The sequence below is a fragment of the Sodalis sp. RH22 genome (assembly GCF_047324165.1).
Lineage (GTDB): Bacteria > Pseudomonadota > Gammaproteobacteria > Enterobacterales > Enterobacteriaceae > Acerihabitans.
This window is the reverse complement of the sequence record NZ_CP178731.1, coordinates 403,033-460,016: the sequence shown is the minus strand read 5'-3', so window position 1 is coordinate 460,016 and position 56,984 is coordinate 403,033. Positions and strand designations below refer to the sequence as shown.

Below are 56,984 nucleotides of genomic sequence, written 5' to 3'. Positions count from 1 at the left end.
TCGCGGGGAGTTTCAAAGGCTTTTTATGGTATTTAATCTGAATAATTGAATTATTATACTGCACAAATGTTTCTATGTAGTTTATAAATAAGCACATTTGTGCATTAGTAGTTAACACATTGATTCTTATTTTATTGATGGGACAAAATTGCAAGACGGTCGACCGTGCGCTTTTGTGAGTATATGTGTTGTGGATCACAATTAATTGCGGCAGTTTCACCCAGCGACAAGTGGCTGCGCGCTGGCATACGCCGAAGGATGAGGAAACGAACATCTGGCCCACCACGTTCATTCAATTGGCACTGGAATAACTCGTTCTGCAAACCGGACACCATCCAAGTAGGCGGCCAGATGCGTAGACATGCCTATCTATGATTTGAACGGGCCAGGCCATCGTCAGGATATTTATCGATTAATGCAGCAAATAGTGCCGCGCGTGCCGGTCCCGCCGCTCGTTCAACTGACTGAGCGGCAACGATGTTGATGCGTGGCAAATAATCACCGCCGTCCCAGCGCTCGACCTCCAGCACAACTAGACGCCCCGCGGCAATATCAGCAGCAACAAGCGGTTCGGGCATACTGCCCCAACCCAGCCCTTCATAAAGCAGCCCATGTTTGGTCGTCAAATCAGTCACCCGCCAGCTGTCCAGCGCTGCAACGCCATGTTCGCGACTTCGGGCCGCGTCGCGCGGATCGGTCAGCACGATTTGTAATTCTTTGCGCAGCATATCCACGGTAACAGGACTTTGATGCAGGACGAGCGGATGTCCCGGGGCCGCGACGGCGACCAAATCCATGCTCGACAAGCGGTTTCGGTCGAGCGTGGCGGGCAAATCGATCTCCAGCAGAACGGCAAGGTCTAACTTCCCCGCGACCAGCAATTCCTCCAAACCGAACGATGCCCGGGAGATGCGAAGAACGACCGTGGGAAATTCAACGCGAAACGCAGCCAATATCGGCGCAAGTTGCGTAATGGGCACCATTTCCGATACGCCGAAACGTACTTCAGCCTCCATCCCTTGAGCCATCGCCTTCGCATGATTATGCAGTGCGTTAACGTCTGCAAGAATACGCCGCGCTCGCGGCAGCAATGCCTTCCCTGTAGGGGTAAGCGAAGGACGGTAGGCGCTGCGATCAAAGAGTGCTATTCCTACCTGATCCTCCAGCTTCTGTATGGTGTAAGTCACGGCGGATTGGGTTCGATTGAGTACACGTGACGCACTTGAGAAACTGCTTTGGTCGACGGTGGTGATAAAAACCAATAGCTGATCGAGCGTTAAGGCATTCATATCCCTACTCCGCGGTTAGACAATTCATAACCATAAGAATAATTGAAGTTGTTTATGAAAACAATCCGGGTATCTTTGATGGAGTGATCGCTTTATGCTCAAACCTTGACTGCATAGGAGAGAAAACGTATGAGCATAGAGGACGTAAATTCAACAGAAGGATCTTCGGCAAACAAGCTGTTGCGGATTGGACTTTGGATAGTGCAGAGTGCGCTTTTTGTCACTTTTGTCATGTCGGGTTACCTCAAGTTGGCGTCCCCAATAGCGCAATTGTCCGCGATGATGCCTTGGACGGGCGAGTTTTCCGAGATATTCGTGCGTTTTATCGGTCTAGTCGACCTGGCGGGCGGTCTCGGTATCCTGTTGCCGGCCTTGACGCGCATCCTGCCGCAATTAGGGATACTGGCCGCGAGCGGCATTACGGTGCTACAAGTGTTGGCAATCGTTTTCCACATTTCTCGCGGCGAATACATGGTGTTGCCACTTAATCTGGTGCTGTTGCCATTGGCAGTTTTTGCTCTGTGGGGGCGGACGCGAAAGGCCCCTATTCACCCTCGCTGAATCATCACACACATCCAACCTGATCATCTGGAGCATAACATCATAACTATCTTGCATATTGACTCGAGCATCAGCGGCGAAAATTCTGTTAGCCGCCAACTTTCTGCCACTGCCCTCGCACAAGTGTTGGCCACTCACCCTAATCAACAGGTTATCTATCGCGATCTGGTTGCCGCGCCAATCGATCATTACCTGATGACTGACAAACCGACGAAAGGGACAAAAGAGTCTGCTGCCAGTAAAACCATCCTTGATGAATTTCTTATGGCCGACACCATGATTATCGGTGCACCGCTCTACAACTTTACCATTTCGAGCCAGCTTAAGGCGTGAATAGATAGGATTATCATCGCCGGCGTTACCTTTAGTCTGGATGAGCAAGGCAATTCGGCCGGTCAGGCGGGAGATAAGCGGGTAATTGTTCTGCTGTCGCGGGGTGCGGTCTATCAGCCTGGGGCATCGTGGGCGCAGTTCGAACATGCCGGAACCTATCTGAATGCGATCTTTGGCTTTATCGGCATCAAACCCACGATTGTGGTCGCGGAAGGCACCGCCTTTGGCCCCGAAAGCCGTGCAGGCGCGATTGCCGCTGCCGAAGCGGCGATTTCCTGTATCCAGATTCAGTAGGCCGATATGAGCATGTTTCCTACCTTCTTCATTCTCCATGGCCGCGGCCCGTGCTTTTTTATCGGACCCGACCCCTGTATGACCGCACGATACTTGGGATCGTATGGCTGCGTCCTTGCGCGGACTCGATATGTTTATCGGGCAGCGTCCGCGCGCGGTCATTACCTTATCCGGCCATTGGCAGGCCGGGAATCCGACGGTCAATACGGGCGCGCACCCGCCATTGCTTTTCGACTATTCGGTTTTCCCTCCACCGCGACCTATCGGCTCACCTGGCCTACGCCCGTTGAGCCGATAGGTCGCGGTGAAGGTGTGTCAAAGGCTGGAGGATGCCGGCTTCACCGCCGGTACGGATGATCGGCGCGGTTATGATCACGATGTGTTCATTTCCTTTAAGCTTATCGATCCAGACGCCGACATTCCTGTCCTTCAACTTTCAATGATGGAATCCTATAATCCGACCCGGCATCTGGCGATGGGACGTGCCCTGGCGCCGTTGCGCAATAATGATACCCTGATTATCAGCAGCGGCATAAGTCATCACAACCTGCCACATTTTTTTATCGGACGCGGAGATGATATGACCGAGTCATTCGATTCATGGTTGGGTGAAGCGGTCATCAATCCAGCGTTACGGGAGATGAATTTGCCCGGTTGGCAAACAGCTCCGGCTGGAAAGTCCGCCCATCCCGAGCCAGAACATCTTCTGCCGCTGCTGGTCGCCGCTGGTGCTGCCGAGGGAAAGACAGGCGACTGCGTGTATCATGACCGTATCGCCGAGAAGCCTTTTTCGGGGTTCAGGTTCGGGTAGACTCTCAGTAGAGCCGAAAAACACTTTCCCCAGCAAACACTGCCTTGCGATCAAAACGTCATTACCGTCACCGGCCTATCCCAATCAGCGATGCGCCAGGGATTAGCCGGGCGATTGTTGTCGGCACATCTGTCAATGAAGGGCAAAATCGGCCGGTATCTGGTGTATCCTTCCCGTTTGGAGGATGCGGGATGACCTGCCCATTCATACCAGGTGTACTCATTGGTCACGCGCCAAAAGCCGACTGCGGACAACATTTCCGCGACCGGACTGGCGCTGACAGGACCGCCATCGATATTGTCAAGAGTAAACGGCCGCCGCTAAATGTCGTTCTGAACGGTGGGCAGCCTCACGAAAGCCAATATGCATTACATATTATGTTGGATGGCATGGGCGTTCAAAGGAAAAATGGGTTCATGAAACACCTTGGAAAAGCGGTACTTGCTGATAAAGGGTTACTCAAGCAATTCCGTAACTATTTAAAAGATAATGGGATAAAGGTCGTAATCCCGCATAAATCGCATGAGAGAGCCAGCAGGGATGGGCGGACCCGATTTGACAGAGAAACGGAGCGCAAACGGAACGTTGTTAAAGGCGTTTCGGCATTTTAAAAAAGAACCGTCGCATTGCCACGCGCAACGAAAAAATGACGAGGAATTATCTCTCGATGGTGAAGTTGGGCCGTATCAAACTATTTTTTAAGGGATTATTCAATTGAGGGACACAGCCTATGATGAATGATTTTGATTGACCAATGGCCCAATTTTTAAATATGCGATACTGCCTCCATGGCGGTATTTCCATAAGACAACAATGTGAGGGGAATTAAAGGTTGATATAAACTTCCTAACCCAGCCTTACAAAAAGGTTATATATAATAACTGAAAAAAATCATCAAAATCATTAACTTAAAACATCACTACATATTATTAAATAAATATCCTTACTTTGAATAAATATGATAAATATTTTAATAAAAGATGTTGTTAGAAAATTTTCGCTTCAATGACGTCATCTGTGATATTAGTCACATCTGTAGATGAATGCTAAAAAAGTATCAATTGTGGCGAGTTGAGTATTAGCCGATCTCCGCGAATACAGATAGCATGTTTCTCAATGAATAAGTGGAAAAGGCGAAAGTCGATGACTCATTTGACATTTAACTTAGGGCAGACAAAAAAGGCAAATTTTGTTAAAAACATAATGGAAAACAGGGAAGTCAGCCTGTTTATCATTGTTATGATAACATTTATTTTATTTTCCATTTCACTCAATAACTTTTTCTCATTTGATAATATCCGCTCAATTTTTGCAGGTTCCACTTTTGCGCTACTACTTGCCAGTGGATTGGCGTTGGTTATCATCACTGCAGGTATCGATCTTTCTGTCGGAGCGATGCTGTCTCTCACCAGCGTCTTTACTTGTACACTACTGAGTTCAGGTATACCTACGCTGGTAGCGGTTCCTGCAGGATTGTTTTTTTCTGTCATATTGGGTGGGATAAACGGTCTGGGTGTTGCCTGGTTGAAAATACCATCCTTTATTGTCACGCTGGCCATGTTTTCCGTAGCAAGAGGGGTGGCTACAGTGTGGACTTCAGGATATCAGATCACTAATCTACCCACTTCTTTTCTGGAAATAGGCTCTGCATCAGTCCTTAATATACCTCTGTATATTCTGATCATTATTTTATTTATTGCGTTTATCGATCTGTTACTTCGTTATTGGAAACCGCTGCATATTATTTATTACATAGGATTAAATGAAGAGGCGAGCCGCTTAAGCGGGATGAAAGTGGCCAGGACGCTCATCGCCGTGTATGCGTTTTCAGGCTTATTTTCGGGCATTGCCGCAATTCTTATCAGCGCAAAATCTGGCATGGGTTATGCCGGATATGGACTTGGTTCAGAACTAAATGCAATTACCGCCGCCGTTATCGGTGGGGCAAATCTCAATGGTGGACGAGGATCGGTTTTTGGCGCCTGTCTCGGTGTGATATTTCTTGCAATGGTGAATAACGGTTTTATTCTTGCGGGTATAAACCCCAATTGGCAGTGGTTTATCAACGGCGTGATTTTAATTCTCTTCCTGGTGATCAATGCGGCCACGGCAAAAAAACAATAATTAGGAGGAAGAGATCATGATTTTTGACACTGTTATCGAATTACGAGATATTGAAAAATCATTCGGTTCAAATCAGGTTTTAAAAAAAATCTGTTTCTCCGCCAGAGCCGGAGAAGTTCATGCACTAATCGGTGAAAATGGTGCGGGAAAATCAACCTTAATGAAAATTATATGCGGTATTTATCCCCCCTCGTCCGGTGATATTTACTTTAACGGGAATAAAATTACCCCAACAAACTCACTTGATGCACAAAATATCGGTATAGGAGTAGTACACCAAGAACTTTCGTTGATCCCTGAGTTAACGGTCGCACAAAATATTTATGGCAATCGTGCACCCGCTAACAGGTTAGGATTCATAAACTGGAAGAAGCTTAATCAACAAACACAGGCTTTATTTATTCAGTTAGGGATCAATTTGCGAGCAGATATTCAGGTAAAAAAACTGACGGTTGGTATGCAGCAATTGGTGGAAATTGCCAAGGCGATTTCATTGAATGCAAAGGTACTGATCATGGATGAACCCAGTTCTTCGCTTTCTGAACAAGATGTGGACATTTTATATAGAGTAGTACGTGATCTGAAGAAAAAAGGCGTTGCAATGATTTTTATCTCCCACAAGCTGGATGAAATTTTTGCGATCGCAGAAAGATGCAGTGTACTTCGTGATGGAAATTTGGTTAGTACATCTGACACATCGAAAACCAATAAGGCGAGGATTATTTCTGAGATGGTCGGTAGAGAATTAACCCAACTCTATCCACCGAAGGGGAGCTGTTTTGGTGATGTGATATTCAAGTGTGAAAAGCTGGAAAGAACTTCAGTGTTTAGCGATGTCAGCTTCGATATCCGCCGGGGAGAAATATTGGGTTGTGCCGGTCTAGTGGGTGCCGGTAGGACAGAAATCGCCCGTGCTATTTTTGGCGCTGATAAGTTAACATCAGGAACATTAACGCTTGATGGCAAAAAACTCGTCATTCACCAACCTTCAGATGCCATCAATGCAGGTATTGTTTACCTCACCGAAGACCGAAAGCATTTGGGGTTATTTCTGGAAAAAAATATTGTCGAAAATATTGTTTCCAGCACTCTCGATAACTATACCAATGTCTGTGGATTGATTTTTCGTCGAAGAATGCAGGAAACTGCACAGAAATACATCACCGGCTTGCAAATAAGAACCTCATCAATTGAACAGTTAGTAGGAAATCTCAGTGGTGGAAATCAGCAAAAAGTTCTTCTGGCGAAGTGTCTGGAAGTTAAACCCAAACTGCTGATTGTAGATGAGCCCACACGTGGTGTAGATGTGGGGGCGAAATCAGCTATTCATGGCTATTTAAGAAAACTGGCCAATGAAGGCGTTGCTGTTTTGGTCATTTCCTCAGAGCTACCGGAGGTTGTAGGTCTGAGCGATCGGATTGCCATATTCAGGGAGGGGCGCTTGGAAAAAATCGTTACCGATGAAAGCACGCAAGAACAAATTATGCAATATGCGGCAGTATGAGGCCAAACATGAATATGATCAAAAATATTTTATCAGGATACAATAGCATTCTCGCATTGATTGTCCTGGTTATCATGATATCAATGAACGTAGCATTTCCTGGTTTTATTAGTATATTGAATATGGAATCAATAACGACGGGTTTTATCGGCGAATGTTTTATTGCGCTAGGCATGTTATTAGTGATTATTTTGCGCGGTATAGATTTATCGGTTGCATCGACACTCCCTTTTTCAGCGATTATTGTCAGCCAACTACTGCAATTTTTTACTGGATTGACGGGCAGTATTTATTTCTCAATTTTTATCTCAGTAATTATCACCCTAATATTGTGCATATGTGTCGGTGTGATAAATGGCCTTTTAGTGAATAGGCTCAAGGTACATGCATTTATTGTCACACTGGCAATGGCAATGACATTACGTGGTATCAATCTGGTAATTACCAATGGCAGTACAATTTCTGGTTTGCCAGCAAAATTTACTGCATTTGGTCAGGACTACTTGTTCGGATTGCCTTTAATGCTTTGGCTGTTTATCATTGTTGCCATTGGCTTTGGTTATGCACTGGCAAATCATCGATATTTCCAGCAAGTCTATTTTATCGGTGGTAATGAAGAAGCAGCAAAATTGAATGGCATCAATGTAGATTTATTTAAAATATTTGCCTTCGCATTTTCCGCCTTAATGGCGGGTATCGCGGGCATTATTTATGCTTCACAATTCGGTGCTGCAAATATGGCATATGGACAGAACATTGAATTGCGTGTTATTGCAGCTGTTTTTATTGGTGGTGCAAGTATGTTTGGTGGGGTCGGAACTTTCATGGGGACAATATTAGGCGTATTTTTCCTCGCAATACTTTATAACGGTTTTACCTGGACTGGTATAAATACGTATTATCAAGAAATCTTGATTGGCGGCATGCTGGTGAGCGCGGTATTTATTGGTGAAGTAACCAAGAGAAGAACCAATATAAAAGTAGTATTAAAAAATTGATTTTTTATAGAATTTAACCCTTTATTATAATCGGAGTCACTGATGAAAACTTTCTGGAAAATATGTTCCACAGTATTACTTTCCTTGTCTTTATTTCTTGTATCATCCGCTCATGCGGCAGATAAGAAAGTGGAGACATATTCCATGGTTGTCTTTTTGAAAGGTTCGGAGTTTTTCAACTGGGCATATGCCGGGATGCAGGACGCGGCAAAAATGCTTGGTGATAACGTGAAAGTTGAATTACAGGGGCCCGCCGAATGGGATGCGTCAGTTGAGGCACGTACCGTGACTCAACTGACGGCGCGAAAAGTGGATGGCATCGTATTGACGGCTGGAGAAGCAAAAACGCTGGAGCCGGCCATTAATCGCGCCATTGAATATAAGATTCCGGTTATTACCTTTGATTCTGATTCTCCCACGTCCAATCGACTGACATTCGTTGGGACGAATAACTACCAGGCCGGTTATGCTGCCGGACAGGAGATGGCGCAATGGGTAAAAGGAGGGGGTGCAGTTGGTGTTTCCTATATGAAGGGCCCAGCCCATTTGGCCGCTCGTGTGCAGGGTTTCACTGATGCACTGAATAAAGCCTCTCCGAACACCAAAATTTATGAGGTTGACGATCAGGGCAGTATTGAAGGGGCCGCATCAAAAATTACCGCTTTGATACAGGCGCACAGCGATATCAAGGCGATTTTTGCAGCCCATGGCAATCCGACTACCGGTGCGGCGCAAGCTATCCGCGATCTTAACCTTAGAGGAAAAATTGTCATTATGGGATTTGACTTTGACGAGGCCACCGTTGCCCTGATTGATAATGGCGAGGTCCAGGCGATAGTCGGCCAGAATCCTTACCTCATGGGCTTCCAGGGTCTGCTTCAGGCCTATGCTGCGCGTCATCCAACGCGTGTGGGTGCTGATAATGCCAACTTTGGCTGGGTGCCAAAAACCATTGATACTGGCGTTCGTCTTATCTATAAGAAAGATCTCGAGTCTATTCGAAAAGTTCCTTCCATTAATTGAAAATATTGGGATTATCCCTTTTATCGAGAGGAGTAAATCATGAAACAAGCTGTTATGACTGCCCCCGGGGAAATTGTATTTTCTGCTGATGTTCCTATCCCTGTCATTAAAGATAATGAGGTGCTGCTTAAAGTTAATTATATCGGCGTTTGTGGTTCTGATATTCATGTTTGGCATGGTAAACATCCGTTTACTTCTTATCCCGTCATTCAAGGACACGAATTTAGTGGAACGATCATCAAATGTGGGAAAGATATTCCAACTCATATCAAAATCGGTATGAAAGCCACTGCTTTACCGCAAATCACCTGTGGAAAATGTGCGCCATGTTTACGGGGAGAATTTAATATTTGCGACCAACTCAGGGTGCGTGGTTTTCAAGCGCCGGGTTGCGCCCAAGACTATTTTACCGTGCCGGTAGACCGCTTAATTCTACTTCCTGACGATATAGATATGAAAATCGCCGCCTTTGTCGAGCCAGTAGCCGTTGCCGTTCATGCAGTCTCTCATGTAAAGAAATTACTGGCTGGTGCGAAAGTTCTGGTGACCGGCGCGGGGACTATTGGCAACCTGGTGGCACAAGTAGCCACCGCTTATGGGGCGGAGGTTATGATTACTGATATTAATGACTTCCGTCTGGAAAAAGCAAAAGCCTGTGGGGTCGCACACGTCGTTAATACGGCTAAAGAAAACTTGCCTGAGTGCATTGAGGTTTTATTGGGTCCAAATCGCTTTAGTGTCGGGTTTGAAGTTTCCGGCGTGGAAAAGGCATTGGATCAAGTCGTAAATACCATTGCTAAAGGGGGCATTATTGTTGCCGTCGCCGTTTATGAAGGCAAGCCCCGAGTAGATATGTCGATTCTCGGTGATCGTGAAATTTCGCTCCTGGGAACATTGATGTATAAGCATCAGGATTTTTTTGATGCCATCAACTTGCTTTCAAGTGGAAAAGTCAAAGTAAAGGAGCTGATTTCACGCGAGTTTGAGTTTGATGACTATCTAACGTCTTATCAATACCACGACTCGCACGGTATGGAAACCATGAAACTCATCGTGAAAGTCAACAGTGACGGCACGCTATGAATATATTGGCTATTGGTGAAGTCCTCTGGGATTGTTTTGGTTCTCAGCGAAAACTCGGCGGCGCGGCCGCTAATTTTATCTATCACGCCACGCAGTTGGGCGTCCATGCCACTTTGGTTTCCGCCATCGGTACCGACGAGGACGGACGACAGTTAGAACATGAGCTGAAGATGTTTAGCATTCCCTGTTATCTGCAGTCCAACCACTATCCAACCGGTGTGGTAGATGTGATTTTGAATAATGATGGTATTCCTGGTTACACCATCCACAGTCCCGCCGCATGGGATGAGGTTACACAAACGCCCGAGTTGTGCGCATTGGTGGCCAACGCTGACTTGATTTATTTCGGCTCCCTTTTTCTCAGAGGCGCAAATAATCAGCAACTGATTAATCGGCTTTTGGCGTACGCTAAGGCGGACTGCAAAGTCCTGGTCGATGTTAATTTGCGCCAATCTTTTTTCAATGCGCAGATGCTGACCTATTTGATGCAGAAGGCCGACTTTATCAAGGTGAGTGAAGATGAGTTGAAGGTTATTGCCGGACTACTCGATTTACCGAGTGAGATGGATGCTTTTTATAACGAGATTCGTAAGCGGTTTGCAATAGAGCTGATGGTTTATACCTGCGGTGGCCGGGGAAGTACGCTGTATTGGCAAGAACAAAAAAATGTGCATTTAGGCGTCAATATTAAACCCGTCGATACAGTGGGTGCCGGCGACGCCTTTTCCGCAACGGTGGCCGTATTGGCCCTGCAGAAAAAACCTTTGGCGATGATTAATCATTTTGCAAACAGTTTAGCTGCGTTCGTCTGTACACAACAGGGCGCGATGCCTGAAGTTCCCTACGTCATGGCCGAGAATTGCAGAGGTGAACAATGAAAAGTTTTAAATATGTTAACGGTACAGAAATTGTCTTTGGTTCTGGGGCGCTGCATCAAGTTGGTGAGATCACCCGCCGGTATGGTCAGCGGGCGTTGCTTGTCACTACGCCGGTTGTGGCATATATGCAGCCCCTAATTGATAAAATTACAGCGCGCCTGACTGACAGCGGCGTAAACGTTGCTTTTTTCGACGGCGTGGTGCCAAATCCAACCACTGAAAGCATTACCGCCGGCGCGCGGCGAGCACGGGAGTTTAAGGCCGATGTCGTCATTGGATTTGGCGGAGGCTCGAGTATGGACACGGCCAAAGCTATTGCGGTTGAAGCAACTCATCCGGGTACCGCATGGGATTACTTGTTTTTTAAACAACCACCTTCCGCAACTACCTTGCCCATCATTGCTATTACAACCACTTCCGGGACAGGTTCGCATGTCACTCAAGTTGCTGTATTATCAGAAAATGATACAAAAACAAAGTCGGCGATTTATAACGACATCATTCTACCAAAAGTTGCCATTGTTGATCCCTCGCTTATGTTAACCCTACCAAAATCGGTCACGGCGATGACCGGTTTTGATGCATTCACCCATGCTTTTGAATCGATGATCCATCCCGCCACCTCTCCGTTTATAGAAATGATGGCAAAGGAGGTCATTCACATTGTAATCAATACGTTACCCCTAGTCTTACGCAATCATCAGGATCTTGAGCTGCGTGAAAAAATGGCATGGGCCGATACGCTTGCCGGTTTGTGCATTAAGTCAGCCGGCGTCACTCTTCCTCATGGGCAGGGTATGGCGATAAGCGGATTGTTCAGTCATGTTGCCCATGGTGAAGCGTTGGCTATTGTTTATCCTGCGTTCATACGTTTTACCTGGCAGTCTGCCATTCCCGCTTTTGCCGTCCTGGCACGCGAACTCGATCCTACCTTAACTAAATGTCCGGATAATGAAGCCGCTGAACATTCAGCACAATTGATGAAGGCCTTCTTGTCTGAAATCGGGCTAAACAAAACGTTGCGGGATGTGGGCATGACAGAAAAAGAAATACCTGAACTGGCTGTGGCGTCCATGTTGTTACCGGATTATAAAGGAAACCCGCGTATTGCTACATCTGAAGAAATGATCGCGTTAATTAAAGAAGCCTATTACGGAGCTTGATATGTTAGAGATCGGAATACTTAACCGCCAGCTCGCTGCTTCGCTGGCGACACTTGGTCATGGTGATTTGCTGTTGGTGACAGATGCGGGGTTTGCAACACCCAATGGAATTAACGTGATTGATTTATCTTTGAAAGAGAACCTACCAACGGTTTATGACGTACTGCAGGAAATAAACAAATATTTTTCAGTAGAAGGATTATTTATCGCGCAGGAAACGATGGACATTAATCCTGGCCATAGCTCGAAGATACAATCCCTTTTTTTGCTTAAGGCCGACATCATCTCACATGCCGAATTGAAGAAAAAGGCAACAACGGTGAAATGTGTCATTAGGACGGGGGATTTTACAGCTTTCGGTAATGTGATCCTCATCTCTGGTGCAGGTGACCGTTGGATCAGTGAAGTACATTAAACGGCTTTTGCTAAACAACCGTAGTCTGATGCTACGGTTGTTTGGTGTTATGCTTCTCGTCTCTTCCTGCGGAATTCTGATGGTGATATTTGGTTAATATCCATAAATCGGCGGTTAAAATTTGATATATTACTAAACCCACTCTCAAAACTAATCTTTGTTATAGAATGCTCGGTGTTTATCAACAGATCTGAGGCATATGATATTTTGAGTTTATTCAGAAAATTTTTATAACTTAATCCTGTTTCAGCTTTAAATTTACGGCAAAATGCATTGGAATTCATATTGATGCTATTTGAAACGTCGTGAAGGCTGGGATTTTTTTTGAAATTTATTTTTATATATTCGATGGCCTTATCAATTCTATGCCCGATTTGTAGCTCAAGAGATTTATCATAAGCCGAATTAAGGATCTGATAATTATTGCTTTTTGCCAAATGTAATAATATTTCGAAAAGTTTAATTAATTTAATGGGAGGGCTGTCGTTTTCCATGCTGACAATGTGGTTTTTAACCACTAAGGTGTCCTCTATTAAAAACTCAATTCCTTGGCCAGCATCAGAGAGTAATTTATTTATTTCCCAAAATTCCGGGAAGTTACTGAAAAGCACTTTGAATTCATCCATGCTAAATTGAATTACGTAATCAGTCTGATGTCTTGGGTCGATATTCCCAGACACAATCCAATTATGAGGTATATTGCTTCCAACAAGCGCAGAATAAATATTCCCATACTGTCTTATTGAATTCCCGATAATGGCATCGCCTTCACCATCAAGTATCATATGAAGTTCATATTCAGGATGATAGTGCCATAGACAGTAAGGGTAATTGGCACCATGGACAAGATAAGAAAAAGAGGATCCATTTGTCTTTTTTTCGATATATTCTCTTTTCAAATTCATGATTACTGACCTATTTAGCATTAAAAAATAGCGAAGAGTAACCTGTTAAAAAGAATTATAAACCAAAGAGGTGTACGACTTCTGCATCCTTTATCACATTCTGAAAAGCCTCTGGTGTCAGTAGTCCATTCCGAAAGCAGGCTTACTGCTCAAGCCATTTTTTGGGCAAAATTTAACCATTGGGATGCATTATAAAGCATTATAAATATAGTGCGTTTCATTGACATCCTTCTCGCTGTAACGACCAGTATCCCCACCGTGTTCAGAGCGCAGCCTGATTCGTCTCGGTTTGTTCCTGCTTCAGCGAGCGGCCTGACAGCGCCCTCACCACAGGCTATCACGGCATCTCCCACCGCTAAAATTATTAAGAGCATTGTTGATATCGGCGTTTCGCCATAGTGCCACACGGCCCATACCAAGCAGCATTGGGACAGGTTTTTTTGGCTGTGTGGGCCCATAGCAAACGCATCGTTGGTTGGTTCAAGCAGGCACTAACACCAGACCTCCCCGCTATGCCTGCTGTTTTTTAGTTGTCGGCGTATCTCATCGAGTCCCCTCGGGAAACCTTCGCCTTTCAGGTCGGGGGAGATTAGCCCAAGGAGCGCCTGTAAATCCTGAAACGGCTTAGTGCAGTTCAGGTAGGTTGCTGTGAAGTGTGAATCCCTCTTCAGCAGCAGGGGTGCCGTCAAGGGGTAAAGACCTACTTAGACGCGGAACTTGAAGGCCACAAACAGACATCACCATAGACCATCAGAACGCGCTATAATACCGGAACCTTCATCCTAACATGATAAAGAACATCATGATTTTACCTCAGATTCGGCAAGACGGTTTCTCAGACAACAAATTACTTTTGATATGTGGAACCGGGTGGTTGTTCGATGCGATGGACGTAGGACTTTTATCCTTCATTCTGGCCGCTCTGAGACAAGACTGGGGGCTGACCGCCGCACAACTGGGGGTGATCGGTAGCGTTAACTCGGTCGGCATGGCAGTTGGGGCCTTTATCTTTGGTCTCTATGCTGACAGAAAGGGGCGCAAATCGGCCTTCATGCTTACGCTGCTGATGTTTAGCATTGCCAGCGGACTGAGCGCTTTCTCCTGGGGGCTGGGTAGCCTGCTGGTGTTACGTTTTTTTGTCGGCATGGGACTGGGTGGCGAATTGCCGGTAGCTTCGACGCTGGTGAGCGAGAGTGTCCCGCCCGAGGTGCGTGGGCGCGTCATTGTGCTACTAGAAAGCTTCTGGGCCGTGGGCTGGCTGCTGGCGGCGTTGATCGCCTATTTCCTTATTCCATTGCCTAGCATCGGCTGGCGCGGCGCAATGATCTTGTGCGCGCTGCCGGCATTTTACACGCTCTATCTGCGTTTGAGATTACCGGATTCGCCCTACTTTATCCAATTGAGCCAGCAGGAGAGGAAAACATCGTTCCTCAGAAAAATAACAGCATTGTTGACCACGGAGTATCGCCGTCGCAGCCTCATGCTGTGGATTGTGTGGTTTTGCGTGGTCTTTTCCTATTACGGAATGTTCTTGTGGTTGCCCAGTGTCATGATGATGAAGGGTTTTGGTCTGGTCAAAAGTTTCGGCTTTGTTTTGATCATGACGGTTGCCCAATTGCCCGGATATTTCTCAGTGGCCTGGCTGATTGAACGTGTGGGACGACGGTGGGTGCTGGCCACTTATCTGTTGGGAACGCTAATCAGCGCCTATTTCTTCGGTATCGCCGATTCAAGCGCTCAGTTGCTGCTTTTCGGTTCATTGCTTTCTTTCTTTAATTTAGGCGCCTGGGGTGCTTTGTATGCCTACACGCCTGAGCAATACGCCACTCAGATAAGAGCCACCGGAGCCGGCGTTGCCGCCGCTATTGGGCGAGTGGGGGGGATCTTTGGTCCGTTGACTGTGGGATATCTGGTTTCGGCCGGGGTATCCATCGGCAGCATCTTTACGCTGTTCAGCATGGCGATCCTGCTAGCGGTACTGGCAATCGTGACGTTGGGTAAAGAAACCAAGCAAATTGAGTTGTAGCATTCACCCGCCAGAGACCGGCTAGACGAAGGGAGTCGGTCACCTTCGTCATTTCTAATTGTCCTAAATTCGGCGCGAGTAACTGTTATTTCGGTTCCATCCAGGTGGTCTTGAAATCAAACCAGCCCAGGTTGTTTAGATGGATTCCCTGGGCCTGATCCGGCCCCTTCAGCCGCATCCAGTGATGGAACAACGGCTGAAGCCATCCTTCACCGACCACATGCTGTACCAACTGCTTTGAACTGAGCGACCCGTCGCGCCACTGCTGCTGCCACGCGCTGAATATCTGCGCATCACCTCCGAAAATAGAGTGTTTCAGCAGCGGCATGCCCAGTAGCCACGCGCCGACGCTCCATGCCTCCGGCACGGCGAAATTCACCGTACCTAGCCAGAGGTCGGCAAAGCCTTCCCCCTTGGCCCAGCGCGCGTAATCCAGTTGCATGATATCCAGACGGATGCCCTCAGTGGCCAGCATTTTTTGCATTTCCGCCGCCAGCATCGGATATTCGGGATGCTGGCAGTGGTAAGCCAATGTGAGTACGGAGACGGGGGTGCGGCTTCCCCCTGTCAAAGGGGCAAAAGGTGCCTGAGTCGGCCCATCGTCCATGCAGTGGAACCAAGTGGGTAACAGGCTACCGGTCGGCACCCAGAACGGGCGAATGGATTCGACTAACTGCTGGGCTAGCAAATAGGGATTCAGCTTTTCCCTAATCCAGCGCCGCCGCTCGATGGTGCGCCAATGCGGCGAGCGGCTGTCGCACAGTAAAAAATAGCCGCCCCGTTCTAGAAACATTTCCTGTGAAAGATCGGACGGTTTTCCGGTTAAACCGACCGCCAGCCCGGAAGCATAGTCAAGATCGCTAATACTTGAGCTTAACCAGGCGGCGGAATACACCGACAGTGTGTGTTGGCCAGACACCGCGATATTTTCGACTGCCGGGCGCGGCGGGGCATTCCCCCGCGTCATCCGGTCCTGGTCGGCGGAGTGCGACAGATCAGGCCAGACAATGACCTCTATTTCATCAAGCAAGCCGCGCAAGCCAAAATAATGATCAAATGCGCGCATCAGCAAATGCCAAGCGTCATTCTCACTGACCAGATAAGGTCCCGTACCCACGGGGTGAGCGGCAAAATCCGCGCGGGCGGCGTGATCGGCAGGTAAAATCATAGCGGCCGGCTCGGTCAGTAATTGCGGCAATAACGGGTCTGGCTGGGTCAGTTCGATAATGACGCTTAAGATGCCCAGTTCATCAATGCGTTTAATGTGCGAAAACAACGGGAGGTGAGCACACCGTCTTAATGAGACCACGACATCTTGGCTGGCAAGTACCCGGCCGTCGTGAAAGTGGACCCCTGGGCGTAAGAAAAATCGCCAATGCAAAGGATCGATCATGCGCCAGTGGTGAGCCAGGTCTGTTTCAACCGCCCCGCTTTCTTCATTGATTCGGGTCAGTCCATTAAATATTTGTCGTACCAGGTGGATTTCCGAGCGGCGCAGAGGCGTGCCGGGATAGAGGTTGGGCATGGTGCGATAATAGGGTATCCGCAGCGACTGGTAATCATCATGAATGCGGTAACCCAATTTAGTCCTCAGCAACGACGCAATCAGGTGTTTTTCATCGCCCAGCAAATCGATGGCCGCGCCATAATCGCCGGCATCAAGTAGATGATCCGCTTTTGCCACCAGTAATTGGTGTTCACTACGAAGCAGCCGCAGCCGGGCTTTATGCCCACGTCCCGGGCTGGCTTGCCACTGTAGCCAGCCCGCCGCCTGCATTTGCGACAAGAGTGCGCGCATATGACGTTTACTGCAGCACAGCCCATCTGCCAGCGCCTGGATCGTGGTGGTGACATCCCGCGAGGGAAATAACGCCAGCAGGCGCAGGTATTGATGTTCACGTCGTAGGCCATTCATAAAAGAGGAATCCTGAATAAAAAAACTCAGCAGTTTTTAATAGCACCTTTTTAGTCCATTATTTTTTTGATGGCAAGGGATAACGGAGGAGATGCCGGCAGTGTCGCAGAGCCGCACCATGCAGAGTCTGCTTGGCCGGGTACATATCCTTACTTTTATTTCAGGATTGATATCAGTAACTTTTATATATATCAGGACACAGGCAATGACCCAGAATCTGAATAAAGACACGAAAATATGTATGTCTCTGGCGGCACGTCCGAGTAATTTCGGGACGCGTTTTCATAATTATCTCTATAACGCGCTGGGACTCGATTATTTATACAAAGCCTTTACCACCACCGATCTGCCCGCCGCCATCGGGGGTGTTCGTGCCCTGGGTATCCGCGGCTGTGCGATATCAATGCCGTTTAAACAGGATTGCATCGCCCTGGTCGATGAGTTGGACGTGTCAGCCAAGGCCATCAATTCGGTTAATACTATTGTCAACACTGACGGCTATCTGAAAGCCTACAATACCGATTATATCGCTATCGCCACCCTGCTAAAGCAATACCAGGTACCTACTTCGCTGACTTTCGCGCTACGTGGTAGCGGCGGTATGGCCAAAGCGGTGGCCTGTGCGTTAAAAGATGCTGGGTTCAGCCGAGGTTATATAATCGCCATTGATGAAACCAGCGGTCGTGAACTGGCCAATTTATGTGGTTATGAATGGCGTGCGGATATAAAGGGTCTGCAACCCGAACTCCTTATCAACGCGACGCCGATTGGCATGTCCGGCGGTGATGACGCCGATAAATTGTCCTTTACGCCCGAGGAGGTCGATGCGGCCAGCGTCATATTTGATGTGGTGGCTTTACCGGCGCAAACGCCGCTTATCCGTTATGCCCGCGATAAAGACAAAACCGTTATCACCGGCTCTGAAGTCTTTGCTATCCAGGCGGTGGAGCAATTTGCACTTTACACCGGCATTCGGCCTGACCCGGCGTTATTTCAAAAAGCCGCTGCCTATTCACGGCAATAGGCGATGTCGGTGGTTTTAAAAGCAATTATTTGCAAGGCCAACAGGCAGTTATGATATCCTCCCCGACGTTTAGGCCGGAGAGGATGTCAAGGACGCAGTATGCATTACGCGCATGGCATTCAACGGCGTGCCGGTAACCAGGCCGTGGCCTCGCTATCATCGTCATAATAGTAGCCGCCAGGGATGGACTGCAGTTCGATCAGCATCCCCCACGGTGCACGTGCATAGACACTCGCGTTGCCAGAGGTATCCTCATGGCGCGAGTTGCCGTGCTTTTTTGACAGAAATTGCCCCCCGGCGGCTTGCAATCGCGCAACCGCAGCATTCATATCGTCGCAGTAAACGGCCAGATGATTAAGTCCAAAATCGCAAAGCGCAGCGGCCGACTGTTGGTGCGGCGATTCTATCTCAAACATTTCCAATCCCGGGCCGTTGCCGATGCGCAGCATACGCTGGCGCACAATGCGCGCGCCTTTGGGGAGCCCGAGTTGGTGCTCAATATCCGGACCTTGGCGCGGAGTATCTTCGCGCGTTAGGCCGTCGTAACACCAGCGCGCACCGAGCGCGGCGCGCAAGAACTCAGTAGCCACATCAATATCAGGCACAGTAATCCCCAAGTGGTGAATACCACGTGGTAGTTCACCGAATATATCGCTAGCAGCAGAAACTGTGGTATTTGCGCTCATATTATATTTTCTCTTTTTCGCTATAAATTTCAAGGGTCCCTGCAGATAATCTCGATTATCACTGGCTCAGGATAAACAGATATTCTAGAAAAAACCCTAAGTTCCTTGAGAGTAATTCAGTTAATTGTAGCTGATGATTCGGAATACAGTCAAGTTAGGTAACGTCAAGAAATAACCACCACGTGTAAAATTTTTCCTAATGGTTAAATATTAATAGCTAATGGATGTATTCTATTCAATCATCATTCCAATGCGTCACGCATTACAACTCCCATTTATGAATTACGGATTCAATAGGATATAATTTTTCTGGATAACAGCAATATTTAAAATTTCTTGATAGTCTTCCCCTATGAAAATGATATACCTTAGTTTGTCACTGCTGCGTGTTAGCGATTGGACGAAATTACCAGCTTTCATATCGGCATGAACTTCTTCAATTTGTATATATTATTTATTTTTTAAGTTAAAATAACGCTCCATTTTAAGCGGGAATAAAAACGTATCGGCTTTTTTTAGTTTTCGCTGCGGATAACGGGATCAAAGCGCTAAGATAATAGCTTCCCTTATTATCTTTCATTGCAAAATTTGCAGTATTTTCCATAAGAAGTCGAGAAAATAATAGAAGTAAGGAGTACGCATACCCGGTTTTTCATGAACCGTATGGCTTTTTTCAAACAGGTACGGCCACCGAGCGAAACTTTTGAGATGGCCGTATCACGGAATGAATCCAGGGCATCCCGCGCAATGCCAGGCGTAGTCGTCTTGGAGGTACAAAGGACAAAATCATAATATCCAATAGCAAGCAAATGCACGGTAGCGCCTTGAGGCTGTTGTAGCTTGCCGGCCCGACGATGACGGTGTGAGTAGGATTACTGGCGCGGATGACGACGAGCGCATCCGCGAGCAGGGCATTCCAGTACCCGGCATCGAGCGAGCGATTTGGTTCATCGGGGATCTCGAACATTACGCCGGCCGGTGCGGCACGATAGTGCGGCGCCACCTAGCCCAGAAGGCAAGAAGTGTCCGGCGACACATGCCAGCATCAGCCCCACAGGGAAGGAAGTCATGTTTGTTCCGAATCACATCAAGATAGGCAGCGCTGGCTTCACGTTCCACGCTGTCGAGCATGGCAATCCAGTTCTTCGGGTCCAGTTTGTCCGTTGTGTCCATAGGGGCGAAGGCCAAAAGGTTGACGCGCACATGACGGAAATCTGCGGCACGGAGCGTGGCGAACAACGCCCAGTGAAAACGAGATTTAGCCGGTTCGGTCCAGAGCAGATCGTAATCCAGCACGTTGCCCCCCACCGCCATAAGCTGTCCATGCGTTTTCAGATAATACGGTGCAGGCAAGAGCGCCGCTGCTGGAGAGGCCTCGAAGATGGTCATTAACAATGTCAGTTGACGAAGTGTAGGAGATGAAAGCAACGGTTCCATCATTAATTATCGTACCAGGACGGCTGTGTAAGGATGATTTTAAATAACGTGTTAATGGCTAACAGCGTCAAACATATGAAATTAATTACTGTTATAGGCTATCAAGTATAAGCCCTGATTTTATGCACTTTGTCTCCTTTTCGATAAAAGTTGTCTTTATTTAACAATAAGCGTCAAAGAAATTGGTTGATAATTATTCCTGGTCATTCAGAAATCGAGGGCCAACAGCACAATCGTCGGGGAATGCCGCCAGCCGTCCCCATAACCTGTCATTTGTTTTTATGGTTTGGAAAAATTTCATGCGGGCTCACATAATCAGCATTTGGCATTTGGCGCGGGCATGTGTGTTGATTTACGCCTGCCTGTATCTTGGCATCGGCATCGCTGCGCTCCTTCCCATCGCTTTGCCAGGCAGCATTCTCGGCATGCTGATCCTGTTCGCGCTATTGTCATCGCAGATCATCCCGGCCGACTGGGTCAAACCCGGCTGTCATTTATTGATCCACCATATGGCCATGCTGTTTGTACCGATCGGCGTTGGCGTCATGCAGTATTTTGATTTGCTGCGGGCACAATTCGACACGGTGGTGATCTCTTGTACCGCCAGCACGCTGATCGTGCTTATTACTGTGAGCTGGTGCTCGCACATTTTGCACAAACAGAATGTTATCCGACGGCGCCTAAAGAGAAACGATCATTTCCGGAAAAACAATCACCCTAAAAAAAACAAAGGAGTCAACCATGTTGCATGACATCTGGTGGTCTCTGCCACTGACGTTGGGAGTGTTCTATCTGGTTCGTCAGTTGGCGATACGTCTGCGCAACCCGTTGTTCAATCCATTGCTGATTTCAATGGTGGTGCTGATCGCGCTTCTCGTCCTCACCGGAATTCCCTACCCGCGCTACTTTAAGGGCAGCGAGGTGCTGAACAGCCTACTGCAGCCTGCCGTGGTGGCGCTAGCCTTTCCGCTATACGAACAATTACACCAAATCAGGATGCGTTGGAAATCAATTATCTCTATCTGTTTCCTCGGCAGTATCGTGGCGATGCTCACCGGCACTTGGTTGGCGTTGAAGCTGGGCGCGACGCCGGCCATTGCCGCCTCGATCATGCCGAAATCCGTTACCACGCCGATCGCCATGGCGGTCAGCGGCAGCATTGGCGGTATCCCCGCCATTAGCGCGGTGTGCGTGATTTTCGTCGGCATCCTCGGCGCCGTCTTCGGGCACACACTGATGGACGCGATGTGTATCCACAACCGAGCGGCACGCGGCATGGCGATAGGGTCTGCATCGCACGCGCTCGGCACCGCCCGCTGTGCCGAGCTGGATTACGTAGAGGGAGCGTTCAGTTCGCTGGCTCTGGTTATCTGCGGGATCATCACCTCGCTAATGGCGCCTTTGCTGTTCCCGTTGATGTTGGCCTTATTCTGACCTGTTCCCGAGCGACACCAAGGTAGCACCGGGAAAAATACCAGTGGGTTAATTGATGAGAATTCGACGATGTTTTGCACATTAATTACAGGAATCGAACAGGCGCAAGCGCTAACCCGCGCCGGTTTTCACCGACGGGCCATGCAATTACGGTGCGATATTGCCGCCCATCCGAACGCCAGCGCAGCGCGGCGCGATCTCGCCTGGCGGCAGATAGCGGAAATGCAAGCTGGGGATGCCCAAATGCAGAAAGCCGCTGCCAGGAAAAAACATGAAGAAATCGAGGAAAAAAAATCCCGGCTGGAGCGGGACCGCTTGCGTATCTTCGAGCTGTTCGCCAAGGGATATACCCCGGTGCAGGTGCGTTCGCTGACTGGTCGATCCCGTTCGTTTGTCGACGAATGCCGCAAAAAGCAGCGCCGCTCATGACGACCGGCGCACGACGTTCAATAGTGGGTCGGCGATACGCCGAACATTTGCCCAAAGGCGAATGTAAAAGCAGCTGTGCTGGAATACCCCAGGTCGAGTGCGACCTGGGTTACGCTGCGGTTATTCTTCAGCATGACGACGGATTCCAGCAGACGCATGTGTTTTTTCCATTCGCCGAAAGTTACGCCGGTCTCTTTTTTGAAACGGCGCGAAAAAGTCCGCACAGACATGCCGGTTTTGGCGGCCCATTGAATAATGCCGTGCGCGGCGTCCGGTGTCGACTGGATCTCCCGGCACACTCTCATCAGCGTGGGAGACGACGGCCACGACAGCGAGAAACCGGCATCCGGCAGCTTTTGCAACTGTGCGATCAAAACTTTAACCAGCATGCCGTCGTGCCCTTCGCTGTCATACTGTTCCGGCACGCTTTCCGTGGCATGGTGAATGAATTCGCGAATGAAATCGCTGATTACCACCACCCGGCAATTGTTGTGGTTGACCGCCACGAAATCGGGCTTGATATACAAGCTTTCCAGCTGGACATCGCCGGTGGTCAGCAGCCGATGCGGCATGTTTTCCGGGATCCACACGCCATAGAACACCGGCACAATCAGCGTCTTGCTTTCAATTTCCACCCGCATACCACCTTCGCGCGAATACAGGAATTCGATGAACGGGTGCTGATGCTGACGGATGAACGTCCCTTTTTGCAACAGACAGGTTCGAAAATAGACCGGGCGCGGCAGCGACAAACGTTCAGGCACCGCAACAAGTTGATTTGTCGCATCTTCGTGAAGTGGGGTTCGAGAAATCTGCAACATAGTATGACCGTTATTCGACATGAATCATTCTTTGATAATAACACAGGGCTATTCGGTTTGCCTGATCATAAAGAGTTCTCAATTTCCATCGATAGATGAACATTCTTTTTAATCATAACAAGGATACTTGAATGGGGAAAAGATTAATGATACTCCGTTATACCACAAAGAGATAACGCCTTATTAACAACCTTAATAGATTTTATTTCCACGAGAGATTGAGACGCTTATTGTCTTTATTAGGTGAATATCAATCTCTCTATGAAGCGTCATTTATATGCAATCGATGTGTTTATCAATTGCATGTGTCATTATTTTATTTGAGGGGTGAGTAAATATATGGAAAGGTTAGGCGATAAGATGAATAATTTCATCATCACATCCATGTCACCGGTTGTCTCAACCTTGATTAATAAGGTTGATGAAAATAGCTTTGAAAGAATTTTCTCCGTCGGCGCCAAATTTGCCGGCTCCAATAAAGACGATTTACTGGCCCTCGCCAAACTTTGTCATGATCGGGATCCGATGCTAAGCAGTTGGATCAGGGCGCTACGAGGATTGAACAAACATGCCCGCGCTAAGTTAATCAAAAACCTGTTGTTCAACCATATGCTCTACGGCGCGAACATTCGCGACCAACAAGGAAAGCACTATTCCACACACATCCCATTTTTAGTGTTGATTTCTCCTACCTATGCCTGCAATCTGCGCTGTAAGGGCTGCTACTCCGCCCTGTACGGTGACCGCTATCATTTCGAAGAAAGCGAAATGATAGATATTCTTCAACAATTCTATGATTTGGGGGTCCGCTTCTTTACCCTCACCGGCGGGGAACCCTTCGTTTATCCCTCTATCATGCGGATCTTTGAAAAATTCAACGACTGCTATTTCATGGTGTACACCAATGGCACGCTGTTGACGGAGTCGCGGGTCAAAAAACTGGCCAAACTAGGCAACGTCGCAACCACTATTTCCATTGAAGGCTGGGAGGAGATGACCGACTGGCGGCGCGGCGAGGGGGTGTTCAAAAAAATCGTCGAATCCTACCATCGTCTGCATGACGAGGGTCTGATGTGCGGCGCTTCTATAATGGCTACGCGTAAAAACCACGATCAACTGATGAATGACGACTACTGGCGCTTCATCAGCGAACTGGGTGTGGAATACGTGTGGGTATTCCAGTATATGCCCATCGGACGCGACGCCACCTTCGATCTGGTGCCGACACCGCAGCAGCGTTACGAGCGATTCCATAAGATTGAACAGCTGCGACTGTCCGGTCAGTTCGCTTTCATTGCCGACTTCTGGAACCACGGTTTCCTGGTGAATGGCTGTATGTCGGGCGGCGCCAATTATTTGCATATCAACGCCAAAGGTGGCGTCGAACCCTGCGTGTTCCAGCAGTACGCAGTGGATAATATTCGGGAGAAGAGTGTGATAGACGTGCTGCATTCGCCGTTCTTCGAAGGGTTCAAGCAGCAAATCCCGTTTAACACCAACCTGATGCAGCCGTGCCCAATTATTGATAACCCGGGAAAATTCCGGGAACACATTCTGAAGCACGGAGCCAAACCACAGCATGAGGGTAGCGACAGCTATTTCAAATTTAGTCATGAACTGGATGAACTGGCGCAGGAGTGGAAGAAATATGCTATTAAAATCTGGGATCAGGAGGGTTATAGTGAACACTATAAAGCTGAAATCGGGCAATATCGATAACGGCAATATCACCACCGCAAGATAATTTCTCGTGCTTTAAACCTAAAAATTCGGGCTGTCCGCCGCGTATTCCGCGCGAAAGCCGGCTCGTTTCCGTTGCTCACGCCTTGTCGTCGAGCGACGGTGCCAACAGCATTTGGTTATTCTCACCCAAGTCGGCATAGGTTTCGGGCAGCGTCCAGACGCAGCAGCAGCATTGCAGGTGCGTCAGCATCACCGGGTAGCCGCTCAGATTCAGGCGCCGAGGCTTGTCAAGTGCATTTGAAACTTGAGAATTCGTGCCCACCGAAGCGCAGCTTTGTTCGAGATGTTTCGCCAACTGGATCGCAAATGATGAGCGATGAAGTGGAGTAAAAATTGAGCTCAATAAGTTGATGCAAATATAGGAGATATATCTATACACCTTACGCAGCGTTAAAATTAATTATGGACATAAAGTAATTATTCGAATTAATTGATGGATTCGAATGATCACGGTCACTGAAGCACTATCTGTCGATGCTGATCGACTATTAAGCTAAGTCATGGTGTTTTGGCAGGGGCAACTCCATTGTATTGAAGCTCCGTTTAACATGAAGCTCACTGCTGCATCAGGAGTCCGTCTTTGCAATTTTTTATCCGAAGGGAGTAAAGTGATAACTTCTTCATTTATTCATATCAGGAGAACATAATGTATCAGTCAATTTTATTACCTGTTGATATCAGTGAACATGAGCTAACAGTGAACGCGTTAAAAGAGGCGGCCTACCTGATGGAAAAATCGCAGGCCAGTCTGCGTCTTCTGTATGTGATATCCACGATGCCGGACTACTTTTTAAGCCACTTCAGTGCATTGACACTGCAGTACGAGGATACAGTGACGGAAGATATTAAACAGCAGTTGGATATCTATGCGAAATCATTGACTCTGCCCGCGGACAGGCTCACATCTAACGTACGCCAAGGCGCTATTTATGATGAAATATTAAAAGAGGCTGATGAAATTAATGCTGAGCTCATTATTATCGGATCCCGGCGCCCCAGTATGTCAACTTATTTGCTGGGATCTAACGCCGCCGCTATAGTCCGTCACGCTAAAACCTCCGTACTGGTAGTGCGTTAACACCATAGACATTCCCCGAGCTCAGACCGAAGGCTCCTCCCCAGTCAAGGTGAGCACCATTGAGGAAATAGCCGCCCGCAATTATCGGACGGTTTATGATGCGCTGGCATCACAGACGCCAAGCATCGAGATGACCCTGGGAGAGGATTATGGCAATACCTGGCAGCCCGCAGCGAATGCCCTGGACCTGAGCGGACTGGGATAAAATCATACGTGGGTATTAATCAGCTGGCCGTCGAGGACAAATTTCTCGCCAGGATCGGGTTGTCCAAATTCGCCCACAGCTATCCCGCCGCCTTGTTGGGATGAATATGGATGAACCTTTTGGTGCCCTGGATGCACAAACGAGAGTCCTGATGCAGGAAATCTGCTGAATATATGTCAGGAGAGTACAGGCCACCGTGCCGTTCGTCACCCACGATATCTACGAAGCGATTTTTTTTCGGCAATCGGATTACCGTAATGAGCGCGTCCCCCGGCACCATCCTTGAAGAGCTGTCGGTCAACCTGCCCCCGCCCCCACGCGTTCGACAGCATGACGTATCTCGTTTTTATGGCGCTGCGCCAACGCTGCCTGGCATTATTAACATATGAAAACCGTAAAGCCTTTAATGAAAAACATCATTGAATCCGCTAATGACGTTGGCTGATTATGCGGATTCCGGCAATAATAAATAGTCGATTCGTGGCAAAAGAAATTCACACGCGCTACCTGACGAAAGAAAAATAACCATAACAATCAATTGACGAATCAATTTCTTCATATTAAAACGGATATATTATAGGTTTTGATGCCCTGTTTTTCCCATGAAAATCCAGATGTCATGAGAAAAACCAGGCGAAACGTGCGCTGTGCGTTTGACTATTATCTGATCTTTACCAGCACTTGCATCGATGCCAAAATCGTTGTATAAATTTTATGCAAGTTGTTGTGAACTACACCTCCAGACAGCTCGGGGCTAAAAGACTAGACAGACCGCTCTCACGGTTTTGTCCCTCTCAAGGCTAAAGCCTGCGTTACATCCAGCAGTATGGACGCACTTCGAAAAGTTTGAATGGTGATGTTTTAGTTGTAGTGCGATACCACCCCTTCCGTTATGCGGGCATTTTTCCTATGTTCGCCCTTTGAGACCGGCAGTTGTGCCGGCCTCCTCTTTTATTGCTTACCATAAATTTTTTTATCCCTGCGTTTTATCGTTTGCCCCTGCGACCCCTGTGGCTGCAAATCTTTTCCTTCAATTTCGCCCATTTTACCTTCCATTCCACGCCATACTTCTGCCCTTGCCCGTGTCACTTCGGCCACACCCTCCACACCCTCTAACCTGTAAGTATATTGCTTCAGTAAGTTAAAAAGTTCTGACTACAAGAATTTTGCCGATGCTGATCAAGGCGATATAAGCCGGCAAATAATGAGACTGCCGTAGGTATGCAATCTTATCGAGTCCGACTCAGAAGTGTACGCGACATCTTAGCAGACCCGGATTTGTTTCAAATTCCCAACCGTTTCGGATTGACGGTATGTTGTGTGCCAGCGCCCTGCACCAAAAACGGTCACGGTAGGCAACGTACGCGCAATCAGAGGTATGGAGTACTATCCCTCGTTCACGTAACGACGGCAAAAAAGCGCTTTATCATCAAGAAGATATATACGAGTATTTACAAAAATATATGCTATTGACGGCGGCGATGTGATGGTATCTTTTATTACTGATATTTATGATAACGAGAGTTCTGGTAATGGCATTGCTCAATTTGTCATCAGGTTACGTTAACGGCAGTGTAATGGTAACTCGACGATACATAGCAGAGACACTTTCAATCAGTGTGCCTTGCCCTGTCATTGACGCTGTGGACATCATTGTCATTCAACCCAGGCAGTATAAGACGCAAAGCAGAGTTAATCCGGTCTAAGAGCAGTTCGTTGCTTACTACCACTGTTTTACCTAATAAGGCACGGAAATGCAGATCTCCCATTGCAGCACTGAAAATTGTCATGGACAAATATTCAGGGTCGCCGATTATCAATCCAGGTTCAGATGCCTTCAAGCGAACCAGTCCTGTGGCTAAATAAGCTTGGCTTGTTCGCATAATTCGCTCATGAAAATCTTCGGCCAGACTCGGCGACCGCCCGGCTTCTGAAATCAACAAGCGTGCCAGAAGAATTTGTCTTGGCAGCAATATGTACTGCATCATCGCCAACAAATCGGTTCGAAACGCCTCCCTGGGACAGGCTGCCGCCTCGCACATTTTATCGTGGTTAAGGGGGAAGGCTATTGTATCGCTGAATAGCGCCACCAGCATATGTTCCTTATCGGGGAAGAACCCATAAACCGTCCGTTTCGACATACCGGCAGCGCGGGATATCCCCTCCATCGTGGCGGCACCATAACCCTCAGTCATGAAAATTCGTTCAGCCGCCGCCAGAATACGTCTACAACGTTCCTCAGCAGTACAAACCTGAGGGCGTCCAAGTTTGGCTTTGACTTGGCCCCCAGGTATTTTGGCTAATCCGGTGCTTGACATTAAGAAACGATTCCGTTTTTATTTATTTAAAAAACGATATCGTTTTTTAAGGATTAGTGCAATATATCTGTCTGTAAGCATCCATTAACGAAAAGGTGAGATCTTGGCCCGTTAATCTATAGCCTTTTGAATTTTAAAAAAACTACCCTCGGAACCCAGTCATTCCGGAGAATTTTACGAGATCGGGCAAGCGATCCATACCACACCTGCCCGTCAACTTTCGGTATTTTTTATGAAAAGGTCGTATATGCCCATGCCAGCGGAAAACATTTCAAATCAATTGCTGCAAGAAGAAATTGCCCTAATTATCGGTTTGTCAGTCATGGAACTGATGCGTAAAAAAGAAACACTCTCTGCGCAGGAAGACGTGAATAATACCCATCATGTCGCCCACTATTCTGTGCGATTTATCATGGATAACCTAGCGTAACCAGACACCCATGCTGTACCACAAGGGAAAAGCCATGGCTGAAGCCGATACCATCTACAGTCTGCTGTACTGGCTAGATAACCACCTTGACCTGCCGCTTAAGCTCGACAATGTCGCAGCAAAATCGGGTTATTCAAAATGGCACCTGCAGCGCATGTTTCGTTATGTGACTGGCCAAACGCTGGGCGCCTATATCCGGGCGCGCCGGTTATCCCGATCAGCCGTGGCGCTACGTGTTAGCAGTCGTTCCATTTTAGATATTGCTTTACAATACCATTTTGATTCCCAGCAAACATTTACCCGTGCGTTCAAAAAACAATTCGGGATCACGCCGGCCGTTTATCGTCAGTCCGCCGATTGGCCGTCAAAAGGCCTTTGTCCCCCCATTCGCATGGAGGCGGCCACATGGCCACAACCGGATTTTATCAAGCTCCCAGATATGTCATTGATGGGGGCGCCCCAGATTTATCACACATCACTTGAACACCTCAGTCGCTTTCTGCATTCTGACCTGCGTTTGTATTTCTGGCAGCAGTTCCTGGACAAAGTCAATACTGTGCCACCATTCCTCTATGGATTGCATCGCTTAGTGGCGGGAGCGGCCAATGATATAGAACAGGATATCACGTTGCATTACACCACAGCCGTACCAGCAAAAGAGTATATAACATGTATGCCGATGGCTGGACCGGTGATGATAGAAGGTGGAGATTATGCGCAGTTTACCTATGAAGGGGCCATTGAAGGATTTCAGGATTTTATTATCCTGATCTACGATACCGCCGTGCCGCTATTGGGATTAACCCGCCGCCAAGGACAGGACATTGAGCGTTTCTCTCTAGGCCAACAGGTAAAGGCATTTCCGGAAAGCATTGTGCGATGTGATTATCTTATCCCCATTCTTCGGTGAAATTAATGTTATTTTAACATGAGTATTTCTTTACCGTTGCATGTCATAATCTCAGATTATCCTGGCGCCGTTTCAAAGCAAGACAATGCAAAACTGCCGATTTCTTCTAGAAAAATTTGCCAATTCAGACATAGCGGAAACATGGATAAGCGAGCGATCTTTTACGATAATGAACAACAGGCTGACTTTTAACTTTCATTTCACAGTGCTAATCAAAAAAGCCAGAGAAAGCTCCGGCCGTTCAGCAGTAGTACGTTGGCATCAAACTCACAAGTATCACTCCCTGCCTCGTAGTGCCAGGGTCATTTGGCACACGCGAGGCGGTAAAATATCATCAATAAAAGCGGTGCCTCAGGTATTAAGAAAATAGACGTTAGCCACCATTCGAGGAGAGTTGTTGCATTCTTCCCGATAAACAGTCGCTTGAGTGTCTTTTTCTGGCAATATTGGCATTTCATCCTTCTAGTTAGTTCAGACAAAAAAGTATGACCACTATTAAATCTTTGCCATTATTGGCTGCAACCAGGACCTTTTGGGTTTCTGTAGACATCCATTCTGATTAATAGTTTGATTAATCCCTGCCGTAATGAATGGGGTCATCCTTGTGCAACTCATCATAAAGCGGCGGATAATAAATATAGTCCGAGATTGGTTGGGAAAACCAAGCTAAACACACCACACAAAATGCGCATATTAATGCGATCATTGACAAGCTTTTTCCCCATATACCTGTGAACGATAGGAGTTCCCACATTAAAGAAACCCCTTGCCCATTGGGGGAAGACAGATAAAAATCAACTATGGACAGAAACATCACTGACGCAACCAATCCGCCAATTGTTCGTCGTTCTTCGTTCACCTGCTGCCGATTTCTCTGATGTTCCTCGTAACGACGCATGAGAAACTCATCGTGCTGACGTAAGGCGAGTTTTCTGACGCGTTCTGCTGGTACCTCTCCATAGAAAGGTTCGCGAAACTCGTAGCCGAAAGTCTTGGGAAATGAGGAAATCAACTTCCAGGCGATCCCTTGGAACACAGCAAATATAGTGGGAAAGCCAATAGATGCCAGCAAGCAAAATGACATCGCGGCTGCGACACGAAATCCAAAATCCCGCCACAGATTCAAGGACTCATCTGTCCAAAATAATAAACCATGGTGTTCACGCAAGAGTAAGGCGATGTCAACAAACAGCACGACACAAGAAAATTTCAACGCCCATTGCCATTCCCAAGCCTTTTCAATGACACCAAAACGTGGAATAGAAGGTTTTTCATCTTTTTTTGTTTCTTGATCATATGACATAAGTTACGCACCTCCTCAGTAAATAAACGGATTTTCATCGAAGCTTCGCCGCCCTTACACTTACGCCAAGCTTGGCCATAAACAACCAAGTCAAAAGACCGGAATAGAACAGGCGATGCGCATATCTATTCATGTTCAGCATGAATGTCCTGTCAATGTATGGATGCTTTCATTGACTAAGGTGCTTAGGTTATTACCTGTTTTATCACCATTCATAGACTTTGATTTTAATTGGCCCTTCCATTAAGGCGACAGGTTCATGTTTAGTTCCTCGATTCGCTCAAAAATTTTGCCCTAAACGTTTCGAAAAAACAACACAGTGAAATTGGACAATTATCGGTACCTAGTTTTGACCTGCTCCCACTGGTTAAGCCATCGTCAGATTAGTAATGTTTTGTTTTCCGATGCTGCTAGACAGCGTGGCTTCAGGCAGGGCAATCAGAAGTGACGAGGGACAAATCCACATATGCCAGAATGAAGGAAAATAGATTTCAGCGGATTGAAATGCCGCTGATTTAGGCTAATAGTTGCTAACCATAGCCAGTTTAATCAGTTAATTAACGCCCGCCTCGCCGGTAAGATAACTTTATGTATCCTTTTATTACCGGAGAAACGCTCCATGATACCATACAAAACCCTGGTTATGGGCCTGCTTATCTCGACGCTGGGGGTGGCCAACGCCGACGAGAGCGCCACATTTCCCCAGAAACCGGTCAAAATCATTGTACCGGTGGCGGCTGGCGGCAGCGCCGATAAACTCACGCGCGTGCTGGCGGAAAAACTCAGTGAGAAATGGGGCCAGTCGGTTATTGTGGAAAACGTCACCGGCGCCAGCGGCACTATCGGCAGCGCCAAGGTGGCAAAGGCGCCCGCCGACGGCTATACCCTGCTGCAAACCGGCGAAGCATTAACGCTGAACGCGCTATTATTCAAAAAATTACCCTACGATTCCGCCACCGCCTTTGCGCCGGTGATCAAAGCCGTGGTCAATCCACAAATCCTGGTGGTTAATCCCGATCTCGGCATCGATACGTTTGCGCAATATGTTGCCGTTACCCGGGACAAACCCGGCACCATCAGCCTTGGGCTGCCCACCAACGGCGGCATTGCTCAAATCGCCCATGAAATGCTCAATCAGCGGACCGGCGGCAAGGTGACCTATATTCCTTATCCCGGCGGCGGACCGGCGGCGGTGGATGTTATCGCCGGCCATACCAACGCCACGCTGATTACCCTGGCTGCGGTGACCGAATATGTTAAAAGCGGACGGTTAAAAGCGCTCGCGGTGACCACGGCGTACCGGTCGCCGGCGTTGCCCGAGGTGCCGACCATGGCCGAATCAGGCCAGCCGGGTTTTAGCGTCGAAAGCTGGCAGGGTTATCTGGCGCCGGCCGGCACGCCCACCGCGATTATCGATCGGTTGAACCACGATTTCGCCGAGGTGCTGCGTTCTCCCGGGGTTAAGCAGGAATTGGAAAACCTGGGTTACGGCGTGAAGGCCAGTACGCCGCAAGAGCTGGCCGAAACGCTGTCTGGCGATGCGACGCGTTATGGCAAAATCGTCCGCGACGCGGGCATCAGTATTCAATGATCGCGATTCCACGAATATAAGACTTAAGGTGGCAGGATGTGAGTATCTCTTCTCAGACCAGCGCCGCGGCGCGCCGTGGCGGCGTACCGGCCATACGCCATCAGCAGAATTTCTGGTCCGGCTGTTTTTTTTTCGCGGTCGGCGGCGGTTTTAGCGCGCTGGCGGCGCAATACCCGATTGGCGCCGCTTCCCGGATGGGCGCGGGGTTTTTCCCGCTCCGCCTGGGCATCTTATTGGCGGCATTCGGTCTGCTGGCGATTTTTTCATCATTGTCATGGTCGTCGCCCCGCCGCGATCGCGCGTCCGCCGCGCCGTCGTGGCGGGCAGGAAAATTGGCCTGGATATTGGGCGGGACCACGGTGTTCGCGCTGTTGCTTGAACCTGCAGGGCTGGTGATTTCGCTATCGCTGCTGGTGATGATTGCCAGTAAAGCCAGCAACCAGTTCACCCTTAGCGGCACGCTAGCCAATGCGGCCGTACTGGTGACGTTGAATGTGGCGCTGTTTATCTGGGGACTGGACCAATTAATCCCGGTCTGGCCTGCGTTTATTACCCACTAGGGTTTGGTTATGGCGTTATTAGCGCATCTGATGCTGGGTTTCAGTACCGCGTTGTCTTGGGAAAACCTGCTCTATTGCTTTGTCGGCTGTACGCTCGGCACCCTGATCGGCGTGCTGCCCGGACTGGGGCCAGTGGCGGCTATCGCCATGCTGCTGCCCGCCACCTATGCCCTGCCGCCGGAAGCCGCGTTGATTATGCTGGCCGGCATTTATTATGGCGCGCAATACGGCGGATCCACCACCGCCATCCTGCTGAATATTCCCGGCGAATCCGCCTCGGTGGTCACCACCATCGACGGCCATCAAATGGCGCGGCAAGGCCGGGCCGGCGTAGCGCTGGCCACCTCGGCCATCGGGTCGTTCTTTGCTGGCAGCGTCGCCACGCTGGTGCTGGCGGCCTTTGCCATACCCTTGACGGAAGTCGCTTTTCGCTTCGGCCCGGCCGAGTACTTCTCGCTGATGTTTCTCGGACTTATCGGCGCGGTGGTGCTGTCGTCCGGCTCGCTGCTGAAAGCGCTGGCCATGATTGTCCTGGGGCTGCTGCTGGGATTGGTGGGCACCGATATCAATTCCGGCGCCCAACGCTTTACCCTGGATATTCCGGAACTATCCGACGGGCTGAGTTTTGTCGCGCTGGCGATGGGCATCTTCGGTTTTGCGGAAATCATCCGCAATCTGGAGGATAACGACGGCAAAGCGGTCAACGTCAGCAAAATTTCCACTCTATGGCCGGATAAAACCGATTTTAAACGTATGCGACCGGCTATTTATCGCGGCACGCTGCTCGGCTCGATACTGGGATTATTACCCGGCGGCGGCGCGACGCTGGCATCCTTCTCGGCTTATGCGTTGGAGAAAAAAATCAGTAAATACAGCGCCGAATTCGGCCATGGCGCCATCGAGGGCGTAGCGGGACCGGAAGCCGCCAATAACGCGGCGGCGCAAACCTCGTTTATCCCCCTGCTGACGCTGGGTATTCCCTCCAACGCCGTGATGGCGCTGATGGTGGGCGCGATGATGATCCATGATATCCAGCCGGGGCCTCAGGTGATGACCAATAATCCCGCGTTATTCTGGGGGCTGCTGGCCTCGATGTGGATCGGCAACCTAATGCTGGTGATCCTGAACCTGCCGCTGGTAGGCCTTTGGGCCAGCCTGCTGCGTATCCCCTACCGCTACCTCTACCCGGCGATCCTGGTGTTTTGCTGTATCGGCGTGTATTCGGTGCAAAACGCGGTGTTTGACGTACTGCAGGCGGTCGGTTTCGGCCTGCTGGGATACGTATTGTTAAAACTGGACTGTGAACCCGCTCCGCTGTTGATGGGATTCGTCCTGGGTCCGCTGCTGGAAGAGTATTTCAGGCGCGCCCTGCTATTGTCCCATGGCGATTTGAGCACATTTGTCACCCGCCCGCTGTCGGCGTCCCTGCTGGCTGCCGCCGCCGGGCTGATCCTGCTGGTCGCGCTGCCGGCCATACGCCGCACCCGGCGGGAGGCGTTTCGGGAATAAACGCGGTTTTCCCGCTTTCAAGCGCCAAACCTTTCACTCACTCACGGGGGTAGAACCATGACTACGCTGGACATATCGGGCTCGCGCCGCCAGGAAGCGGTAAATGAAACATTGCGGGACATCCGCGGCATTCTCGGCGGGCAGGCGTTATCCCGATCGCTGCTGGAATACGTGACCCGGCGCCTGGAACGACTGGCACAAAATGAAGGCCTGTTCAGCGCGCGCGATTTTCCCGCGCCGGCGGCCGGGGGCGAATCCTCCGCGCGCTACCGTCTCAACGCGGATGACGGGGACAACGACATCGCGCTCTACTTGAACGTGCTATTGCCGGATAAAAACTCGGTGCCGCATAACCATACCACCTGGGCCGCCATCGCCGCCGTCGAAGGACAGGAACTGAACCGTATCTACGAACGCCGGGATGATCGTAGCCGGCCGGACCGCGCCGAGCTGCACTTGCTGCGCGAAATAGTGGTCGAGCCGGGTACGCCCATCGCCTTCCTGCCGGACGATATCCATAGCATTCATGTCACCGGTAATCATACGACTCGGCATTTGCATTTGTACGGACGCCCGCTGGAAACGCTGGTGCGACGGGTGGCGTTCGATCCGGCCACCGGCGCGATCGCCAATTATAACGCTACCCAGATGGCGCCCGACGGGGGCAAGGCATGACCGGAAAACCGCTGCAGCCACAGCCGCCCCTGCGGGCGGAAACGTTATTGATCCATAGCGGCGCGCCCGTGCCGGATCCCGCCGGCGCCGGGCCGGTCAATGTTCCGGTGGTGCGCGCCAGTACGGTGCGTTTCGGATCGGTCGCCACCATGGCCGACTATCATCGCCGGCGCGAGGCGGGGGAACGCGTCGCCAGCTATGGCCGTCACGGACTGGACACCCACCAGACGCTGGAGGAAGCGGTCACCGCGCTTGAGGGCGGCTATCGCGCGTTCCTGACGCCTTCCGGCCTGTCGGCGATATCCCTGCTCTTTATCGCGCTGGCGTCACCGGGCGACCATATCCTGGTGGCGGACGGCGTCTATTCGCCGGTACATCGTATCAACCGGGCGCTGCTGTCGCGGTATGGTATTAAATTGCAATATTTTTCACCGTCCGGGGACGATCTCGCGGCATTAATCCGGCCGAATACCCGGCTGGTTTACCTGGAATCCCCCGGGTCGCTATTATATGAAGTGCTGGATTTACCAGCAATTGTCGCGCTGGCCCGCCGGCGCGGGATTCTGATGGCGACGGATAATACCTGGAGCGGAGGCTATTTTTTTAAACCCCTGGCGCTGGGCGCCAATATTTCGCTACAGGCGGCCACCAAGTATCTGGCGGGACATTCGGACGTGATGCAGGGCGTCGTGGTGGTCGACAGTCCCGAACTGGCGGCGCGAATAGGCGCCGCCTACGACGCGCTGTGATTGACGGTGGGCGCGGACGATGCGTATCTCACGCTGCGCGGTATCCGTACCTTGGCGGTACGCATGCCGCGCCACCAGATCAATGCCACCGAGGTGGCGCAGCATTTGGAACTTCATCCCGGGGTGGCGCGGGTTTTTTATCCCGCCCTGCCGTCGGATCCGGGCCATGCGTTATGGCGACGCGATTTTACCGGTGCCAGCGGGCTGGTTTCATTGGCCGTGCGCCAAACGGCGCCGGACTTTGCCGCGGCGTTCGTGGACGCGCTGACGCTGTTTGCCATCGGCGCCTCCTGGGGCGGCTACGAAAGCCTGGCGACCATCGCCGACTCGTCGGCGCTGCGCAAGCATAGCAGTTGGCAAGGCAACACGGCGCTGATACGCCTGCATATCGGGTTGGAAAACCCGCAGGATTTGACGCGGGATATCGATCGCGCACTGGCTATCGCCGCGGGTGCGGGGGAATAATGGTCCCGGCGCCCGGCGACGATGCGCCATTAGGGCGCCGTGGCGCTGATAACCTGGAATTGCAGCTCGGCGCCCGGACGGCCAAGCTGCTCCACCAAGCCTATTTCCCAGGCGAGATAATCACGAAACAACCTTTCCCGGCGCTCGGGATCGCTGACGTTATAACCGCCATAACGCGCGTCGTCTTCGCCGGTAAGCACGTCTTGCCCGCCTTGCTCCGTGGGTAAGCCGGCCGCGACCCAGGCGTTGGCGCCTCCCAGCAGCGCCGCGGCCGGCAGATTGCGCCGCCGCAGCTCGCCGGCAATCTGCCGGGCCAAAACGCCGTCGCGGGAGGTCAGAATCACCCGCCGCGGCGCGAAGCGCGGCAGCCACTCCAGTAACCGCTGCGGCGCGATAAATTTAGCTCCCGCGCTATGTTGCCTGGCAAAGCTCAGGCTGTTATCGACATCAATCAACACCGCCGATCCGTCGGCCAACAGACTGTCGGCCCGCTGCGGGGTAAGCAGGGCTACCTCCGGCGCGCGGGGATCGCGCCGCACGCGCACCGGCTCGCTGCCCGCTTCCACTATGCTATCCGCGGCGGGCGCATAAAGATAAATGTCATAACCGCCAAGCTGCAGCAGCCAAGCCGCCGTGCCCTGGGCGCGCACGCCGTCCCAATCGGCAATCACGATCCGGGCGCCCCGGGTGGCCAGGAAACCATCGGTGGCCTGAACCAGCTGTCCGCCCGGCGCCCAGCGGAAACCCGGTAGATGCCCCGCCTCATATTCCTCGCGGGTGCGGATATCGAACCGGTATAACGTTCGTTCCGCATCGGCGACGAAATCAGCCAGGCCTGCCGCGTCAATGGTCGCGACGCCCGCCCGCCTCGCCAGGCGCGCGGCCCCCGCGCGCGCCGCGTTGATATGTTGCGCGGTCGGCTCGGGAAGCTCCGTTCGCCGTGCGTGTTCCAGCTGATGGCCGGCGAGCAGCCAGTCCATAGTGCCGTTTTTAAGCGCCACCACCGGATTGGGAATACCGGCGTTAATCAACGTCTGGGCGCCGATAATGCTGCGCGTGCGGCCGGCGCAGTTCACCACCACCAGCGTTTGCGGGTCCGGCGCCAGTTCACGGATACGATAGGCCAGCTCGCCGTTCGGCAGGCTGTGCGCCCCAGGCAGGCTGAAATGATAAAATTCCTCAGGCGTGCGCCCGTCGACCACCACCAGCTTCTCCCCCGCGGCTTGGCGCCGGCGCAGCTCGCCGACATCAATATGCGGGGTTCCCGCTACCGCTTCAACGACCTCGCCCAGCGCCTTGCCGGGCACATTTTCATCGATAAAGACTTCAAATCCCGCCGCACGCCACGCGGACGTGCCGCCATCCAGCACCGCCATATCGCTATAACCCAGATAATGGAGTTTGTCGGCCGCCGCGTCGAGCAGCGAGCCGTCCTCGTCGGTCAATACCACCCGGGTGGTGGAGCGGGGCACCAGGCGATCGATAAGCAGTTCCAGCCGCCAAAGCGGCGCGCACGCCGCCAGCAGCAGATGCCCGTGGGTAAACAAGCCGTATTCGCGCACGTCGAGCAGCGCGATCTCTCCGGCGCGGGACAGTTCATCGCGCAGCTGCGGCGGCGTCAGACGATCGGGACGTATCGGGCGGGTTTGAGACGCAAGCATAGCGGTTTCCTCCTGGTTCGGGAAATAAGATGATCTGTCAGGCCGGCATGGCCCTTACTTAATGGTGATGCGGTCCGCTTTTTGATATGCGGTTTTGGTTAATTCCTGGCCGATACCGGGTAGTTCAGGTACGGCAAAATGTCCGTTAACCGGTTGATAATTATGCTCGCATAACTCAATATAACCGGGGATTAAGGTTTTTTGATGATGTTCATGAATAATAAAATTGGGGATTGCCGCTTCTAAATGCAGCGCGGCGGCGGCGATAACCCCCGAACCCGCGATATGGACCTGCACCGTGCTTTCGTAGATATGCGCCAGTTCGCTGATTTTTTTTACCTCGCTCAGCCCGCCGCTGGTGCCTAAATCAGGCTGGACAACGTCCAATGACCGGTCGGTAAGAAAAGGCAGGAACCCCCAGCGGGAATAAATACGCTCGCCGGAGGCGATGGGGATATTGATTTTTTCTTTGGCCAGTTTATGCAGTTTAGGATTCAGCGGCGTATTAATTTCCTCATAATAAAAAATAGAAAATTCCTCGATGGCCTTAGCCAGCTGGATGCTGCTGGTGATATCGGTACGGGCGTGGTTTTCAATAATGATATCCACGTCGGGACCGACTTCTTCCCTGATAGCCTTTACTCTGTCCCGCGCCAGGCGCAGGGTGGCGTTCGGCAATGGCCCTTCCAGCCTGCCGGCGTTTTTCCCCTGCTGATCAAACATGATTACGTCCACCTTTACCGCATCAAAACCCGCATTTAGCGCGGTTCTGGCGTTGGCGGCATACTCTTCCGGATGTACGGCTGGCACGCGCTGGGATGACCATCCCAATTGTATTTGCGAGGCGTAACTGCGGATTTTATCGCGGGTTTTACCGCCCAACAATTGATATACCGGCACCCCGAGAGCTTTGCCTTTGATATCCCATAAGGCGATATCTATGCCGCTGATGCCGCCAAAAATGACCGCGCCCCCGCCCTGCCCCCAGAAGGTTTCTTTAAATAACGTTTCCCAAATGGCTTCGATATTAAATGGATCTTTGCCAATAATGTGCCTGGCTAAATCCTGAATAATGCCGAACGCCGCCCTGCCCGCCGAACCGTATGCCAGGCCCACTTCCCCCAAACCGTAAATGCCCGCATCGGTATCGATGCGCACCAGCACGGGACGCTGCCCCTTGTGGCCATCGGTGGCAATTTCGTGGATATGCAATACTTCAACTTGCGTAATTTTCATAACAGGGACCTCTAATGTCATAATAGTATTTATCCGCTGGATAACAGGCGGGATTTCAGGGTTTACAATGCCGTATAAAATACCTGTCGCTAAAAAGCATTCGCGGTTACGCTTGATGGAATTCAATGCGCTTTGGCATAATTCAACCTTGTCTTGGCAATAAAATGATTTTCCAATAGCTTGAAAATTTTCTGGATAAAAAGAGTTATGGCCCAAAAAAACATCCCGGCGGCGAGAAAAGCTTCAAAATAGCGGCCGTTGTCATCGGCCAGCAGGCTCGCCTGCCCGTTCATTTCAATAATAGTTGCCCCAAACGCCAGGGTGGTGCTGTGGACCAGGCCGATAAACAAGACGCAGAAATTGGGCAGGCAGAGCACGGCGGACTGGGGGACCACTACCCGGCGTAAAATTTGCCATATCGTCATGCCGACGGAATGGCCGGCTTCGATTTCCCCCCGCCTGATGCCGGCAACACCGCCACGCAGCGACTCCGACAGCGAAGCGGTGACATTAAAGGTCAGCGCAACCACCACCGACACCGCCGGTGAAAAATGGCGGACGCTGAATTCCATGCCCAGCGCATCGGCCAAGGTTTTCAGCAATATCGGCAGGCCAAAAAAGCACAATACGATTTGCAGATAAAGGGGAATTCCCCGCGCCAGGGAAATATAAAAATCAATTACCTTAATCAGAAAACGAAGCCGATAAAACCGGATCACCGTAATCACCACGGCCAGGAGTAATCCCAGCGCAAAAGCGTTGGTTGCCAACATGATATTGACCGGCAGCTTGTAAATAACTTCTTTCATCACCAATAACATAAAATCCAGGTCAAAACGCATTGCTTAACTCCAGGTAATCCACACATCTGATTGACGACGTCTTATACCGCTATTGATAACTCAGCCGCAGCGACCACTTTTCCATCACTTTAAAAAATGAACTCAGGATGAGATAAAAGAGATAATAGATAACCGTTACCGCCAGATAGCTTTCAAAATTATGTCCGGTAGATTGTCCGATAACCTGCGCCTGGCTCATCAGGTCCACGACGCCCACGGAAAAAGCAATCGAGGTACTTTTGATGGCGCGCAAATACGTGTTCGCCAAATTGGGCAAAAGCACCCGCATGGCTTGCGGCATAATAATTTGCCTTAATGCCGTCAAGGTGGTAAGCCCGATGGCAAAGGCTGCCTCAAACTGGCCTTTGCCTACGCTGTTAACCGCGCCGCGGATATACTCGGACACCATAACCGCGTAATGCAAACCAAAGGCCAGAACCACAAAATAAATCCCGTTGGTTCTGGTGAAATCGATACCTAGCGGCAGGAATATTTCCGGCAAGCCAAAATAAAACAGAAACAGCAAGGTGAGCAGCGGCATGCCAAGGACAAATGACACTATTAGCGTTACCAGCCTGGACAATACTGGAAACGGGAAGATTTGCAGTAAGGCGAATAAGACGCCCAGCACCAGACTGGCGGCAATGCAAATAAACAATAAGAAAAGAGTTTCGGGTATAAAGGGGATCAGCCGTGGAAAAGCGGCAAAAACATAATGTATTTCAAATAGCTGTCCCATATAACGGCTCTCTTATCGGTTTATTTGATGCCGATATTGTTTTTGGCTGAAGGATTTATAGGCCGATCATCGAATTATCCCATAGATTATTGCGTCAGGTTTTTTTCCGCCTGCAGGTCGATCCTGGCCGGATAATCTTCGCTTAAAAACTGCCGCGACAGCCGGCTCAGCGTACCGTCCGCCCGTAGTTGAGCAATGACCGCACTGACATCATCCCTTAATTGCTTATCATCCGGCCTGAACCAAAAATATGCGTTTGGATCATTATCCGGCGTGCCTGCCACACCCCCCACCGGCTCGCCAACGTACTTTAATTTATAATTTTTATGGACCGCATTAAACTGCGGCACATTAAATACCGGTGAAATAACGGCATCGACCTGTCCGTCGGCAAGCAACGTCAGCATTTCCGGACTATAGACAATCTCGATATTGGCATTATGGGATTTAATATACTGTTCCATTATGCCCGCCTGGCCTGAGTTTTTATTCTGGGCGATGCGTTTACCTTCTAAATCCGCCAAAGAATGAATCTGGGTATTGGCTTGCGGCACCGTAATTACATAAGGCGTCCAGTTGTGGGCAACGCGGGTGCGGATAGCATTTTTTTCGCGTACTTCATTGCGTCGCAGATTGCCTTGCACCATATCCACCTTATTGGTCAGCAGGCTGGGAAACAGCGAGCGTTGCTCGAGATAACGGATTTCAAATTTATATTGCGGCAGCTCCTTGAAGACACGTTTTAACACTTCCGCTTCCAGGCCGGTGTAATTGCCGTTTTCATCCACATACGCCACCCCCTGGAAGCCATTGCGGGCGCCGACGATAATGTCCCGGGGGGCAGGGGCGGCATTAGCCAACAGAGCGGAAAACGCTATAGCGCATAGCGCTACAGGCGCTATTTTCTTTATGAAATTATTCATTTATTTTACCCTGGCTGTCATCAATATAATGGCTGGCGGCAAAGCCGGCGTCAGATCTCATAGGTAAGCAATGGGGCAGTACGTTTGAGAAATTTTTTGGTGCGCTCCTCTTTCGGCGCATTAAAAATTTCCGCCGGTGGCCCTTGTTCTATAATGTGGCCGTGATCCATTACCAGGATGCGGGTGGCGATCTCCCTGGCGAATTGCATTTCATGGGTCACTACAATCATGGTGACGCCCTGTTTCGCCAGCCTGGCCATAACGAATAATACTTCGCCGACTAACTCTGGATCCAACGCGCTGGTCGGTTCATCAAATAAAATGACATCCGGATTTAACGCCATTGCCCTGGCGATACCGACCCGCTGCTGCTGGCCGCCCGACAGCTTTGACGGATAGCTGTCGTATTTGGCTGACAGGCCCACGCTATCCAGCAGGCTTTTCCCCTGCGCGATGCATTCTTCCCGTCCGCGTCTTTGTACAACAAGCGGACCTTCAATCACATTTTGTAAGGCGGTTTTATTATTAAATAAGTTATAAGATTGAAAGACCATGGCGATTTTACGACGGAACCGCAGGATGTCTTTTTTACCTGAAGACCCGATATCGACCTCCGCATCGCCGATGCGCATCTTTCCAGTGTCAGCGCGCTCAAGAAAATTCAGGCAGCGTAACAGCGTCGTTTTGCCCGACCCGCTGGGGCCAAGAATCACCACCACCTCTCCTTTTTTAATCGCGAAACTGATATTATTTATAACCTTTTGTTTACCAAAATGCTTGGTGATATTATTTACCTGCATCATAATGCTTATCGTACCCCATAAAATAAACCTTCAGCAGGTGCATCTATGCTAATGCATCCCCAATCTTTTTTATCAGGACATTATGCTCGGGGATATCGGAGCTTTCTTTGCCGTAATAAGCATACTCGACAATATGCTCCGGTCCGATAATAAAGGTTGCCGGCAACTGCAGCTCATTGCCTTCATATTTTCCATGGGTAAAACCCAGCGTTTTGGCCGTTTGTACCCTGGCTTGATGTTCCAATGTCCTGCCGTTGTCGGGATCCCGCGATCCAATCCCGTAAGCTTTATATAAGGTCTGTTCCGGGTCCAATACCAGCACGAAGGGGATATCTTCCTGCTTGAGCTCGCTGGTAATGGTTGCGGCGCTGCTTTGCAATACCACATACACTTCCACGCCGGCCTGCTTGAACTTCGGGTAATCCAGAATAAGATTATGTATTTCCAATTGGCAGGTTGTGCAGCCAAAATAACGCAGGAATAACAACAGCGACCGTTGGTTTTTGGTCTCGGTGAAAAAATCTTTTTTACCGTCCCAAGGAGATGCAAACACAAAATTATGTGCCTTCTCGCCGATGCCTATCTGTGTCACATCTTATCCTTATCATTCCGTAGTTAATCATTTTATAGGGTAACTAGTAGGACTTCACCTTTTCATGGACTTTAATACGTGTCAAAGAACAATTTTAAATAATGAAATGCTATTTTCTCAATAGATAATAACGAGAAACCTTAATGTTATTAGATAGCATATTATCACCCGATTGAAATATTTTCTTTTTTTTCGCATCATACAGTTATGCCCCACCGGACTTTATGAGTTGACATCGCTATATTCAGGTTAATTAATTTCACTCATTGTTAAATTTTAGTGGTGATAGAACAATATGTTACCCACGCATGATGCTCATTATTTTCATATCGATATGCGGAAAGATTGGTTGGTTTCGCTGAGAAATTCCTTATATTTAATATAGTGATTCTCTGGGAAAGTAGAAAACCGTTATGGCGAATAAATTTACGTGCACCGAGTGTAACTTTCTTAACTGCCAAACTCGGGATAAAGAATTCCCCAGAAAATGTTTGACCACGTCGGCGGATAATGAAGCCGTTTTGCGTGCAAGCCTGGACTTGTATCACGACGATCCGATGATATCGAGGATAATGCTGGCATCCGCACAGGTTGAAGGTCAATATTACGGCCAATTAACCCGAGTAGAAGAAATTATTGTATTTGCCAAAAAAATCGGCGCTAAAAAAATCGGTGTGGCATCCTGTGCCGGATTAATCAAGGAAAACCGCATCTTTGCCAATATACTGCGCGCCAATGGTTTGGACGTGTTCGGCGTTTTATGTAAAGTGGGTGCGCAAGACAAGTGCGACGTCGGTATTGCCGAGCAGGATAAAATCAAACCAGGCAATTACGAGGCCATGTGCAACCCTGTTATGCAGGCTAAATTATGCAATCTGGAACAAACGGATCTTAATGTTATCAGCGGCCTGTGTGTCGGGCATGATTCATTATTTATCAAGAATTCCGACGCGCCGGTAACTTATCTGATAGTGAAGGATCGTGTCCTGGCCCACAATCCCATCGGTGCTCTAAATACCGGTCATTCGTATTATAAGCGCCTGCTGGATGGTGTGAAATTAAATGAGGAAGATGCAAAAATATGAATAAGGAAATAACCCATCCGGCCAGCACGTGGTTAAAGTTGATGGCGGCTATGACATTGGCGGCATTATTACCTGTTACCGCCAGGGCTGACGCTACCCTGGATAAAATAAAGTCGCGCGGCAACGTGGCGATTGGCGTTTTGGTGAATGGCGGCGATTTTGGCTCAGTGGATCCGCAAACCCGACAGTTGATTGGCTGGAATCCGGAGCTGGCACGCAAACTGGCGAAGGATCTGGGGGTCGGGGTCGAATTGGTGCCGGTGCAAACCGCCACGCGTACGCAATTTTTAATTGCCGGCAAGGTCGACTTGCTGATTGCTTCCATGGAGCTTAATCCGGAGCGAGCGGAAAGTATGGGCTATGCCCCCACGCCTTTTTATCGGGTAGGCGGAACCGCCCTGACGCTGAAAAACAGCGGCATCGCCAAATGGGAGGACCTGCGCGGAAAAACTGTTTGCGTGTCCCAGGGCAGCAGTTTCGCCAGGCCGCTGGAAACGGAATACGGTGCCGTGACCAAGGGCTTCAAGAGTTCCGCCGATTCGCTACTGGCGCTGAAAGGCGGGCAATGCGTGGCGGCCGTTCACGACTCCACATTGCTGCAGCCCCTGGTGCGCAAAGGCGGGGAATGGGCGGACTATCACGCGCCGATTGCCGATGAAATCCTGCCCGCCGATTCGGTGGTATGGACGCGCAAAGGCGAAACGGACACCATTACCGCCGTTGATCGGGTAATTCAGTCCTGGCACCGGACCGGCTGGTTAATCGAAACGGAAAAAAGACTGGGGATTACCCCGCCGCAACCGTTATTACAGGAATTGCACAAAAAATTCCAGGGCAGTTAACTTTTTAACCAAACGAAAATTGGCTTAGTGGGATGTTATGAAAACACTTTTTCCGCTTCACCTGCTGTTGGCGGCCGTTCTGCTGCCGTTTATTTCCCCGGTGGCCAGCGCGGACGCGACGCTGGGTAAAATCAAGGATCGTGGGAAAATAGTGGTGGGGGTGGACGGCGCCAGCCCGCCGTTCGGCTTTCTGGATCCCGCGACCAACCAGACCGGCGGTTTTCAAACCGAGCTTAGCCGCAATATTGCCAACCGCTTGGGAGTCGAGCTGGAGGTGGTGCCGGTTACCGCCTCTACGCGAGTTCAATTCCTGCAGTCCGGCAAAGTCGACCTGCTGATTGCCAATATCCAGTGGACCCAGGAGCGCAGCGAGTCGCTAAGTTATGCCCCTACACCCTATAATCTGGTCGGCGGCGCGGCGCTGGTGCGTAAAGAAAGCGGTATTTCCAAGTGGGAAGATCTTAAAGGCAAAGTGGCCTGTGTCTCCCAGGGCAGTAACTTTGCCAAGCCACTGGAGGAATACGGCGCCATTGTCAAAGGGCTGCGCGGCATTCCCGAATCGCTGCTGGCGCTGAAAGGTGGCACCTGTGTCGCCTCGGTACATATCTCACCGGCCATGCATCAGGTACTGGTGGGCGATAGCGCGGCGGAATGGGCCGATTACCAGATCGCGACGAAAGATCAATTGATCCCTTCCCCTACGGTTATCTGGACCCGGCGCGGAGAAAAAGACACCCGCAACTTTGTGGACAGCGTGATCCGTGACTGGCACAAGACCGGCTTATTAGTGGATTTCGCCCACAAATACGGTGTCCCAGACGAGTATTTTACCGATGCCCACCAAAAAGCCCTGCGCGGAGAATTCGACGCAGCACCGGCTGAACCGGCGGATAAATAATATGGGCGAGACAGCGGTTATCGGCGCAGCGGGGGTGTCTGCGGTGATCCAGTCGTTTCTTGCCTGGCTGGTGGCTTGTTTCAGACCATTGGGCCTGAATTATGCTTTTGTGCTCGATCCCATCGACCGGCAGGCTTTTATCGCCGGTACATGGGTCTCGCTTAAATTATGCCTGTTGACCATTCCGATCAGTTTGCTTATCGGCGTCCTGATCGCGGCGGCCATGACGCGCAAATCCCGCTGGATTGTCGCTCCGGTCAGCGCCTTCGTGGAATTTACCCGCAATACCCCTGCGCTGGTGCAACTTTACTGCGCATTTCTGGTGCTGAATATGCTGATCGGCCAAAAAATAGCGGGCGGCGCCAGCCCCATCACCCCGCTGATGTGGGTGGTGCTGGTGGTGGCGGTTCACAAAGCGGTATTCCATGCTGAAGCCCTGCGCGCCGGCATCGAAGCGGTTTCGCCGATTACCCTGGAAGCGTCGCGTTCACTGGCGTTCACCCCCCGCCAGACCTTCTGGTATGTCCAGTTGCCGCTGGCGGCGCGTTTCGCCCTGCCCTCGCTTATCAATAATCTGGTCGATCTGGTAAAAATGACCGCGATTGCATCGGCTATCGCGGTGGGCGATGTCACCTATGCGTCAATTATGATTTGGTCCCAGCGCGACAACGTACTTGAGCTGCTGTTGCTGATTCTTATCTGGTTCGGATTGTTGACCTGGATGGTCAGCGCCGTCGGTCACTGGCTGGAACATCGCCTGAGGATGCCCGGATATGGACAATGACGTCTCCCTGAAATTGCATGCTGCGAATTCCGGCCGCCGCGAAATTGTCTCGGCGGTCTGTTCCGACCCCTGGTTTATCGCCTTGCTGATGCTGTTGGCGCTGAATCTGTTTTGGCTGCTTAGCGGCACTGCGCCGCCAAGCATCAGGTTGCTATGGCACTGGCTGCCGGCGCTGTTGAGCGGAATGTGGACCAATATTGAAATCAGTATTGTTTCCATGGGGCTTGGCACTGCGGCCGGCCTGATATTCGGCGCGCTGTCTTTGTCGCCTTCGCGGCTGCTGTGCCGCCTGGTGCGGGGATATGTACAGGTATTCCGCAACGCGCCGGTGCTGGTATTGATCTATTTCACCACCTACGTTTTTCCTTTTGAATTTACTTTATTTCACTGGTACCTGCCCTTTCCGGACTGGTTAAAAGTCGTTATCGGGCTGGGATTATCCGCCAGCGCCATCATTGCCGAAATTTTCCGCGGCGCCATACAGTCCATTCCCAGCGCACAGTGGGAGGCTGCGCAGTCGCTGGCCTTCCGGCGCGGGCAAATTTTTCGTTATGTCATACTGCCCCAGTGCGTGCGACGCATGTTGCCGCCCTGGATGAACCTGTATGCCGGCATCACCATGAGCACATCCCTGGCCTCTCTGGTGGGGGTCCACGACCTGGTCGACATGGCCAGCATCGCCAGTAATACCGTAGCGCGAACTAACTTCACCGTTTTGGTCTATTTCACCCTGTTACTGTTCTTTTTCATCTATTGCTACCCTATTGCCCGTTTGACGAGGCTAAAGGAAAAACGACATGCGCGATCCTGATACCCGCTCCTCACTTATACGCAGCGGTGCGGACAAACCTCTGGTGCGGCTTAATAATGTCCATCTTTCATTCGATGATAATGAGGTACTCAAAGGCATCGATGTTTCCGTCCGTAAAGGCCAGTCGGTATCGATCATCGGCCCCTCGGGATCGGGGAAATCGACCATTCTGCGCAGCATTACCGGGCTATTGCGGCCACAAAAGGGCGAGATAGAGGTCTGCGGCATTCCGGTTCATACCCTGCGGTCGGAAAAGGAATTTGTCGAGCTGCGTCAGCGTGTAGGTTTTGTTTTTCAACAGTACAACCTGTTTCCTCACCTGAGCGTACTGGAGAATCTGGTGATCTCCCCCATCAAAGTGCTGGGCGTATCGCGCCAGGAAGCGACGGAACGGGCGTTCGGGCTATTGCGCAAAGTCCATATGGAGCATAAGGAGACCGCCTATCCGGGGGAACTCTCCGGCGGCCAGCAGCAGCGGGTGGCGATTGCCCGTGCGCTCGCCATGCAGCCTGAACTGATTTTATTCGACGAAGTGACCTCCGCGCTCGACCCGGAAATGGTCGGAGAAGTTCTGAACGTGATCCGCAATCTGGTCCGGGACGGCATAACCTGCGTGCTGGTGACGCACGAAATGCGGTTTGCCGAGGAGGTCAGCGATATCCTCTATTTTACCGAAGCGGGGCACATCATCGAATCCGGCAATCCCGAACGGATTTTCAGGCAGCCTCGTAACGAACGTACCCGGATTTTCCTGCGGCGCGCCCTGGGTGAAACATCGGGGTCGCGGGCGGCGGCGAACATGTGACCTAATAGGGCGAACACAACCGGCTTGAGATTAATAGGGGTGATATCCCTAACGCGCAGGGCGCGCTAATTTCAGCGGTCCTTCGATCATATCCAGCACACCGTGTGCGGCGGGAAATGCTTCGGCAAGGGATGCCATGCGGGGTTTAACAGCATCAAGATAACGCTAACCTGCCTGGGTCTGGTTCAGTTTGCGGGTGGTGCGGTGGAACTAGCAGATCCCTAAGTTTTTTTCCTACTGCAAACGCACCGCTACGGATGCAGAACGGTTTCCCTGACGCTTATGCCGGCCTGGCGCAGAGTGTTTTCGCCGAATGGTCGCAATCGTCGGGCGCTGGACGTGGCGGAAGCCGTATGGGGGGCAGCAAACGACCCTGCATATCATTTAAAAGTGGTATGGCAAGGCATAAAGATAAGACGCTTCAGGTATGGTCTGATGAAATACGGTATCAAAAAACGACAATATTTTTATAGGCCAATGGCGAAAAAAATCGCGACGCCGCCTTGATGCCGTGCAAAACCTCATCATTTATTACCCAGATTGGGTAAACTGTTCCCCATCGTGCACGATGCGGTGGCCAATGGCTCTCGATTGGTCAGAAAGCGCACGCTGCGGCGACAGGATAGTCTCGACGATGAACAGCAATGCTTCACTGGGAGCGCTGCCTGAGCTCAATGCCGCTTCCTATTTTTCCCCCGCGATTTTCCGTTGGTTCCGGGGGTCAGGAAGATGAAAATTCGCAGCTAAGCCCGAAGGGTGTTCCCGACTGCTGTCAGCATCAATAATGGCGAATTCTAATGAAAAGCTGCCGCAGTTTAAAACCGGTACTCGTTGGATAGACAGAACCTCACCTGCTTCTCCGTAGAATAATTGACAGCTTCTTATAGCCGGCAATATCGGAGAATGCCTTCATTGAGGCATGTCGTATCCCGACATCATGCACAGCCTCGCTGATGACAGCGATAAAAAGACCTTAAGTTACCCTGAGCGATATGCTTTACGATTAGCATCACCGGTATTCTCAAGATGTTTAAGTATCGCTTCCCCGCTGGCTAGCGTCCGCAGCTTATACCGCGTACCGCGAGCTGGGAGGGAAAGAGATAACAAAGGATAACCGTGAATGGGATAGCTCCGGGACTAATCGCGGACACAAGATTTTTCTGTGACCCACTTCCGCCAGAGCGGATGCGCAGCATTGCCGAAGAAACTTCATTAGGTCGTGCTGGAGAACCTGATGAAATTGCAGCAACAGTTTCGTATCTGGCTTCTTACGAAGCCACTTTCATCACTGGGGTAACAATAGCGGTAAATAGAGGGCTGAGTCCTGTTGCTCAATTCTGGGGATTTAAAAGCGTCGTTTTGATCTTCCAGAATGCAGGTTCGCCTCATTGCCCCCATGGTCTCGACTGAACTTACTGAACTTAAGTGACGTACGGAACTCACGAAGAAGCTGTACTGACTCATGCTCCTTATGGTAATCGCTCTGCTGAGAGATGAGGGCAAGGAGATTATCTGCTCCTTTATCAGCCTTCTGGAGCCAGTCAACAAATTCATGGTGGCACAACTCGTAGAAAGACGATAAGCCTTGACCCCATCCAACAGTTTGCGGGCCGGCTTTTCGAGATCGTCCAACCGGAGTACATATTCCCGTTTTTACTTCCTAACTTAGGCGCTGCAGTATGACCACTCAGGCAAAAAAAATCAGATTTAGCGATTTCCACGAATGTGTCGCGCATTGGGTTCGGGGACTTTATCGACAGTATAGAGACGTCATACGGAATAGGCGTCTCGGGCTCGGAAATATCGAGGAAACGCACACCAATGGGCCTCGTCGCGGTGAGGAGGCATGGCCTAACCGGTATTGCAAATACGGCATCAGCCACCGCGAACTGCAGGGGATGCTGGCCAATCACGGTGTCTACGTAGATCACACCACGATTTACCTCTGGGTTCAGCGCTATGCGTCTGAGCCTGAAAAACGGCTGCGTTAGTACTGTCGAAATCCCTCTGACCTTAGGTTGTTTTTCAGAAACTTGGTATTTGTAATGTGCGAATATGAAGCATCTATGGCATGCGTGGTGTGCGGAATTCGGTTGCGAAGACGCCCAATATGACCACTACCATAGTGGTTCCTACGAGGGAGGTAGCCAACCAGCCACCGAGATAATAGGTAGCTGATCCCAATGCTGATCCCATTGCACCGCAAAGGAATATGACAGTCATGTATGCTGCGTTCAGGCGACCGCGCGCCTCTGAATCGAGGCTCTGGATGGTGCGCTGGCCGAACACCTGATTCGCCTGCGTTGACGCATCGAGTATAATCGCGGCGACCACCAGAATCAGCAGTGATCCTGCAGCTTGTCCCCACCCACTGATGAGCAGCGCAATGGCGGCGCACAACAATACCAGCCCAGTACCGGATCTTGAACCGCCACGATCGGCCACCATGCCAGCCAGCGGTGTCGAAAGCGCGCCGGCCGCTCCCGCCAGCGCGAAGGCGGAAATACCCATCTGTCCCATGCCAAAGCGGACATGCAGCATCAGCGGACCGGCGGTCCAGAACATGTTGAAAACCGCGAACAGCGTACCCTGATAGGCTGCGCGGCGCTGCAGAGGACGCGACGTGGTTAGAAGGCCTAGCATGGATCGGAGCGTTGCAACATAGCCTCGGCTGGGTCGGGGCCGCCATCGTGGCAAGGCCCGAGCCAAAAGTAATAACGTGCCGAGCATCACGACGGCTGAAAAGATAAATATTGCTCTCCATCCCCAATGGGCCGTAAGAAAACTTGCTAATGGGCGGGACAGCATGATGCCCACCACCAAACCGCCCATTATGTTGCCAATGACCTGGCCGCGCTTCGTCGCCGGCGAAAGTTGCACGGCAAGTGGAACCAGGATCTGGCTGCCCACGGTGCACATGCCAAGCGCAAGGGATGTGATGAGGAGGCCAGGAGCACTGCTGCTGGCCACGCCGAAAAGGCTAAGTATAGTGCCGGTTGTAGTGATCAAAACGAGCCGGCGGTTTTCCACCAGATCGGCCACACAGACTAGAAAGAAGAGCCCGATCCCGTAACCGAGTTGAGTCGTGGTGACAATCAGCCCGGCCAGGCTCGCGGGCAACTGTAGGCTGGCTGCGATGGGCCCCGCAATCGATTGAGAGTAATAAACATTAGCCGTTGTGGCACCGCAGGCAAGGGCGAATAGTAAGACCGTGGCTTTTGATAGCTGCTTTGTCTGCACGGCGGCAGGTAGCAGGTTAGGTCGAGTCGTCATTATCTGCTTATTTGCCTCCCACTACGACTGAAAACGTACTATCAGTGAAGTCCATAGAGTTGTTCCCGAGAGGCTCACCGAAGTTCGACGGCACAATTGCCCCATGCATGCGTGGTAACTACGCGCGCGTCTGAGGATGCATTACCGCCCTTCCCATCACAGCAAACAGTATAAACCTTGCGGAATATATTGATAATTGGTTAAATAACGAAAATATATTTCAGGAATTCCGAAGAACATTAGCGAACCTGCAGCTTTACCTGATGATTATTGAAAAGGGCGGCCTGTCGGCGGCGGGCCGGGAATTCGGACTTTCGCCAGCTTCAGTTTCAGAGCGCCTTGCCATATTGGAGTCATACTACGGTGCGACCTTGCTCACACGAACGACCCGTTCTTTCAGTCTTACCGATGAAGGAAGAGTCCTAGCCGAAGGCGCACGGCGTCTGCTCGCCGAGGCGGAGGAACTGGAGAGCCGAATCAAATCAGGGACGCAAAAACTATCAGGCCACGTTAGACTGACCGCGCCCGTCGATCTGGGACAGACTCGTATCGTGCCCATTCTCGACCGCTTTCTCGAAGAACATCCCCATGTCACCATCGACCTCAGTTTGACCGACAGCTTCGTGGATCTGGTGAGCCAGGGAATTGATTTCGCAGTCCGATACGGCACATTTGCCGACAACACGCTGATAGCCCGCCCCATTGGCGAGAATCGGCGTTTGATCTGCGGAGCGCCAGATTATTTGCAGCGTAAGGGCATCCCCCCTATGTCAGTTGTCGCCTTATTTTTCATGGGGTTTATCGTTTGGTGGACTTCCAACGATCTTTCAGTCCGCAACTGCTCAAGTCTCAGGAAATGATGCCGAACTCGCTACGGCAATGTTGACAACAATCTACAACATCGGAATTTTTGGCGGCAGCGCAATTGGAGGTTTTCTTATCAGCGTATTTGGAGTCGACAGTCTTGCGGTGTTCTCACTGCTTGCGGTACTTGGTGCGCTGATCGTAGTGTGGAAAGGCGCCCGCCACGCCTTTCCCAGGTAATCAAGATGCCATATCACGCTTTTTTATGTGAACCTTGCGCAAGCTATCTATCAATTGTATGCCTTTTCAGCCAATAACGTAGCCAATTTATTGTCGGTTAGGTATTGATACCCGGCTACGTCAACACATCCCAATGTATAATGTTATCAACAACGCTATGCTGCAGAGGTTGACGCAAGCTGACAGCTATCTGAGGATTGTTCAACAGCAGGCGGCGCTATTGGTGCAACAGCGTATCCTGCATCCTGGCTATTAAAAAATGCTCTCGTGCAAGGATAATGCCACCGCTCAATTGTAGGGGGCCTTTATGCGCTGTACTTACTGCATTCGCGACAAAGGAGAACTAAAACCCCGTGGGATAATGAGCGGGCCGGCGATGTCCACCCCACTCGCCGCTTACCCGCCTTGTATCCGCATAACATGATTTGGCCATGCGAGCGGCTTTTAGCCGCTGGACGTACGGCATCGGTAATGCCAATCCACTTGGTTATGAACCCGGCCGGCTAAAAGGTGAAATTTTTTGCCAGGGCGCAGCATTCTCATACTGCGCGGCGGTATCTATCAACCGCCGTTCGTTCCCCTGGGGGGCCACCAGTTGGATACCGGTCGGCAGCCCGTCGGCATGTTCCGGCGCAGGCAGGGCTATCGCGGGACAACCGGCAAGACTGACCGCGGCGGTAAACATCCCCACCGCCCCAGCAACGGCGGGACGGCCGCCGATAACAGCCGGATTGGCGGCGGCGCAGTCCCAGCCGGCGGTAGGGGTTACCGGAGTCATGATCAGATCATAGCGGTTGAATATATCCCTGAAAGCCCAGCGCAGCGCAGTAACGGCATCCAGGCCTTCCACATATTGGCCCGCTGTGATTTGCCGCCCTTTCTCCGCCATGGTCATTACCGCGTCGCTCACCTTGCTTCGCCAATCCTGTTGCCCTGACATCACCCTGGCGATGCCGGCATTTACTAAGGTGGAATAGAGGCGATAAGCCTCGTCCGGATTCCATAAGGGCCTGACTTCATGGACAGTATGGCCCAGCGTGCGCAACACCTGTTTGGCCAACGTGGCTGCGGTCAGCACACTCTTATCGATATACCAGCCGGCGCGGCTGTCCGTTACGACATCGAAACAGGCGATATTAAGTCCCCTGCTAGAGGTCGCCAATCCGATAGTATCGCTGAGTACCGACATTACGGTGTTAAGATCCGCGACATTGCGGGTTAGCGTGCCAATCACCTGGAGATCGTTGGCCAACGGCGGAAAACCGTGTCGCCGTTCCACTGTTCCGATTGACGGCTTAAACCCGACGATACCAGTATGGGCTGCCGGCTTCCTGATCGACCCGCCAGCATCAGTGCCGATAGCGAAGGTACACATGCCCGAGGCAACGGCAGCCGCCGCTCCGCCGCTGGAACCGCCGGGGGTTTTTGTTGTATCCCAGGGATTTTTGGTGATGCCGAACAAACGGTTACCGGTATATCCCGCCATCGCCAATTCCGGAGTGTTGGTTTTACCGACAAAAACGCAGCCCGCCGCGATTAACCGTTCGATGGCAATATCGCTGCGCGGCGCGATAAAATCCCTGAATAATTCACTCCCCCACGTGGCCTTGAGGCCGCCAAAATAAAGATTGTCCTTTACCGTAAAAGGAACGCCGTCTAATTGGCTTAACGGTCGGCCTGATTGCCAGCGCAGAGAAGACGCCCTGGCAGCGCGCCAGGATAGTCCGGTATCCTGAGTGACAATAGCATTAAGAATGGGATTGATGTGTGAAATTCTTTTCTCAATAGCCGCCAAAGTATCTTCCGGCGTAAAAAGACCCTGTTGATATCCGCCAGCCAACTGACAAGCATCAAGCTCCCATAATCTATTTTTATCCACGGGCAGACATTCCCCATTGTAGCAATATATATTGATTATTTAAATAAATACTCCAAAGCCGCCGCCTACACATCGGCTAGAAAAATAATATCCCCGGCCAGACTCGGGTTAACTCAATAATCATCGTAAACTATGCATCAGCATTTTTAGCTGCTTCATGTTTTATCAGCTTTCTGAGTTCTGCCGCTAATGCCACAAAGTCCTGACTCAACGGGTTGCCGGAATCAATAAGATTAACGTCTATCACTTTTTTGATATGGCCAGGTTGGGTTCCCATCACCACGATCTTATCCGCTAAAAAAATAGCTTCTGAAATACTGTGGGTGACAAAAATCACCGTCTTGCGTTCTTGTTGCCAGATCCGCTTCATCTCTTCCTGCAACGACTCGCGGGTTTGCGCATCCAACGCCCCGAATGGTTCGTCCATTAATAATACTGTCGGGTTATTCGCCAGCGCGCGGGCGATGGCCACCCGTTGCTTCATGCCACCCGATAAGTCCCGGGGCAGGCGGTCCTGGTACGGTAGCAACCCCACTCTTTCCAGCACCGTTAGCGCAATGTCTCTTTGTTGCAACCGGGAGTGCCCTTTCAACATGGGACCAAACGCAACGTTTTCCATCACTGTTCGCCAGGGAAATAATGCATATTCCTGAAAGACCACCCCCCGATCGGGCCCTGGACCGGTAACCCGCGTGCCATCTACCCAAATTTCACCGCTGGTTGGCGTGATAAACCCGGCAATCATATTTAATAACGTAGATTTACCGCAGCCTGATGGCCCCAACAGACAGGTAAAGCTGTTTTGTTTTAATTCCAAATCCACCCGATCAAGCGCGAGATGATCTGCATATTTTTTAGTGACGCCTTTAATAAAAATCCTGTGATGGTTTTCCGCATCATCCGGTACACTAATAGTGTCTTGTAGGCTAAGCATTTAAAATCCTTGTTAGTCTCTCCAACCCAGCAGCCTGGTCTCAATCATGGTTAGGAATAAATTGACCATATAGCCAAAAAAACCAATGATTGCAGCCCCAAGCAGCATTTGAGAGACGGAAAAATAGGTTCTGGCGTTATTGATGTAATAACCCAGCCCGGAGTCGGCGCCAAGAAATTCCGCCGCGACAATAACAAAGAAAGACAAAGAAAGCCCAAGCTTCAGGCCGGTGAAGATGAATGGTGTTGCTGCCGGTAATACCACATAGCGAAACATCTGCTTTTTATTGGCGCCTAAGCTTGCACCTGCCCGCAACAACAATTTATCCACATGTTTAACGCCATCTACCGAGGCGGTGAATATGGGAAAAAAAGCTGAATAGGCAATAAATGTCACCTTCGACAGCTCGCCGATGCCAAACCACAGCACCAGCATCGGTAAGAATGCCAGTGGAGGTATCGGGCGCAATATTTCAAACAAGGGTTCGATAAAGAAGCCAGCCGATTTGCTCATACACACCAGCAGTGAGAGCCCAATACCGGCGAACGCCGCAATAACAAAGCCAGCAAGGATGCGGAACAGACTGGCCCCAATATCCACCTGAAGCTCACCGGAACGGATCGAGTCGACAGCGGCATCGATAACGTCCATCGGTGAAGGCAGCAGCAGTGGATTGACAAAGTTCAGACCGGCTTTATTCGCCCAGGTTACCGCTATCCAAATCAATAAAAAAACGCAAACGGCAATCCCGGTCCTGAGCAGATGTGATCGATGAGCGTGGGCGTTATGCATGGCTTGGGCCCCAGTGCACTCTGATGGGATCCACACCACCCAGAGGCATGGGATCGATGGCCTTCGCCATGTCCGGCAATGAGGAAACCCGTTTATTGGCCAGCGCCCACTGTGCGGTTGATCTAAAGGTATCCGCCAATTCATCGGATAGCGAGAGTTTATAAACGCTGTTGTCGACCATCACCCTCAGCGGACCGGCAGGTACCTTCAGCACGCTCTCAAGGGCGGCCAACGATTCTTCTTTATGGGAATAAAAATAGTTTTCGGCATTAATCAATGCCCTCAGCAGCGACGCCGTGGTGCGGGGATACTGCTTTACCCAGTCCTGACGCGCAATAAGAGTCGAATGCTG

55 protein-coding genes and 5 pseudogenes (1 of these 60 running past the window's edge) are annotated in these 56,984 nt (G+C 50.5%); 36 read left to right on the top strand and 24 right to left on the bottom strand.

The window, feature by feature from the left end:
• Window positions 1-365 precede the first annotated feature (365 nt).
• Window positions 366-1,289, bottom strand: coding sequence for a LysR family transcriptional regulator (locus ACL2XN_RS02070; protein ID WP_413730037.1), 924 nt, complete (start codon window positions 1,287-1,289; stop codon window positions 366-368).
• A gap of 129 nt (window positions 1,290-1,418) precedes the next feature.
• On the opposite strand from ACL2XN_RS02070, the gene ACL2XN_RS02065 reads away from it, so the two are divergent.
• The 12 genes and pseudogenes from ACL2XN_RS02065 (at window position 1,419) to rbsD (ending at window position 12,476) form a co-directional block, all read left to right on the top strand.
• On the top strand, window positions 1,419-1,850 hold the full coding sequence (locus tag ACL2XN_RS02065) for a DoxX family protein (RefSeq protein ID WP_413730036.1): 432 nt from the start codon (window positions 1,419-1,421) through the stop codon (window positions 1,848-1,850).
• A 51-nt stretch (window positions 1,851-1,901) separates the two neighbouring features.
• A pseudogene (locus ACL2XN_RS02060) lies at window positions 1,902-2,477 on the top strand (FMN-dependent NADH-azoreductase).
• Window positions 2,478-2,787: 310 nt separating this feature from the next.
• On the top strand, window positions 2,788-3,288 hold the full coding sequence (locus tag ACL2XN_RS02055) for a DODA-type extradiol aromatic ring-opening family dioxygenase (RefSeq protein ID WP_413730034.1): 501 nt from the start codon (window positions 2,788-2,790) through the stop codon (window positions 3,286-3,288).
• Between the two features lie 317 nt (window positions 3,289-3,605).
• Window positions 3,606-4,006, top strand: a pseudogene (locus tag ACL2XN_RS02050) (transposase); the annotation flags it as partial.
• Window positions 4,007-4,431: 425 nt separating this feature from the next.
• The gene (locus ACL2XN_RS02045) at window positions 4,432-5,412 is read left to right on the top strand and encodes an ABC transporter permease (protein ID WP_413730032.1); all 981 of its coding nucleotides are present in this window, start codon (window positions 4,432-4,434) and stop codon (window positions 5,410-5,412) included.
• A gap of 16 nt (window positions 5,413-5,428) precedes the next feature.
• Window positions 5,429-6,916, top strand: a complete 1,488-nt coding sequence (locus tag ACL2XN_RS02040; protein WP_413730030.1) for a sugar ABC transporter ATP-binding protein — start codon at window positions 5,429-5,431, stop codon at window positions 6,914-6,916.
• Window positions 6,917-6,924: 8 nt separating this feature from the next.
• Entirely contained in the window at window positions 6,925-7,914 is a 990-nt protein-coding gene (locus ACL2XN_RS02035) for an ABC transporter permease (RefSeq protein WP_413730029.1), read from the top strand.
• 42 nt (window positions 7,915-7,956) lie between these two features.
• A complete protein-coding gene (locus ACL2XN_RS02030; protein ID WP_413730028.1) occupies window positions 7,957-8,937 on the top strand; it encodes a substrate-binding domain-containing protein in 981 nt (326 codons plus the stop codon).
• A gap of 39 nt (window positions 8,938-8,976) precedes the next feature.
• Window positions 8,977-10,020: a zinc-dependent alcohol dehydrogenase gene (locus ACL2XN_RS02025; RefSeq protein ID WP_413730027.1), complete on the top strand. Its 1,044-nt coding sequence runs from the start codon at window positions 8,977-8,979 to the stop codon at window positions 10,018-10,020.
• Entirely contained in the window at window positions 10,017-10,898 is an 882-nt protein-coding gene (locus ACL2XN_RS02020) for a PfkB family carbohydrate kinase (protein ID WP_413730026.1), read from the top strand. Before ACL2XN_RS02025 ends, ACL2XN_RS02020 begins: the two co-directional genes overlap by 4 nt.
• On the top strand, window positions 10,895-12,061 hold the full coding sequence (locus tag ACL2XN_RS02015; RefSeq protein ID WP_413730025.1) for an iron-containing alcohol dehydrogenase: 1,167 nt from the start codon (window positions 10,895-10,897) through the stop codon (window positions 12,059-12,061). The genes ACL2XN_RS02020 and ACL2XN_RS02015 overlap by 4 nt, the downstream gene beginning before the upstream one ends.
• A gap of 1 nt (window position 12,062) precedes the next feature.
• A complete protein-coding gene (gene rbsD / locus ACL2XN_RS02010; RefSeq protein WP_413730024.1) occupies window positions 12,063-12,476 on the top strand; it encodes a D-ribose pyranase in 414 nt (137 codons plus the stop codon).
• 47 nt (window positions 12,477-12,523) lie between these two features.
• Here rbsD and ACL2XN_RS02005 read toward each other — a convergent pair whose 3' ends face one another.
• Window positions 12,524-13,381, bottom strand: a complete 858-nt coding sequence (locus tag ACL2XN_RS02005; RefSeq protein ID WP_413730023.1) for an AraC family transcriptional regulator — start codon at window positions 13,379-13,381, stop codon at window positions 12,524-12,526.
• A gap of 787 nt (window positions 13,382-14,168) precedes the next feature.
• Here ACL2XN_RS02005 and ACL2XN_RS02000 point away from each other — a divergent pair.
• Window positions 14,169-15,407 carry an MFS transporter gene (locus tag ACL2XN_RS02000; protein WP_413730022.1) on the top strand — a complete coding sequence of 413 codons (1,239 nt, stop codon included), beginning with the start codon at window positions 14,169-14,171 and terminating at the stop codon, window positions 15,405-15,407.
• An 85-nt stretch (window positions 15,408-15,492) separates the two neighbouring features.
• Here ACL2XN_RS02000 and ACL2XN_RS01995 read toward each other — a convergent pair whose 3' ends face one another.
• Complete coding sequence (locus ACL2XN_RS01995) at window positions 15,493-17,322, bottom strand: SgrR family transcriptional regulator (RefSeq protein ID WP_413730020.1); 1,830 nt, start codon at window positions 17,320-17,322, stop codon at window positions 15,493-15,495.
• Between the two features lie 205 nt (window positions 17,323-17,527).
• Here ACL2XN_RS01995 and ACL2XN_RS01990 point away from each other — a divergent pair, with 205 nt between their 5' ends.
• Entirely contained in the window at window positions 17,528-18,346 is an 819-nt protein-coding gene (locus ACL2XN_RS01990) for a shikimate 5-dehydrogenase (protein WP_413731043.1), read from the top strand.
• Between the two features lie 119 nt (window positions 18,347-18,465).
• On the opposite strand, the gene ACL2XN_RS01985 is transcribed toward ACL2XN_RS01990, so the two are convergent.
• The 3 genes from ACL2XN_RS01985 to ACL2XN_RS01975 all read right to left on the bottom strand — a co-directional run bounded on the left by ACL2XN_RS01985 (window position 18,466) and on the right by ACL2XN_RS01975 (window position 20,472).
• Window positions 18,466-19,032 carry a VOC family protein gene (locus tag ACL2XN_RS01985; RefSeq protein WP_413730019.1) on the bottom strand — a complete coding sequence of 189 codons (567 nt, stop codon included), beginning with the start codon at window positions 19,030-19,032 and terminating at the stop codon, window positions 18,466-18,468.
• 673 nt (window positions 19,033-19,705) lie between these two features.
• A complete protein-coding gene (locus tag ACL2XN_RS01980; RefSeq protein ID WP_413730018.1) occupies window positions 19,706-19,999 on the bottom strand; it encodes a hypothetical protein in 294 nt (97 codons plus the stop codon).
• On the bottom strand, window positions 19,999-20,472 hold the full coding sequence (locus ACL2XN_RS01975) for a hypothetical protein (RefSeq protein ID WP_413730017.1): 474 nt from the start codon (window positions 20,470-20,472) through the stop codon (window positions 19,999-20,001). Before ACL2XN_RS01975 ends, ACL2XN_RS01980 begins: the two co-directional genes overlap by 1 nt.
• 296 nt (window positions 20,473-20,768) lie before the next feature.
• On the opposite strand from ACL2XN_RS01975, the gene ACL2XN_RS01970 reads away from it, so the two are divergent.
• The 3 genes from ACL2XN_RS01970 (at window position 20,769) to ACL2XN_RS01960 (ending at window position 22,332) form a co-directional block, all read left to right on the top strand.
• Entirely contained in the window at window positions 20,769-21,221 is a 453-nt protein-coding gene (locus tag ACL2XN_RS01970) for a CidA/LrgA family protein (protein ID WP_413731042.1), read from the top strand.
• Window positions 21,211-21,903, top strand: coding sequence for a CidB/LrgB family autolysis modulator (locus ACL2XN_RS01965; RefSeq protein ID WP_413730016.1), 693 nt, complete (start codon window positions 21,211-21,213; stop codon window positions 21,901-21,903). The genes ACL2XN_RS01970 and ACL2XN_RS01965 overlap by 11 nt, the downstream gene beginning before the upstream one ends.
• Window positions 21,904-21,972: 69 nt before the next feature.
• Entirely contained in the window at window positions 21,973-22,332 is a 360-nt protein-coding gene (locus tag ACL2XN_RS01960; RefSeq protein WP_413730015.1) for a hypothetical protein, read from the top strand.
• Between the two features lie 17 nt (window positions 22,333-22,349).
• Here the strand turns inward: ACL2XN_RS01960 and ACL2XN_RS01955 are convergent, their stop codons facing one another.
• Window positions 22,350-23,174: a helix-turn-helix domain-containing protein gene (locus ACL2XN_RS01955; RefSeq protein ID WP_413730014.1), complete on the bottom strand. Its 825-nt coding sequence runs from the start codon at window positions 23,172-23,174 to the stop codon at window positions 22,350-22,352.
• A 339-nt stretch (window positions 23,175-23,513) separates the two neighbouring features.
• Between ACL2XN_RS01955 and ACL2XN_RS01950 the strand changes: the two genes are divergently transcribed.
• Window positions 23,514-24,872 carry a radical SAM protein gene (locus ACL2XN_RS01950; RefSeq protein ID WP_413730012.1) on the top strand — a complete coding sequence of 453 codons (1,359 nt, stop codon included), beginning with the start codon at window positions 23,514-23,516 and terminating at the stop codon, window positions 24,870-24,872.
• A 100-nt stretch (window positions 24,873-24,972) separates the two neighbouring features.
• On the opposite strand, the gene ACL2XN_RS01945 is transcribed toward ACL2XN_RS01950, so the two are convergent.
• Window positions 24,973-25,191 (bottom strand): hypothetical protein, encoded by a 219-nt coding sequence (locus tag ACL2XN_RS01945; protein ID WP_413730011.1) that lies wholly within the window; start codon window positions 25,189-25,191, stop codon window positions 24,973-24,975.
• A 351-nt stretch (window positions 25,192-25,542) separates the two neighbouring features.
• On the opposite strand from ACL2XN_RS01945, the gene ACL2XN_RS01940 reads away from it, so the two are divergent.
• Both ACL2XN_RS01940 and ACL2XN_RS01935 read left to right on the top strand, forming a co-directional pair.
• Window positions 25,543-25,974 carry a universal stress protein gene (locus tag ACL2XN_RS01940; RefSeq protein ID WP_413730010.1) on the top strand — a complete coding sequence of 144 codons (432 nt, stop codon included), beginning with the start codon at window positions 25,543-25,545 and terminating at the stop codon, window positions 25,972-25,974.
• A gap of 49 nt (window positions 25,975-26,023) precedes the next feature.
• Complete coding sequence (locus ACL2XN_RS01935) at window positions 26,024-26,179, top strand: hypothetical protein (protein ID WP_413730009.1); 156 nt, start codon at window positions 26,024-26,026, stop codon at window positions 26,177-26,179.
• Between the two features lie 951 nt (window positions 26,180-27,130).
• Here the strand turns inward: ACL2XN_RS01935 and ACL2XN_RS01930 are convergent.
• A complete protein-coding gene (locus ACL2XN_RS01930; RefSeq protein WP_413730008.1) occupies window positions 27,131-27,277 on the bottom strand; it encodes a hypothetical protein in 147 nt (48 codons plus the stop codon).
• A 512-nt stretch (window positions 27,278-27,789) separates the two neighbouring features.
• Window positions 27,790-28,497, bottom strand: a complete 708-nt coding sequence (locus ACL2XN_RS01925) for a TetR/AcrR family transcriptional regulator (protein ID WP_413730006.1) — start codon at window positions 28,495-28,497, stop codon at window positions 27,790-27,792.
• A 253-nt stretch (window positions 28,498-28,750) separates the two neighbouring features.
• Here ACL2XN_RS01925 and ACL2XN_RS01920 point away from each other — a divergent pair, with 253 nt between their 5' ends.
• Window positions 28,751-28,927 (top strand): hypothetical protein, encoded by a 177-nt coding sequence (locus ACL2XN_RS01920; RefSeq protein WP_413730005.1) that lies wholly within the window; start codon window positions 28,751-28,753, stop codon window positions 28,925-28,927.
• 34 nt (window positions 28,928-28,961) lie between these two features.
• Window positions 28,962-29,837 (top strand): MDR efflux pump AcrAB transcriptional activator RobA, encoded by an 876-nt coding sequence (gene robA / locus ACL2XN_RS01915; protein ID WP_413730004.1) that lies wholly within the window; start codon window positions 28,962-28,964, stop codon window positions 29,835-29,837.
• 571 nt (window positions 29,838-30,408) lie between these two features.
• Here the strand turns inward: robA and ACL2XN_RS01910 are convergent.
• Window positions 30,409-31,140: a hypothetical protein gene (locus ACL2XN_RS01910; RefSeq protein ID WP_413730003.1), complete on the bottom strand. Its 732-nt coding sequence runs from the start codon at window positions 31,138-31,140 to the stop codon at window positions 30,409-30,411.
• A gap of 619 nt (window positions 31,141-31,759) precedes the next feature.
• Between ACL2XN_RS01910 and ACL2XN_RS01905 the strand changes: the two genes are divergently transcribed.
• From ACL2XN_RS01905 to metC, 5 genes and pseudogenes are all read left to right on the top strand, one after another.
• Window positions 31,760-32,731 carry a tripartite tricarboxylate transporter substrate binding protein gene (locus tag ACL2XN_RS01905; protein ID WP_413730002.1) on the top strand — a complete coding sequence of 324 codons (972 nt, stop codon included), beginning with the start codon at window positions 31,760-31,762 and terminating at the stop codon, window positions 32,729-32,731.
• Window positions 32,732-32,769: 38 nt separating this feature from the next.
• A complete protein-coding gene (locus ACL2XN_RS01900) occupies window positions 32,770-33,291 on the top strand; it encodes a tripartite tricarboxylate transporter TctB family protein (RefSeq protein WP_413730001.1) in 522 nt (173 codons plus the stop codon).
• Between the two features lie 9 nt (window positions 33,292-33,300).
• Window positions 33,301-34,800 carry a tripartite tricarboxylate transporter permease gene (locus ACL2XN_RS01895; protein WP_413730000.1) on the top strand — a complete coding sequence of 500 codons (1,500 nt, stop codon included), beginning with the start codon at window positions 33,301-33,303 and terminating at the stop codon, window positions 34,798-34,800.
• 57 nt (window positions 34,801-34,857) lie between these two features.
• Complete coding sequence (locus tag ACL2XN_RS01890) at window positions 34,858-35,475, top strand: cysteine dioxygenase (protein ID WP_413729999.1); 618 nt, start codon at window positions 34,858-34,860, stop codon at window positions 35,473-35,475.
• Window positions 35,472-36,689 (top strand): annotated as a pseudogene (gene metC, locus ACL2XN_RS01885) (cystathionine beta-lyase). Before ACL2XN_RS01890 ends, metC begins: the two are co-directional and overlap by 4 nt.
• A gap of 29 nt (window positions 36,690-36,718) precedes the next feature.
• Here the strand turns inward: metC and ACL2XN_RS01880 are convergent.
• The 7 genes from ACL2XN_RS01880 to ACL2XN_RS01850 form a co-directional block, all read right to left on the bottom strand.
• Entirely contained in the window at window positions 36,719-38,350 is a 1,632-nt protein-coding gene (locus ACL2XN_RS01880) for a rhodanese-like domain-containing protein (protein ID WP_413729998.1), read from the bottom strand.
• Window positions 38,351-38,404: 54 nt separating this feature from the next.
• The gene (locus tag ACL2XN_RS01875; RefSeq protein ID WP_413729997.1) at window positions 38,405-39,586 is read right to left on the bottom strand and encodes a mandelate racemase/muconate lactonizing enzyme family protein; all 1,182 of its coding nucleotides are present in this window, start codon (window positions 39,584-39,586) and stop codon (window positions 38,405-38,407) included.
• A gap of 122 nt (window positions 39,587-39,708) precedes the next feature.
• Complete coding sequence (locus ACL2XN_RS01870) at window positions 39,709-40,428, bottom strand: amino acid ABC transporter permease (protein ID WP_413729996.1); 720 nt, start codon at window positions 40,426-40,428, stop codon at window positions 39,709-39,711.
• Window positions 40,429-40,477: 49 nt separating this feature from the next.
• The gene (locus ACL2XN_RS01865; RefSeq protein ID WP_413729995.1) at window positions 40,478-41,167 is read right to left on the bottom strand and encodes an amino acid ABC transporter permease; all 690 of its coding nucleotides are present in this window, start codon (window positions 41,165-41,167) and stop codon (window positions 40,478-40,480) included.
• An 86-nt stretch (window positions 41,168-41,253) separates the two neighbouring features.
• A complete protein-coding gene (locus ACL2XN_RS01860) occupies window positions 41,254-42,090 on the bottom strand; it encodes a transporter substrate-binding domain-containing protein (protein ID WP_413729994.1) in 837 nt (278 codons plus the stop codon).
• 50 nt (window positions 42,091-42,140) lie between these two features.
• Window positions 42,141-42,893: an amino acid ABC transporter ATP-binding protein gene (locus ACL2XN_RS01855; RefSeq protein WP_413729993.1), complete on the bottom strand. Its 753-nt coding sequence runs from the start codon at window positions 42,891-42,893 to the stop codon at window positions 42,141-42,143.
• Between the two features lie 43 nt (window positions 42,894-42,936).
• A complete protein-coding gene (locus ACL2XN_RS01850; protein WP_413729992.1) occupies window positions 42,937-43,485 on the bottom strand; it encodes a peroxiredoxin-like family protein in 549 nt (182 codons plus the stop codon).
• A 413-nt stretch (window positions 43,486-43,898) separates the two neighbouring features.
• On the opposite strand from ACL2XN_RS01850, the gene ACL2XN_RS01845 reads away from it, so the two are divergent.
• Genes ACL2XN_RS01845 through ACL2XN_RS01820 form a run of 6 tightly spaced genes read left to right on the top strand, consistent with a single transcriptional unit; the run spans window position 43,899 to window position 48,710 of the window.
• A complete protein-coding gene (locus ACL2XN_RS01845) occupies window positions 43,899-44,570 on the top strand; it encodes a DUF1847 domain-containing protein (RefSeq protein ID WP_413729991.1) in 672 nt (223 codons plus the stop codon).
• On the top strand, window positions 44,567-45,412 hold the full coding sequence (locus ACL2XN_RS01840) for a transporter substrate-binding domain-containing protein (protein ID WP_413729990.1): 846 nt from the start codon (window positions 44,567-44,569) through the stop codon (window positions 45,410-45,412). Before ACL2XN_RS01845 ends, ACL2XN_RS01840 begins: the two co-directional genes overlap by 4 nt.
• Window positions 45,413-45,449: 37 nt before the next feature.
• Complete coding sequence (locus tag ACL2XN_RS01835) at window positions 45,450-46,310, top strand: transporter substrate-binding domain-containing protein (RefSeq protein ID WP_413729988.1); 861 nt, start codon at window positions 45,450-45,452, stop codon at window positions 46,308-46,310.
• A 1-nt stretch (window position 46,311) separates the two neighbouring features.
• Window positions 46,312-47,094: an amino acid ABC transporter permease gene (locus tag ACL2XN_RS01830; RefSeq protein ID WP_413729986.1), complete on the top strand. Its 783-nt coding sequence runs from the start codon at window positions 46,312-46,314 to the stop codon at window positions 47,092-47,094.
• Window positions 47,084-47,905 (top strand): amino acid ABC transporter permease, encoded by an 822-nt coding sequence (locus ACL2XN_RS01825; RefSeq protein WP_413729985.1) that lies wholly within the window; start codon window positions 47,084-47,086, stop codon window positions 47,903-47,905. Before ACL2XN_RS01830 ends, ACL2XN_RS01825 begins: the two co-directional genes overlap by 11 nt.
• Window positions 47,892-48,710: an amino acid ABC transporter ATP-binding protein gene (locus tag ACL2XN_RS01820; protein WP_413729984.1), complete on the top strand. Its 819-nt coding sequence runs from the start codon at window positions 47,892-47,894 to the stop codon at window positions 48,708-48,710. Before ACL2XN_RS01825 ends, ACL2XN_RS01820 begins: the two co-directional genes overlap by 14 nt.
• A gap of 384 nt (window positions 48,711-49,094) precedes the next feature.
• Here ACL2XN_RS01820 and ACL2XN_RS01815 read toward each other — a convergent pair.
• Window positions 49,095-49,355, bottom strand: a pseudogene (locus ACL2XN_RS01815) (hypothetical protein).
• A 471-nt stretch (window positions 49,356-49,826) separates the two neighbouring features.
• Between ACL2XN_RS01815 and ACL2XN_RS01810 the strand changes: the two are divergent.
• On the top strand, window positions 49,827-50,120 hold the full coding sequence (locus tag ACL2XN_RS01810; RefSeq protein ID WP_413729983.1) for an SDR family oxidoreductase: 294 nt from the start codon (window positions 49,827-49,829) through the stop codon (window positions 50,118-50,120).
• Window positions 50,121-50,512: 392 nt separating this feature from the next.
• Window positions 50,513-50,698: pseudogene (locus ACL2XN_RS01805) on the top strand (hypothetical protein); the annotation flags it as partial.
• Window positions 50,699-50,774: 76 nt separating this feature from the next.
• Here the strand turns inward: ACL2XN_RS01805 and ACL2XN_RS01800 are convergent.
• Window positions 50,775-51,983 (bottom strand): MFS transporter, encoded by a 1,209-nt coding sequence (locus ACL2XN_RS01800; RefSeq protein ID WP_413729982.1) that lies wholly within the window; start codon window positions 51,981-51,983, stop codon window positions 50,775-50,777.
• 263 nt (window positions 51,984-52,246) lie between these two features.
• Here ACL2XN_RS01800 and ACL2XN_RS01795 point away from each other — a divergent pair, with 263 nt between their 5' ends.
• Window positions 52,247-52,843 carry a LysR family transcriptional regulator gene (locus ACL2XN_RS01795; protein ID WP_413729981.1) on the top strand — a complete coding sequence of 199 codons (597 nt, stop codon included), beginning with the start codon at window positions 52,247-52,249 and terminating at the stop codon, window positions 52,841-52,843.
• Between the two features lie 671 nt (window positions 52,844-53,514).
• Here the strand turns inward: ACL2XN_RS01795 and ACL2XN_RS01790 are convergent.
• The 4 genes from ACL2XN_RS01790 to ACL2XN_RS01775 all read right to left on the bottom strand — a co-directional run.
• The gene (locus tag ACL2XN_RS01790) at window positions 53,515-54,822 is read right to left on the bottom strand and encodes an amidase (protein ID WP_413729980.1); all 1,308 of its coding nucleotides are present in this window, start codon (window positions 54,820-54,822) and stop codon (window positions 53,515-53,517) included.
• Window positions 54,823-55,036: 214 nt separating this feature from the next.
• Window positions 55,037-55,840 (bottom strand): ABC transporter ATP-binding protein, encoded by an 804-nt coding sequence (locus ACL2XN_RS01785; RefSeq protein WP_413729979.1) that lies wholly within the window; start codon window positions 55,838-55,840, stop codon window positions 55,037-55,039.
• Between the two features lie 12 nt (window positions 55,841-55,852).
• Window positions 55,853-56,632 (bottom strand): ABC transporter permease, encoded by a 780-nt coding sequence (locus ACL2XN_RS01780; RefSeq protein WP_413729978.1) that lies wholly within the window; start codon window positions 56,630-56,632, stop codon window positions 55,853-55,855.
• On the bottom strand, window positions 56,625-56,984 hold the end of the coding sequence (locus ACL2XN_RS01775) for an ABC transporter substrate-binding protein (RefSeq protein ID WP_413729977.1). 681 nt of this gene lie beyond the right edge of the window; 360 of the gene's 1,041 nt are visible here — the last part of the coding sequence; the start codon falls outside the window, past its right edge; its stop codon occupies window positions 56,625-56,627. Before ACL2XN_RS01775 ends, ACL2XN_RS01780 begins: the two co-directional genes overlap by 8 nt.

Bases quoted from the DNA above. Each gene is read 5' to 3' on its own strand.
- ACL2XN_RS02070 (WP_413730037.1), bottom strand. From the start codon at position 1,289: ATGAATGCCTTAACGCTCGATCAGCTATTGGTTTTTATCACCACCGTC.
- ACL2XN_RS02065 (WP_413730036.1), top strand. From the start codon at position 1,419: ATGAGCATAGAGGACGTAAATTCAACAGAAGGATCTTCGGCAAACAAG.
- ACL2XN_RS02045 (WP_413730032.1), top strand. From the start codon at position 4,432: ATGACTCATTTGACATTTAACTTAGGGCAGACAAAAAAGGCAAATTTT.
- ACL2XN_RS02040 (WP_413730030.1), top strand. From the start codon at position 5,429: ATGATTTTTGACACTGTTATCGAATTACGAGATATTGAAAAATCATTC.
- ACL2XN_RS02035 (WP_413730029.1), top strand. From the start codon at position 6,925: ATGAATATGATCAAAAATATTTTATCAGGATACAATAGCATTCTCGCA.
- ACL2XN_RS02030 (WP_413730028.1), top strand. From the start codon at position 7,957: ATGAAAACTTTCTGGAAAATATGTTCCACAGTATTACTTTCCTTGTCT.
- ACL2XN_RS02025 (WP_413730027.1), top strand. From the start codon at position 8,977: ATGAAACAAGCTGTTATGACTGCCCCCGGGGAAATTGTATTTTCTGCT.
- ACL2XN_RS02020 (WP_413730026.1), top strand. From the start codon at position 10,017: ATGAATATATTGGCTATTGGTGAAGTCCTCTGGGATTGTTTTGGTTCT.
- ACL2XN_RS02015 (WP_413730025.1), top strand. From the start codon at position 10,895: ATGAAAAGTTTTAAATATGTTAACGGTACAGAAATTGTCTTTGGTTCT.
- rbsD (WP_413730024.1), top strand. From the start codon at position 12,063: ATGTTAGAGATCGGAATACTTAACCGCCAGCTCGCTGCTTCGCTGGCG.
- ACL2XN_RS02005 (WP_413730023.1), bottom strand. From the start codon at position 13,381: ATGAATTTGAAAAGAGAATATATCGAAAAAAAGACAAATGGATCCTCT.
- ACL2XN_RS02000 (WP_413730022.1), top strand. From the start codon at position 14,169: ATGATAAAGAACATCATGATTTTACCTCAGATTCGGCAAGACGGTTTC.
- ACL2XN_RS01995 (WP_413730020.1), bottom strand. From the start codon at position 17,322: ATGAATGGCCTACGACGTGAACATCAATACCTGCGCCTGCTGGCGTTA.
- ACL2XN_RS01990 (WP_413731043.1), top strand. From the start codon at position 17,528: ATGACCCAGAATCTGAATAAAGACACGAAAATATGTATGTCTCTGGCG.
- ACL2XN_RS01985 (WP_413730019.1), bottom strand. From the start codon at position 19,032: ATGAGCGCAAATACCACAGTTTCTGCTGCTAGCGATATATTCGGTGAA.
- ACL2XN_RS01980 (WP_413730018.1), bottom strand. From the start codon at position 19,999: ATGTTCGAGATCCCCGATGAACCAAATCGCTCGCTCGATGCCGGGTAC.
- ACL2XN_RS01975 (WP_413730017.1), bottom strand. From the start codon at position 20,472: ATGATGGAACCGTTGCTTTCATCTCCTACACTTCGTCAACTGACATTG.
- ACL2XN_RS01970 (WP_413731042.1), top strand. From the start codon at position 20,769: ATGCGGGCTCACATAATCAGCATTTGGCATTTGGCGCGGGCATGTGTG.
- ACL2XN_RS01965 (WP_413730016.1), top strand. From the start codon at position 21,211: ATGTTGCATGACATCTGGTGGTCTCTGCCACTGACGTTGGGAGTGTTC.
- ACL2XN_RS01960 (WP_413730015.1), top strand. From the start codon at position 21,973: ATGTTTTGCACATTAATTACAGGAATCGAACAGGCGCAAGCGCTAACC.
- ACL2XN_RS01955 (WP_413730014.1), bottom strand. From the start codon at position 23,174: ATGTCGAATAACGGTCATACTATGTTGCAGATTTCTCGAACCCCACTT.
- ACL2XN_RS01950 (WP_413730012.1), top strand. From the start codon at position 23,514: ATGAATAATTTCATCATCACATCCATGTCACCGGTTGTCTCAACCTTG.
- ACL2XN_RS01940 (WP_413730010.1), top strand. From the start codon at position 25,543: ATGTATCAGTCAATTTTATTACCTGTTGATATCAGTGAACATGAGCTA.
- ACL2XN_RS01925 (WP_413730006.1), bottom strand. From the start codon at position 28,497: ATGTCAAGCACCGGATTAGCCAAAATACCTGGGGGCCAAGTCAAAGCC.
- ACL2XN_RS01920 (WP_413730005.1), top strand. From the start codon at position 28,751: ATGCCAGCGGAAAACATTTCAAATCAATTGCTGCAAGAAGAAATTGCC.
- robA (WP_413730004.1), top strand. From the start codon at position 28,962: ATGGCTGAAGCCGATACCATCTACAGTCTGCTGTACTGGCTAGATAAC.
- ACL2XN_RS01910 (WP_413730003.1), bottom strand. From the start codon at position 31,140: ATGTCATATGATCAAGAAACAAAAAAAGATGAAAAACCTTCTATTCCA.
- ACL2XN_RS01905 (WP_413730002.1), top strand. From the start codon at position 31,760: ATGATACCATACAAAACCCTGGTTATGGGCCTGCTTATCTCGACGCTG.
- ACL2XN_RS01895 (WP_413730000.1), top strand. From the start codon at position 33,301: ATGGCGTTATTAGCGCATCTGATGCTGGGTTTCAGTACCGCGTTGTCT.
- ACL2XN_RS01890 (WP_413729999.1), top strand. From the start codon at position 34,858: ATGACTACGCTGGACATATCGGGCTCGCGCCGCCAGGAAGCGGTAAAT.
- ACL2XN_RS01880 (WP_413729998.1), bottom strand. From the start codon at position 38,350: ATGCTTGCGTCTCAAACCCGCCCGATACGTCCCGATCGTCTGACGCCG.
- ACL2XN_RS01875 (WP_413729997.1), bottom strand. From the start codon at position 39,586: ATGAAAATTACGCAAGTTGAAGTATTGCATATCCACGAAATTGCCACC.
- ACL2XN_RS01870 (WP_413729996.1), bottom strand. From the start codon at position 40,428: ATGCGTTTTGACCTGGATTTTATGTTATTGGTGATGAAAGAAGTTATT.
- ACL2XN_RS01865 (WP_413729995.1), bottom strand. From the start codon at position 41,167: ATGGGACAGCTATTTGAAATACATTATGTTTTTGCCGCTTTTCCACGG.
- ACL2XN_RS01860 (WP_413729994.1), bottom strand. From the start codon at position 42,090: ATGAATAATTTCATAAAGAAAATAGCGCCTGTAGCGCTATGCGCTATA.
- ACL2XN_RS01855 (WP_413729993.1), bottom strand. From the start codon at position 42,893: ATGATGCAGGTAAATAATATCACCAAGCATTTTGGTAAACAAAAGGTT.
- ACL2XN_RS01845 (WP_413729991.1), top strand. From the start codon at position 43,899: ATGGCGAATAAATTTACGTGCACCGAGTGTAACTTTCTTAACTGCCAA.
- ACL2XN_RS01840 (WP_413729990.1), top strand. From the start codon at position 44,567: ATGAATAAGGAAATAACCCATCCGGCCAGCACGTGGTTAAAGTTGATG.
- ACL2XN_RS01835 (WP_413729988.1), top strand. From the start codon at position 45,450: ATGAAAACACTTTTTCCGCTTCACCTGCTGTTGGCGGCCGTTCTGCTG.
- ACL2XN_RS01830 (WP_413729986.1), top strand. From the start codon at position 46,312: ATGGGCGAGACAGCGGTTATCGGCGCAGCGGGGGTGTCTGCGGTGATC.
- ACL2XN_RS01825 (WP_413729985.1), top strand. From the start codon at position 47,084: ATGGACAATGACGTCTCCCTGAAATTGCATGCTGCGAATTCCGGCCGC.
- ACL2XN_RS01820 (WP_413729984.1), top strand. From the start codon at position 47,892: ATGCGCGATCCTGATACCCGCTCCTCACTTATACGCAGCGGTGCGGAC.
- ACL2XN_RS01800 (WP_413729982.1), bottom strand. From the start codon at position 51,983: ATGACGACTCGACCTAACCTGCTACCTGCCGCCGTGCAGACAAAGCAG.
- ACL2XN_RS01795 (WP_413729981.1), top strand. From the start codon at position 52,247: ATGATTATTGAAAAGGGCGGCCTGTCGGCGGCGGGCCGGGAATTCGGA.
- ACL2XN_RS01785 (WP_413729979.1), bottom strand. From the start codon at position 55,840: ATGCTTAGCCTACAAGACACTATTAGTGTACCGGATGATGCGGAAAAC.
- ACL2XN_RS01780 (WP_413729978.1), bottom strand. From the start codon at position 56,632: ATGCATAACGCCCACGCTCATCGATCACATCTGCTCAGGACCGGGATT.